At 53.1% G+C, this 41,296-nt stretch carries 36 protein-coding genes and 3 tRNA genes (1 of these 39 running past the window's edge); 22 read left to right on the top strand and 17 right to left on the bottom strand.

Annotation, left to right across the window (positions count from 1 at the left end):
- Positions 1-169: 169 nt before the first annotated feature.
- On the bottom strand, positions 170-1,018 hold the full coding sequence (locus GO984_RS21045; RefSeq protein ID WP_157024523.1) for a flagellin N-terminal helical domain-containing protein: 849 nt from the start codon (positions 1,016-1,018) through the stop codon (positions 170-172).
- 520 nt (positions 1,019-1,538) lie between these two features.
- Between GO984_RS21045 and GO984_RS21040 the strand changes: the two genes are divergently transcribed.
- The 4 genes from GO984_RS21040 (at position 1,539) to GO984_RS21025 (ending at position 3,058) form a co-directional block, all read left to right on the top strand.
- A tRNA-Asp gene (locus GO984_RS21040) sits at positions 1,539-1,615 on the top strand.
- A gap of 80 nt (positions 1,616-1,695) precedes the next feature.
- Positions 1,696-1,772 (top strand) — tRNA-Asp (locus GO984_RS21035).
- A gap of 61 nt (positions 1,773-1,833) precedes the next feature.
- Positions 1,834-1,910 (top strand) — tRNA-Asp (locus GO984_RS21030).
- Between the two features lie 170 nt (positions 1,911-2,080).
- Positions 2,081-3,058 carry a DUF922 domain-containing protein gene (locus GO984_RS21025; protein ID WP_157024522.1) on the top strand — a complete coding sequence of 326 codons (978 nt, stop codon included), beginning with the start codon at positions 2,081-2,083 and terminating at the stop codon, positions 3,056-3,058.
- A gap of 7 nt (positions 3,059-3,065) precedes the next feature.
- On the opposite strand, the gene GO984_RS21020 is transcribed toward GO984_RS21025, so the two are convergent.
- Together GO984_RS21020 and GO984_RS21015 are read right to left on the bottom strand one after the other, a co-directional pair.
- Complete coding sequence (locus GO984_RS21020; protein ID WP_157024521.1) at positions 3,066-3,449, bottom strand: nuclear transport factor 2 family protein; 384 nt, start codon at positions 3,447-3,449, stop codon at positions 3,066-3,068.
- Positions 3,450-3,521: 72 nt separating this feature from the next.
- A complete protein-coding gene (locus GO984_RS21015; RefSeq protein ID WP_157024520.1) occupies positions 3,522-4,910 on the bottom strand; it encodes a M20/M25/M40 family metallo-hydrolase in 1,389 nt (462 codons plus the stop codon).
- A 159-nt stretch (positions 4,911-5,069) separates the two neighbouring features.
- Between GO984_RS21015 and GO984_RS21010 the strand changes: the two genes are divergently transcribed.
- From GO984_RS21010 to ispG, 4 genes are all read left to right on the top strand, one after another.
- The gene (locus tag GO984_RS21010) at positions 5,070-5,258 is read left to right on the top strand and encodes a hypothetical protein (RefSeq protein ID WP_157024519.1); all 189 of its coding nucleotides are present in this window, start codon (positions 5,070-5,072) and stop codon (positions 5,256-5,258) included.
- A gap of 80 nt (positions 5,259-5,338) precedes the next feature.
- The gene (gene hemA / locus GO984_RS21005; protein ID WP_157024518.1) at positions 5,339-6,574 is read left to right on the top strand and encodes a 5-aminolevulinate synthase; all 1,236 of its coding nucleotides are present in this window, start codon (positions 5,339-5,341) and stop codon (positions 6,572-6,574) included.
- A gap of 129 nt (positions 6,575-6,703) precedes the next feature.
- Complete coding sequence (locus GO984_RS21000) at positions 6,704-7,906, top strand: helix-turn-helix domain-containing protein (RefSeq protein ID WP_157024517.1); 1,203 nt, start codon at positions 6,704-6,706, stop codon at positions 7,904-7,906.
- Between the two features lie 113 nt (positions 7,907-8,019).
- The gene (gene ispG, locus GO984_RS20995; RefSeq protein ID WP_157024516.1) at positions 8,020-9,141 is read left to right on the top strand and encodes a flavodoxin-dependent (E)-4-hydroxy-3-methylbut-2-enyl-diphosphate synthase; all 1,122 of its coding nucleotides are present in this window, start codon (positions 8,020-8,022) and stop codon (positions 9,139-9,141) included.
- A gap of 52 nt (positions 9,142-9,193) precedes the next feature.
- On the opposite strand, the gene GO984_RS20990 is transcribed toward ispG, so the two are convergent.
- Together GO984_RS20990 and GO984_RS20985 are read right to left on the bottom strand one after the other, a co-directional pair.
- Positions 9,194-9,958 carry a DsbA family protein gene (locus GO984_RS20990; protein ID WP_157024515.1) on the bottom strand — a complete coding sequence of 255 codons (765 nt, stop codon included), beginning with the start codon at positions 9,956-9,958 and terminating at the stop codon, positions 9,194-9,196.
- Positions 9,955-11,331, bottom strand: coding sequence for a M48 family metalloprotease (locus GO984_RS20985; protein ID WP_157024514.1), 1,377 nt, complete (start codon positions 11,329-11,331; stop codon positions 9,955-9,957). The genes GO984_RS20990 and GO984_RS20985 overlap by 4 nt, the downstream gene beginning before the upstream one ends.
- Here GO984_RS20985 and GO984_RS20980 point away from each other — a divergent pair.
- The 3 genes from GO984_RS20980 to GO984_RS20970 all read left to right on the top strand — a co-directional run bounded on the left by GO984_RS20980 (position 11,330) and on the right by GO984_RS20970 (position 16,492).
- Entirely contained in the window at positions 11,330-12,475 is a 1,146-nt protein-coding gene (locus GO984_RS20980) for a pyridoxal phosphate-dependent aminotransferase (protein WP_157024513.1), read from the top strand. The two genes, GO984_RS20985 and GO984_RS20980, sit on opposite strands and share 2 nt — an antisense overlap.
- Positions 12,476-12,581: 106 nt before the next feature.
- Positions 12,582-13,814, top strand: a complete 1,233-nt coding sequence (locus tag GO984_RS20975) for an N-acetylmuramoyl-L-alanine amidase (RefSeq protein ID WP_157024512.1) — start codon at positions 12,582-12,584, stop codon at positions 13,812-13,814.
- A gap of 176 nt (positions 13,815-13,990) precedes the next feature.
- A complete protein-coding gene (locus tag GO984_RS20970) occupies positions 13,991-16,492 on the top strand; it encodes a PBP1A family penicillin-binding protein (protein WP_167740455.1) in 2,502 nt (833 codons plus the stop codon).
- Between the two features lie 37 nt (positions 16,493-16,529).
- On the opposite strand, the gene GO984_RS20965 is transcribed toward GO984_RS20970, so the two are convergent.
- Positions 16,530-17,387: an aminoglycoside phosphotransferase family protein gene (locus GO984_RS20965; protein WP_157024511.1), complete on the bottom strand. Its 858-nt coding sequence runs from the start codon at positions 17,385-17,387 to the stop codon at positions 16,530-16,532.
- 62 nt (positions 17,388-17,449) lie between these two features.
- Here GO984_RS20965 and prfB point away from each other — a divergent pair, with 62 nt between their 5' ends.
- From prfB to GO984_RS20950, 3 genes are all read left to right on the top strand, one after another.
- The gene (prfB, locus tag GO984_RS20960) at positions 17,450-18,574 is read left to right on the top strand and encodes a peptide chain release factor 2 (protein WP_157024510.1); all 1,125 of its coding nucleotides are present in this window, start codon (positions 17,450-17,452) and stop codon (positions 18,572-18,574) included.
- A 218-nt stretch (positions 18,575-18,792) separates the two neighbouring features.
- The gene (locus GO984_RS20955; protein WP_157024509.1) at positions 18,793-20,187 is read left to right on the top strand and encodes an amidase; all 1,395 of its coding nucleotides are present in this window, start codon (positions 18,793-18,795) and stop codon (positions 20,185-20,187) included.
- A 35-nt stretch (positions 20,188-20,222) separates the two neighbouring features.
- Positions 20,223-21,002 carry a DUF2189 domain-containing protein gene (locus GO984_RS20950; RefSeq protein ID WP_157024508.1) on the top strand — a complete coding sequence of 260 codons (780 nt, stop codon included), beginning with the start codon at positions 20,223-20,225 and terminating at the stop codon, positions 21,000-21,002.
- Between the two features lie 220 nt (positions 21,003-21,222).
- On the opposite strand, the gene GO984_RS20945 is transcribed toward GO984_RS20950, so the two are convergent.
- Both GO984_RS20945 and GO984_RS20940 read right to left on the bottom strand, forming a co-directional pair.
- The gene (locus GO984_RS20945; RefSeq protein WP_157024507.1) at positions 21,223-22,377 is read right to left on the bottom strand and encodes an aromatic ring-hydroxylating oxygenase subunit alpha; all 1,155 of its coding nucleotides are present in this window, start codon (positions 22,375-22,377) and stop codon (positions 21,223-21,225) included.
- A gap of 113 nt (positions 22,378-22,490) precedes the next feature.
- On the bottom strand, positions 22,491-23,288 hold the full coding sequence (locus GO984_RS20940) for a helix-turn-helix domain-containing protein (protein WP_157024506.1): 798 nt from the start codon (positions 23,286-23,288) through the stop codon (positions 22,491-22,493).
- 235 nt (positions 23,289-23,523) lie between these two features.
- Between GO984_RS20940 and GO984_RS20935 the strand changes: the two genes are divergently transcribed.
- Positions 23,524-23,895 (top strand): hypothetical protein, encoded by a 372-nt coding sequence (locus GO984_RS20935; RefSeq protein WP_157024505.1) that lies wholly within the window; start codon positions 23,524-23,526, stop codon positions 23,893-23,895.
- Position 23,896: 1 nt separating this feature from the next.
- On the opposite strand, the gene ilvN is transcribed toward GO984_RS20935, so the two are convergent.
- The 4 genes from ilvN to GO984_RS20915 form a co-directional block, all read right to left on the bottom strand.
- Entirely contained in the window at positions 23,897-24,457 is a 561-nt protein-coding gene (gene ilvN / locus GO984_RS20930) for an acetolactate synthase small subunit (protein WP_157024504.1), read from the bottom strand.
- A gap of 76 nt (positions 24,458-24,533) precedes the next feature.
- The gene (locus tag GO984_RS20925; protein ID WP_157024526.1) at positions 24,534-26,285 is read right to left on the bottom strand and encodes an acetolactate synthase 3 large subunit; all 1,752 of its coding nucleotides are present in this window, start codon (positions 26,283-26,285) and stop codon (positions 24,534-24,536) included.
- Positions 26,286-26,637: 352 nt separating this feature from the next.
- Positions 26,638-27,282, bottom strand: a complete 645-nt coding sequence (locus tag GO984_RS20920) for a response regulator transcription factor (RefSeq protein WP_138163374.1) — start codon at positions 27,280-27,282, stop codon at positions 26,638-26,640.
- Between the two features lie 50 nt (positions 27,283-27,332).
- Positions 27,333-28,760: a cache domain-containing protein gene (locus GO984_RS20915; RefSeq protein WP_157024503.1), complete on the bottom strand. Its 1,428-nt coding sequence runs from the start codon at positions 28,758-28,760 to the stop codon at positions 27,333-27,335.
- Positions 28,761-29,010: 250 nt separating this feature from the next.
- Here GO984_RS20915 and GO984_RS20910 point away from each other — a divergent pair, with 250 nt between their 5' ends.
- From GO984_RS20910 to GO984_RS20900, 3 genes are all read left to right on the top strand, one after another.
- Entirely contained in the window at positions 29,011-30,093 is a 1,083-nt protein-coding gene (locus GO984_RS20910; RefSeq protein ID WP_157024502.1) for a TRAP transporter substrate-binding protein, read from the top strand.
- 115 nt (positions 30,094-30,208) lie between these two features.
- Positions 30,209-31,165 (top strand): TRAP transporter small permease subunit, encoded by a 957-nt coding sequence (locus GO984_RS20905; protein ID WP_157024501.1) that lies wholly within the window; start codon positions 30,209-30,211, stop codon positions 31,163-31,165.
- Positions 31,166-31,182: 17 nt separating this feature from the next.
- Entirely contained in the window at positions 31,183-33,537 is a 2,355-nt protein-coding gene (locus tag GO984_RS20900) for a TRAP transporter large permease (RefSeq protein ID WP_157024500.1), read from the top strand.
- Between the two features lie 194 nt (positions 33,538-33,731).
- On the opposite strand, the gene GO984_RS20895 is transcribed toward GO984_RS20900, so the two are convergent.
- The 5 genes from GO984_RS20895 to GO984_RS20875 form a co-directional block, all read right to left on the bottom strand.
- Positions 33,732-34,115 carry a VOC family protein gene (locus tag GO984_RS20895; protein ID WP_157024499.1) on the bottom strand — a complete coding sequence of 128 codons (384 nt, stop codon included), beginning with the start codon at positions 34,113-34,115 and terminating at the stop codon, positions 33,732-33,734.
- Positions 34,115-34,936 carry an arginyltransferase gene (locus GO984_RS20890; protein ID WP_157024498.1) on the bottom strand — a complete coding sequence of 274 codons (822 nt, stop codon included), beginning with the start codon at positions 34,934-34,936 and terminating at the stop codon, positions 34,115-34,117. Before GO984_RS20890 ends, GO984_RS20895 begins: the two co-directional genes overlap by 1 nt.
- 84 nt (positions 34,937-35,020) lie before the next feature.
- Positions 35,021-35,452, bottom strand: a complete 432-nt coding sequence (locus GO984_RS20885; RefSeq protein WP_157024497.1) for an RDD family protein — start codon at positions 35,450-35,452, stop codon at positions 35,021-35,023.
- A gap of 62 nt (positions 35,453-35,514) precedes the next feature.
- A complete protein-coding gene (locus GO984_RS20880) occupies positions 35,515-35,955 on the bottom strand; it encodes a DUF2852 domain-containing protein (protein ID WP_157024496.1) in 441 nt (146 codons plus the stop codon).
- A 702-nt stretch (positions 35,956-36,657) separates the two neighbouring features.
- Positions 36,658-37,020, bottom strand: coding sequence for a helix-turn-helix domain-containing protein (locus GO984_RS20875; RefSeq protein ID WP_157024495.1), 363 nt, complete (start codon positions 37,018-37,020; stop codon positions 36,658-36,660).
- A 682-nt stretch (positions 37,021-37,702) separates the two neighbouring features.
- Here GO984_RS20875 and GO984_RS20870 point away from each other — a divergent pair.
- The 4 genes from GO984_RS20870 to GO984_RS23505 all read left to right on the top strand — a co-directional run.
- A complete protein-coding gene (locus GO984_RS20870; RefSeq protein ID WP_157024494.1) occupies positions 37,703-39,043 on the top strand; it encodes a hypothetical protein in 1,341 nt (446 codons plus the stop codon).
- A 336-nt stretch (positions 39,044-39,379) separates the two neighbouring features.
- Entirely contained in the window at positions 39,380-40,060 is a 681-nt protein-coding gene (locus GO984_RS20865; protein ID WP_157024493.1) for a vWA domain-containing protein, read from the top strand.
- 4 nt (positions 40,061-40,064) lie between these two features.
- On the top strand, positions 40,065-40,811 hold the full coding sequence (locus GO984_RS20860) for a PP2C family serine/threonine-protein phosphatase (protein WP_157024492.1): 747 nt from the start codon (positions 40,065-40,067) through the stop codon (positions 40,809-40,811).
- 2 nt (positions 40,812-40,813) lie between these two features.
- Positions 40,814-41,296, top strand: the beginning of a protein-coding gene (locus GO984_RS23505) for a topoisomerase DNA-binding C4 zinc finger domain-containing protein (protein ID WP_157024491.1). Its footprint extends 1,656 nt past the window's final position; the window shows 483 of its 2,139 coding nt (coding positions 1-483); it begins with the start codon at positions 40,814-40,816; its stop codon lies beyond the right edge, outside the window.

Genomic DNA, 41,296 nt, shown 5'->3' with positions numbered 1-41,296 from the left:
CGCGCGATGGCGTCGTATTCCAGGTTTTTCACGGTCCGTGTCGGGGCTTTTGCCGCCGAATATGCTTGTTTCGCATGTCTGAGTGCGTTCACGTTAATTCCTTACGTCACTAATCTTCAGATTCTCTGAGATGAAGTCCGGGGCATAAAGATGCCCCGGCTCATACCAATTAGCGGAACAGCTGCATGATCGATTCAGGCGCACCATTTGCGATTGAGAGGGATTGCACAGCCAGCTGCTGCTGGGTCTGCAGGGCTTTCAATCGAGCCGAGGCTTCTTCCATGTTGGTGTCTGTCATCGAGCTGACACCCATTTTCATGGAGTCGGTCAGTTTGCTAACAAAATCACCCTGATCCTGAAGACGTGCGGTGTCCGAACCCAGTGCCGCGGCACCATCAATGGCCACTGTTAGGAAGCCTTCGATTTCGGTCAGGGCTGTCGCCGCGTCAGTCACGTTGGTGAAGGAAGTCAGGTTCGAAGCAAGATCGATGTTTGCCTCAAAATCAACGGTATCAACTGTGATTTCTGTAGGTGTTGGTGTACCTGTTGCGCCAACACGATCCAGAGATGCCAGAACTCCAAGGGACGAGGCACCATTGCCGTCTACGTCAGTGGCCAACAGGTTTGCACCGTTGAACTGAGCTGCGGCAATGATAGCAGCAACTTGTGCAGCCTTCGCATCAATGTCGTTCTGGATCTTAGTGTGGTCGACGTTTTCAGACTGAGCGGAAACAATCAGCTCTTTGATTTCAGTCAGCTTTTCAACGATCTGTTCAGCACCAGCAGATGCTACAGCTACGGTAGCTTCGCCAACATGCAAGCTTTCCGAGATGGCGGTGAAGCCAGCGATATCTGAATCCATTGTTTTGGAGATCGCCCAAACAGCGGCGTTGTCGCTGGCGGATCCAACCCGCTTACCAGTGGAGATTTCGTTCTGAGCAGCGGTCAGGTTATCGTTCACGGACTGTAGAGTCTGAAGAGCAACCATTGCGCCATTGTTGGTCAGAATGCTGGTCATATTTTTTCTTCCTTTTCCTACTAGGATTTTACCCAGTGTAATCGGCCCCCAGGGGCATGTTCTGATGTCGTTTCTGACGTTGCGTTCGGCCGGAAGCGTTCGCGCCACCCCGGTCCGAGGTGCAGGCAGACATTGACCCGAGAGGTGCTAAGGGAGTGCTAATGGAAAAAATTGCATACCTAGAATTTTCTCTAAATTTGTCACGGTTCTTAAGCAGTGATCAGAAGATTCGTCCGAGTCCTGGTTCCGTTGTTAAGTCGAACTTCGCCTTGTAAAGAGGATGAGCCACATTCTGGGCGACAGGTACGAGATCACCAATCTATAGAATGCTGGCGACATTGCTATTTATCCAACTAGTGTTTTCAGATTTGTCAGGTAAACGCCTGTTTTCAGAGACTTGGTCGACAATTTGATTTTTTTTTCCAGAAAGCGGCGAAAAAGGTCAAACACCGCTTGACGATGCCCGAGACCTAGGAATATTACAGCCCAACATTCAGCAGCAATGTTGGATGGGCAGCAAGCGGTTGTAGCTCAGCTGGTTAGAGTGCCGGCCTGTCACGCCGGAGGTCGCGGGTTCGAGCCCCGTCAACCGCGCCACTGCTGCCTTACCCACCTTGGGGAAATCAAGGTCCGCCCCGGAGGGGACTGGATTGCAAAGTCTGGTGAGAAGAAAATGCGCGGTTGTAGCTCAGCTGGTTAGAGTGCCGGCCTGTCACGCCGGAGGTCGCGGGTTCGAGCCCCGTCAACCGCGCCACTTCTTTTCAAATCCCATGAATGTGGGCCGCCCCGGAGGGGAACGACCGCAAGGTCACTGCGCGGTTGTAGCTCAGCTGGTTAGAGTGCCGGCCTGTCACGCCGGAGGTCGCGGGTTCGAGCCCCGTCAACCGCGCCACTTTCCCTTCGAATGCTTCATTTCTAAAATTTGTAACAGCGTGTTATGCTTCGCTGGCTGCACTGTGCCGTTTCTGTTTGGCACTTTTGGGTGATTTCCCTCTGCAGCAAGGCCCACTTAGCCTGGAGCCTGTGTTTTTTACCGAGTGTATTCGGCCTTTGGAGGCGATTATGGCAATAGCTGTCAAAACAAAAATTCCTAAACCATCCCCCAAAACCTTTCCTGTGGCAGGCGTTGACATGTCCGAGTTGGAAACCGCGTTGGATAAAAAGTCTAGTTGGGGCAGCTATGTTGCCGCGCCTGTGATTACCGCCAAGTTCGATAAATCGAAAAAAGTGGTTGAGATCACCGTGGCTTTGAAGCCTGTGATAACGCAACCAAAGTGGGCTGAGTACGGCAAAAGCACTAAGAATCGGCAAGCAGAATGGGACCGGATGCTAAAAGCATTGGAAAAGTATCTTTCCAGTTTGCATGCCCTAACACTGGAAGCTGTCGCGAAGTTTTCCGTAGAGGTGAAAAAGAAGGAGCTGGATAAGGCTGGGTTTAACGCTGAAGCCAAAGCAGCGAAGGCCGCATTCTCCAAAGCCGTTGAGGATTATGCCAGTAAGACATCAAATGGCAGTTCGGTTGGCGTTTCCCTTGAATACATCGATCCAGATCCGGCCACATTCAAGAAAACCATTCCCGCGCCTAAGACATCTACTTACTCGATTGGAGGCAAAACAATTGAGGAGGTGTTCAAAGCTCTGCAAAAACGTGCGTTTTGGGGGCGATACCGATCGAATGCCAGCTACAAGGCAAGTTTTCAACTGGATGGCCATGTTGATGTATTCACGCTGACAAGCAAACCGTCGATCATTATGCCTAAGTGGAAAGACTACGGTAAAGCCAATTCGGGTCAGAAGGATAGCTGGGATGCGATGTGGGGGAAGCTCAACACACATGAGAACAATCACCACGATATTTTCAAGAAATGTGTGGCAGAACTGGAAACTGCGGTGACAAGTCGCGACATTGTCAAAGCGGATATTGATAAATTTTGGACGGATGAAACCAAAGACTGGCAAGATAAGCAGGATGCCTATGACACTAAATCTGACCATGGTATAAAAGAAGGCGTTGTGTTGGATGCCTCGGATGATCCCTGAAGTGAACTTAGTCCGCTGGGGTGTCCTGACTAAAGCTGTTTAACCAACCCCTACCGCAGCGCTGCCAAAGGGATGAAATGTACATCTCTTCTTGGTTTGTGCCGTCGACACGCAGATAGCTGGCGCGATAGCTCAGCAACACCGCATCTGTTGAGATGACCCGAAGTTGTGGTTGGGTAAGTGAGAATGACGTCATAACCGGTCCATTTTCCAGCTGTCCGCAGTGTTCTGCCTTGTTTGAAAACCCGGATGGATACACGCCCAGAAAGTCGTCCGTCAGCATTTTGCTGTCGGCCTCGCTGTCTCCCACAAGCAACGCCTGCCAAACTTGGGTTTCCAACGCAACTATTTCGTCCAGCAGCGCGAGAGGGGTTGGTTTCTGTGTCGTCATGCGGCGAATTCCCGAGGGAGGCAAAAAAGAGGGAGCGAGCCCGAAGAGTTTTCGCTCTTCGGGCTTGTTTGTTTATTTGGTCAAAGCGTCCAGTATACGGGCCCAAGAGCGGATACCTTTATGGAAGCTCTTGAGGTCGTATTTTTCGTTGGGTGAATGGATGGCGTCATCGTCATTGGCATAGCCAACAAGCATTGCGTCCATGCCCAGAACGGATTTAAAAAATCCGGCGATTGGGATTGACCCTCCCATACCGCAGAATACGGCCTCACGCTGCCATTCATCTGACAAGGCGCCACGAGCGGATTCAAACTCGGGGCGGGTGATGTTCATCACCGAAGCGCCCGATCCTTCCAGATCGTTATCCCAAACTACCTTTGTGTCTGGCTTCAAACGGGCTTCGACGTGTTTGCGAATTTTGTGCCGAAGGGCATCAGGATCCATATCACCGACCAGACGGCAGGTGATCTTGCAGTGAGCTTCCGATGGGATAACGGTTTTGGAGCCTGCGCCGTTGTATCCCCCCCAAATTCCGTTCACTTCCAGTGTTGGACGTGCCCATTGCTGTTCAAGGATCGAATAATCCTTTTCACCATGCGCCTGAGTGTAGCCTGCATTGTCCAGATATTCTTTCTCTTCAAAGCCGCAGCCTTCCCATTGGCGCAGTTGATCAACTGGAACCTCATGTACGCCTTCGTAGAAGCCATCGACAGCAATCTTACCAGTTTCTTCGTCATAGAAAGAGGCGACAATGCGCGAAATTTCCCGCAGCGGGTTCAGTCCGGGGCCGCCGTAATGTCCGGAATGCAGGTCAATGCGGGGGCCAACCAGAGTGAACTCATCTTTAAGCATCCCGCGCAGCTGCGACGAGATTGACGGCACGCCTCGTGACACCATTGAGGTGTCACAGATCAACGCCAGATCCGCTTTCAGTTCAGCAGCGTTTTCCTGCATGAAAGGAATCAATGATGGCGACCCTGATTCTTCTTCACCCTCAAAGAAGAAGGTAATTCGGCAGGGCAGGGTGCCATGTACCTCTTTCCAGGCACGACAAGCTTCGACAAAGGTCATCAATTGCCCCTTGTCGTCTGAAGCGCCGCGTCCACGAATCACGGTGCCGTTGGCGGTCTCTTCCAGTTTGGGTTCAAATGGCGGGTTGTCCCAAAGATCGAGCGGATCTACCGGCTGTACATCGTAGTGGCCATAAAACAGAACATGCGGCACATCGCTTAGGTCTTCGCCGACATGTCCCACCACCATCGGGTGACCTGGGGTGGGGCGCTTCTCGGCACGAATGCCAATTGTTAGCAGATCCGCCACCAGCCAATCTGCGGCCTTGTCACATTCGGGCTTGTAGGCGGGGTCAGTTGAAATGGACTGGATGCGCAGCAGTTCCATCAGCCGTTCAGTTGCAGGGCTTAGATCTGCGTCGATCTGGGCCAGAACGTTCTCGAGTGTCATCGTTTTCTCCAATATGGCGGGCATTTGAGTGGAACCTAGCAGCGCCTCGAGGAAGGGGCCAGAGCCACCGGCGGTGAATTCCAGCTCCACATTTTTGTGGAGGGAATTAACTTTCAGAGTCCAAAATCCATAAGGAAGTATGACGGGGAGGGGGGTAAAATGGGACAGGAGTGGTATAGTGGCTGTGACTATTCGACGGGTCGATTTTGCGTCAATAATCCGCAGGAGTTTCCAAAAGACGACGGCTTCACGCAAAGGGATGCCGCAGCTGATCTTGCTGCCAGCGAAACAAAGGTCTATTTGATCCACATCAAGGCTGCGACGGTTTGCCCGCGCGTATTTGGTTGATAATCACGGGTGTAATTGTTACTCATTCACGAACGTGAATGTGGCATGGGCGCCGACACTCCGGAAATCCGGACCAAGCTATGGAGAAGACGGTGGACTATACCGCGAAACTCGACACAGCGATTGACCAACTGCACGCAGAAGGTCGCTATCGGACCTTTATCGATATCGAACGCCGCAAGGGGCACTTCCCACATGCGGTCTGGACCCAGCCTGATGGAAGTCAAAAGGACATCACTGTTTGGTGTGGCAATGACTACTTGGGAATGGGGCAGCATCCAGTTGTTCTGGAGGCGATGCATGAAGCAATTGATGCAACCGGCGCTGGTTCAGGTGGCACACGCAATATCTCGGGCACAACGGTTTACCACAAGCGTCTAGAGTCCGAGCTGGCTGATTTGCATGGCAAGGAAGCAGCGCTGCTGTTCACTTCTGCCTACATTGCGAACGATGCGACTTTGAGTACACTGCCCAAACTGTTTCCCGGTTTGATTATCTATTCTGATGCACTGAACCATGCTTCGATGATCGAAGGGGTGCGCCGTAACGGTGGCTCCAAGCGGATTTTTCGCCACAATGATGTGAATCACCTTCGTGAATTGCTGATGGCCGACGATCCTTCCGCGCCAAAGTTAATCGCATTTGAATCGGTCTATTCAATGGATGGCGATTTTGGTCCCGTTGAGGAGATTATCGAACTGGCCGAAGAATTCGGGGCGCTGACCTATATCGACGAAGTCCATGCGGTAGGCATGTATGGTCCGCGTGGAGGTGGGGTCGCTGAGCGGGATAATCTGGCTCATCGTATCGACATCATCAATGGAACACTGGCTAAGGCTTTTGGGGTAATGGGAGGCTACATCGCTGCCAGCGCCAAGATGGTTGATGCGATCCGGTCCTATGCGCCAGGTTTTATCTTCACAACCTCGCTTGCGCCGGCTGTTGCCGCAGGCGCAGCAGCTTCAGTGGCTCACCTTAAGCAGGCCCAAGAGCTGCGAGACATGCAACAGCAGCAGGCTAAGATTCTCAAGTTACGCCTCAAGGGGCTTGGGTTGCCCATAATCGATCAAGGCAGTCACATCGTACCGGTGATTGTTGGTGATCCTGTACATACCCAAAAGCTGAGCGATATGTTGCTGTCTGAATACGGTATCTACGTGCAGCCAATTAACTTTCCCACTGTGCCGCGCGGTACGGAAAGGCTCCGGTTCACTCCGTCTCCAGTACATGGTCCCAAAGAAATTGATGCCCTTGTTAACGCAATGGACGCGCTATGGTCGCATTGTGCGCTGAATCGTGCCGATTTAGCGGGGTAAGTTACTGCCAGCTGTAAAAATACTTAGAGTGTGTTATCTAAACGTCAACGAAAGAGCGCAAACGAATCGATGGGATGATTCGTTAGGCACTCTGGGCGGAATGTGGCAGGCAGGTATAGGATAGCAGGGATGATTGGGCGCATCACTCAGCGCAGGTCCAAAGCGCAGGAGGTCATCGAGCCGAAAAGCTTTGATGATTACGAAGTTCGGCTCGGGGACGCCATGCGCGGCGAACGAGCGACAATGGGCAAGTCACTTCTTGATGTGCAACGCGAATTGCGGATTAAGGCGTCCTATATTTCGGCCATCGAAAATTCTGACCCTTCGGTGTTTGATACCCCCGGATTTATCGCTGGTTATGTTCGATCTTATGCCCGTTACCTGAGCATGGATCCCGAGCAGGTATTTGAAGACTTTTGCCGCGAAAGCGGGTTTGAGGTAGCGCACGGCATGTCCGCCAAAGCCTCGAGCAAGCGTACAGGACCAGCACCGATTGCCTCTGGTATGGGGGGGCTGGGATCAGATGCGTTTACTGCACCTAACACGCCCTTTGCGCCCCGAAATGGCGGGCTCCTTTCACAAATTGAAGCCCGGGCAATTGGGTCGTCTCTGGTGTTGCTGGCTCTGATCGGCGGTATCGGGTTTGGTGGCTGGACGGTTTTGAAGCAAGTGCAGCAGGTGCAGATGGCTCCGATGGAGCAGACCCCTGTTGTATTGGCTGAGCTGGACCCCCTGCAGGTAGCAGGTATGGGAACCGCTACAGAAAATGATGGCTCTGCATCAGATGCGCTTGATCGGTTGTACAGGCCTCAGGCTCTGGCCGTGCCGGTCATGACGGCGCGGGATGCGCCAATTTCAACACTTGATCCCGCAACATTTGGTAGTTTCGCTGCGCCAGAGCTGCCCAGACAGGAAATATTTGCGGATAGCAGATCGGCCGTCACCGGACAGCAACCCCAAACGCAGTTGGTCCCCCAAGTTGTCGAGCACTCCGCTCCGACTATGGAGATGGTCGCGGTTCGGAATTCGTGGGTGCGGGTCAGTTCTGCTGATGGCAGTGTAATTTTTGAAGGCATCATGACCCCAGGTCAACGTTACGAGATTCCTACTACGGAAGAAGCCCCCGTACTGCGCACCGGTGAAAGCAGCGCGATCTATTTTGCGTTGGGCGGTGCTCATTTTGGCCCAGTTGGGAATCGTGGTGAAGTCACCAGAAATCTGCCTCTGTCGATCGATAGCGTGACCGAACGGTTTGATGTCGCCAACATTGATCAAGATCGTGATCTTGCAAAAATGGTGGCTGAGCTCGAGGCCGGGTTGTTTTCAGAATAATTGCCGCTGGTGCAGTAGCTAATAGACGGCAAAGTCGGTGTCTTGTGCCATTGCAGCACAGGCGTTCAATGCCTATCTAGGGGCAACTGATCGTTTGTCTGGATCTACAACATATGTCGATTAATCACATCCGCCCCTGGCGCAATATTGAACGTCGTAAAAGCCGTCAAATTATGGTGGGAAATGTGCCTGTTGGCGGTGATGCGCCAATCGCAGTGCAAACCATGACCAACACGCTGACGACTGATGTGTCAGCTACGGTGGCGCAGGTGCAGGCCGCCGCCGAAGCCGGAGCAGATCTTGTACGGATCTCAGTGCCGGACGAGGCCTCGTCCAAGGCGTTGAAAGAGATTGTCGCTGAAAGCCCCGTGCCGATCATCGCTGATATCCATTTTCACTACAAACGCGGCATCGAAGCCGCTGAGGCCGGAGCAGCCTGTCTGCGGATCAATCCCGGTAACATCGGCAGCGAGGAGCGGGTTGCGGAGGTGATCAGAGCCGCCAAGGATCACAATTGCTCAATCCGCATTGGTGTTAATGCCGGCTCGCTCGAAAAACACCTGCTGGAAAAATACGGCGAACCCTGTCCCGATGCGATGGTCGAAAGTGGGCTCGATCACATCCGCATCTTGCAGGATCACGATTTTCACAATTACAAGATATCGGTCAAAGCATCTGATGTGTTCATGTCGGCTGCGGCTTACATGAAATTGGCTGAAGCAACGGATGCTCCGATTCACCTCGGCATCACCGAGGCGGGTGGCTTTGTGTCTGGCACCATTAAGTCAGCGATTGGTTTGGGCCAATTGTTGTGGATGGGCATCGGCGACACCCTCCGTGTTTCGCTTAGTGCTGATCCGGTGGAAGAAATCAAGGTCGGCTTCGAGATCCTCAAATCCCTTGGCCTGCGGCATCGCGGAATCAATATCATCTCCTGCCCGTCCTGCGCGCGACAGGGGTTTGATGTGATCAAAACGGTTGAAACACTGGAGCAGCGGTTGGCGCATATTCACACCCCGATGAGCCTGTCGATCATAGGATGTGTCGTTAATGGTCCGGGCGAGGCCTTGATGACCGATGTTGGATTTACGGGTGGGGGTGCTGGGGCAGGGATGGTCTATCTTGCAGGCAAGGCCAGCCACAAGATGGACAACGACCAAATGGTCGACCACATTGTTCAAGAAGTCGAAAAAAAGGCTGCCATGTTAGAAGCGGCGGCTGAAGCTTCAGATTGATTGGATACTGTTGGGTTGCAGGGCCCGCTAAATTGCGCACCCTGCAGTGATATCAACCGCGTTGGTCACGTTTGTCGGCCACAATGACTGACATTTGATCGGCAGGTAGATAGCCACGCAGCAATTCGTCCTGAACCACAAATGTGGGTGTGCCCGAGATTTTCAAACGTTGTGCCAAGGCACGGGTCTGTGCCAGTTCGTGGTTCAATTCTGGGTCATTCATCTTTGCCATAATGACATCAGCGTCCAGTCCCAATCCCAAGGCGAGGCGACGTAAGGACACTTCGCTGGGCTCACCACCAAAATCGATCAATGCATCATGAACGAGTTTGTAAGAATCGGCGCCAGCCACCATGCGGGTCGCAATGGCAAAGCGGGATGAAATCAAAGAGGCTTCTCCCAAGATCGGGAATTCTTTGATCACCAACCGGATGTTGCCATCTTCTCGGATCAGTTTCTCGACCTCAGGTGCGGCGCGACGACAATATCCACAGCGGTAATCCATGAATTCGACCACGGTGATGTCGCCATCCGGGTTGCCACCAACCCATGAAAAACCATCGTTATACAGTTCATCCAGATTGGCTGCGACCAGTGCTTCATCTTCAACCGCCTCAGCTTCAGCCTGGCGTTGTTCCAGCAGGTTCACAGCTTCAATAATCACTTCCGGGTTTTCCAGAAGGTAAGCGCGGACTTCGGCACCAAAAGCGGCGCGCTCAGCCTCACTCATACTGGCTAAATCTAGTGCTTGAACCGGAGCACTCAGCAGTGTCATCGCGGTTGCTACACCGGCTAGGGCGCGGGGAAAGCGGATCATTTGTTCTTCCTTTTTTGGTAATATTCAGCAGCGACAAGCACGTCTTGTGCGCGTCGCCAAGTAGCAGAGCCGCGAGGCAACTGAGCGCTGGCCCGCGTGGCATGTCGTCCGGCGTCATCCATTCTGCCCTGTAACGCGTACCGCTCTGCGGTGACCAGAGCCGCCATGCCACTTTGACCAGTTTTTGCGTAGGCCAACGACATGTCCCGCAGCAGGCGGGTGTCACGAAAGTCACGGGACCGTGCCTTTTCCATAGCCTGGATTGCTTGCTTAGGGTGGCCAGCCGCCAGTAGGGCCCGGCCATATCCGCCGAGGATCAAGGGTTCTGAAGGGGCAAGTTTGACGGCCTGACGATAGGCTGACAGCGCTTCATTCCAGCGTCGGTTTTCCATCAGGATTTGACCTTTGAGGTCAAAATAGAAGGCATCATTGGGGCGTAAAGCCAACGCACCATTCATCGCGTTTAGAGATTTGCTGAGATTGCGTTGACGATGGTAGGAGACAGCTTCTCGCATCAGACGAATATCTTTGGATGCTTCTTCGCCAGCCCGACGCCGTGTCCATTTCGGCGATCGAACAAAGGCTGATAATTTGCCACGAGTCCGGGCAAACCAATAGTTGGCCTCAGCTGTTGTGCTGCCTTGGTCACCATAGCTTGCAACATAGGCTTTTGCTGCACGCAAACGATCGCGGCTGAGCGGGTGAGAGCGCATATAAGGGTCTTGATTGACAGTACTTAGCAGCTCTTGGCCGGCAAAAATCTGGTGAAGGTCCACCAGTCCCTGTGGGTTGATGCCTGCACGGGTCAAGTAACCCGCACCAGAGCGGTCTGCCGACGATTCTTCGGCGCGTGTATGGGCAAGAAAGGAACGCAGGGCTGAACTTTGCGCCCCGATTGCGATGCCCGCGGCTGCTTCGCCCGCTCCGGCGGCCGCCGCCAGCACTGCTAAGGCAGTGCCCAGACCTGCTGCCGTGTTTGCCGAGCGCATGTTTTGCATGCGCCGTGCCAGATGACCGTTGGTGATATGGGCTGCTTCATGGGCAATTACGGCCTGCAGCATCTCTGGGCTGGTGACTTTTAGGATCAGCCCGTAATTCACAAAAATCGTCTGCGAATCGACGACAAAGGCATTGAAGCTGGAATCATTGACTACCAACACCCGCACCCGTTTGGCATTCAGTCCCGCTGCGCTGAGCACCGGCGCAGCCAATTTATTCAGCCCATGTTCGATGTCAGCATCGCGCAGCAAAGTAATTGCCATTGATGGCAGTGTGGAGGCGAAGAAGAACAACGCGCTCAGCAAAAAGGCTGGGATTGACGACAGCCGGGATAAACGATCAAAAGTCATGGCCGCACCATGGGAGATCAGCATGCGAAACTCAACCCGATCCCAAGTAGATCCTTTCATTGTGATGGATGTGATGGAGGCTGCGCGCAAAGCCGAAGAATCTGGCAGGCACATCATTCATATGGAAGTTGGGCAACCGTCAACCGGTGCACCGTTGGGCGCGCGCAAAGCTCTGGCTGCCGCATTGGACGAAGGCAGTTTGGGTTACACGGTTGCCTTGGGGCTGCCTGCTTTGCGTCAGCGTATCGCCCGACTTTATGGGGAATGGTATGATGTTGATCTGAACCCCAACCGTGTTGTCGTGACGCCGGGGTCTTCCGGCGCATTCCTGCTTGGTTTTACGGCGCTATTCGATAGTGGCGATCGGGTTGGCATAGGCGCACCTGGCTATCCGTCATACAGGCAAATCTTAAGAGCGCTTGGGATGACGCCTGTAGATATTCAGACCGCGCCGAAAAACCGTTTGCAACCGGTCGCCGCTGACCTGAACGGATTGGACCTGGCGGGCTTGATGGTCGCTTCGCCTGCCAACCCAAGTGGTACAATGCTCAATCGCGATGCAATGGCTGCATTGATTGAAGCGGCGCAGGCACAGGACGCCAGTTTTATTTCGGACGAGATCTATCATGGGCTGGAATATGAAGCCAAAGCGGTGACGGCATTGGAACTGACCGATGAGTGTTATGTGATCAACTCGTTCTCAAAGTTTTTTTCGATGACCGGCTGGCGGGTTGGCTGGATGGTCGTGCCAGAGGATCATGTACGAGTGATTGAACGGATTGCGCAAAACATGTTCATTTGTGCGCCTCACGCCAGCCAAGTCGCGGCCCTCGCCGCATTGGATTGTCAGGACGAGATGCGAGAAAACCTTGCCGTTTATGCCCGTAACCGCCAGCTCATGCTGGAAGGTTTGCCCAGGGCAGGGTTCACAAATATCGCGCCACCGGACGGCGCATTTTATGTCTACGCCGATGTATCGGATTTGACCAAAGACAGTCGGGCCTTTGCCGCAGAAATTCTGGAACAAGCAGGTGTAGCAGTCACGCCAGGGCTGGATTTTGATCCGGTACGAGGCGCAACCACGCTGCGGTTTTCCTATGCGCGGTCAACGGAAGATATTGAGGATGGTCTGGCACGGCTGGAAACATTTATGGCACAGCGAAACTGATCATGTCTGTGACCCCGATGTTGGCGCAAGGATTACTCGTTCTGCGCCTACCCAGGGCGTGGGTGTTTCGGGTATGGTCAGACAGAAGTATAAGAGGCGTAAAAGTATGAGCAGGGTTTTCACGTTCATCGCATGTGCATGGATGACAATGGGGCAGGCAACCTTTGCTCAGGAATTCAGTGGATTGGCGCGTATCGATGCCAAATCCAGCCGGATCGAAGACCAGGGCAATGGGGCCCTGATCACACTGAATTTGAGCCAGGGTGTACCTTACCGCCTGTTCACTTTGGACAATCCACCTCGGCTTGTGCTGGATTTTCAAGAGGTGGATTGGCGCGGGCTGAATTCAGACACTTTGTTGCAGGGGGCGCAGATCACCCGAGCACAATTTGGAACCTATGTTCCCGGGTGGTCGCGAATGGTCCTGAAACTGGCTAAACCCATGGCGGTGCTAGGCGCAGGGATGGATATTGATCCGGTGACCGCGCGCGCGCAATTGCAACTTGAACTGGGGGCTGTCGACGCCGAGGTGTTTTCTGAAGGTGCCGGAGCGCCAACTGACCCGCGCTGGGATTTGCCGAAAGCGGAGACCCTGCCCATCATTGAGGAACGCAGTCCGGATGCGCCGCTATTGGTTGTTCTTGATCCTGGCCATGGTGGTATTGATCCCGGAGCTGAAGTCAGTGGTGAAGCTGGTACAGTGGTGGAAAAAGACCTGATTCTAAGCTTTGCAATTGAGTTGGGCGAGGAACTTGTGCGCTCTGGTCGGTTCGAGGTCCAATTGACCCGCGACGGCGATTATTTCGTTTCGTTGGAACGTCGCATCGCACTGGCCCATCAAGCGGGAGCGGATGTTTTTGTTTCCCTTCATGCTGATGCGCTATCCGAAGGATTGGCACATGGTGCCACTGTTCATGTCTTGTCGCCTGAGGCTTCAGATGTGGCTTCAGCTAAACTCGCAGAACGGCATGATCGAAGTGATTTGTTGGCGGGCGTGGATTTGAGCGATGCGGATGACCGGGTGACTGGAATTTTGCTTGATTTGGCACGCCAGGAGACCCAACCCCGCAGTGATGCCTTGGCGCGGGCGCTGATTGAAGGCATGGGGAACCAAGGGGGGCCGATGAACCGGCGCCCGTTGCGCTCAGCTGGGTTTTCTGTGCTCAAAGCTGCAGATATCCCCTCAGTTTTGATTGAAATCGGCTTTCTATCGAGCCCGCGTGATCTTAAAAACCTTCAAGACTCTGAATGGAGAACGCAGATGGCTAAGGGTATCTTGAATGGCCTCGTGGCCTGGCGAGAACAGGACGCTGCGCTCCGAGCATTAGTACGGCAGTAGTATGACTACAAATCATGGTGTAGACTTGGGGCTCAGGCCCAAACCCCGGGATATTTGTGGCTAGATGAAGATCCCGATGGATTAACGGATCAGATGGCACGTTTTTGCCATCTGCGGTTTTGACCATTGCTGCTGGCGTCCCTATATAGACGCTATGTGCACAGGAAGGCAGAACAGTGCTTAGGTTTATTCTCTCATTCTTTGGCTCCATTTTTAGTACCATCACACTTGGTATTGCGATGGTTGCTTTAACTATTGGCGCCGTGTTCTGGATCTATGGGCAAGACCTGCCCAGCCATGAGTCGCTGGCGCAGTATCAACCGCCGACCATTAGCCGGATCTATTCGGGTGAGGGGCAGTTGATTGATGAATTTGCCAAAGAACGCCGCCTGTTTGCGCCTTCGGATGAAATTCCAGACCTGGTAAAACAGGCGTTCATATCTGCTGAGGACAAGAATTTCTATAGCCACAAGGGCTATGACATGCGCGGCATCGCGGCAGCGGCGATCGAAGCGGTACGCTCGCGCGGGTCAAATGTGCGCGGCGCGTCGACCATCACCCAACAGGTTATGAAAAACTTCCTGTTGTCGGGGGATCGAAAAGCTGAACGTAAAATCAAAGAGATCATTCTGGCGGCCCGATTGGAGGAGACGCTGAATAAAGAGCAGATCCTTGAGCTCTATATGAATGAAATCTTCCTGGGGCAAAACTCTTATGGTGTGGCGGCGGCATCGCAAACTTATTTTAATAAGACTCTCGGCGAACTGGCACCGCATGAGGCCGCCTTTCTGGCGTCTCTGCCCAAGGCACCCGGTAAGTTTCATCCTGTACGTGGTAAGGAACGTTTGACGGAACGGCGCGATTACGTGCTGCGTGAAATGTATCAAAACGGCTATATTTCTGAAGCTGTCTATAAAGTTGAAGTTGAGCAGCCGCTACGGTCGGTCCAAAATGGCGACTTTGAGAGCTTCCGTACAGCATTGCCGCCACGCGATTATTTTACTGATGAAATCCGCCGGCAGCTGTCGGTGGATTTTGGTGAAGGAGAGTTCTTCACGGGCGGCTTTACTGTGCGCGCCACGATTGATGAAGAAATGCAAACGGTTGCAGCATTGTCCTTGCGAACAGCCCTTGAGAAGTATGACCGTTCGCGCGGGGTGTGGCGCGGAACTGAACTGGCAATCCCAGCGGACCTGCTGAATGACGCCACCGCATGGCGTGAGGCGTTGGCTGAGCTGGAAGTTTCACGCGATGTGACACTGGGGGGCGACTGGCTACCCGCTGTTGTTCTGGGTGTTGGTGACAAGGAACTGCGAGTTGGCATTGAAGGTGTCGATGAAACTGGCGTTGTTCCGCGCTCCGATATCAAGTGGATGAAGGGGAGCTTCAATGACAATCTCACCGTTGGTGACGTTGTTCATGTGGTTGCTGTGACCAAGGATGATGCGTTTCAACACTGGTCGTTGCGTCAGGTTCCCGAAGTGCAGGGCGGCTTTGTTGCCATGGACGTGAACACAGGTCGTGTCTTGGCGATGCAGGGCGGGTTTTCGTATCAGCATTCGGTGTTTAACCGTGCAACGCAGGCACAACGCCAGCCTGGATCAAGTTTCAAACCTTTTGTTTATGCAGCGGCGCTGGATAGCGGGTATAGCCCGGCAACCATCGTTGTTGATGCGCCAATCGAAGTGAACACTCCGCAGGGATTGTGGCGCCCGCGAAACTCATCGAACAAATTCTATGGCCCGACGCCCCTGCGCACCGGGATCGAACGCTCGCGGAACCTGATGACCATTCGTCTGGCGCAAGAAGTTGGGATGCCGGTGGTTGCAGGCTATGCCGAGCGCTTTGGTGTTTATGACGAGATGGGCCCCTATCTGGCCAACTCGCTGGGGTCTGAAGAAACCACGCTGTATAAGATGGTTACAGCCTATGCGATGTTCGCCAATGGTGGTGAGCGGCTGGCGCCCACCCTGGTCGACCGTATTCAGGACCGCGAAGGGCAGACAATTTATCGTCATGATGACCGCGACTGCGTGGATTGCTCGTCAGCATTGCTGCCAGAAGGTGCGGCACCGCGTATTGTCACAGATAGAGACCAGGTGATGGATCCGATTACGGCCTATCAGTTGACATCAATGATGCGTGGTGTTGTTGAACGCGGCACAGCAGCAGGCAATGTTAATCTCGGCGTGCCTACTGCTGGTAAAACCGGCACCACAAACGAGGCACGCGATGTCTGGTTTGTTGGGTTTACATCGAACATTGTGGCAGGCTGCTACATCGGTCACGACCGGCCACGACCCCTGGGGCGCGGCACCTATGGCGGGAATACCTGTGGTCCGGTGTTCCAGCAGTTCATGACAGAAGCGACAACCAAATACGGTGGCGGTCCTTTTGATGTCCCTCCGGGGGGACATTTTATCAAAATCGACCGCTTCACAGGGGCTCGCTTGCCGGATAATGCCGGTGGGGACTATGTGGTGGCTGAATACTTCCGAGACGGCGCCGAACCTATCTTTGGTTTGAGCTATGACGGTGGTTTTGCGATGGGGTCCAATTTGCCGCTGTTTGAAGAGGTTAATACATCCGGTCGTCAGGTCACCACCTCTAGCGGAGGTACGGCTGTTCTTGGGCCCAAGGCAACCTTTGGTACGGTCAGTTCAGGCGGACTCTATTGAAGCGGGCCGCTAGTGTGCACATGTGCTGATCTGAAGTTCAGCGCTCTGTAGCAAGAGCCTGCTCCACGAGTAGCGAAAGCAAATCGGCCTCATCATCCTGTTTCAATAGCCCATTTGCTCTCCAGCAGATTGAGAGCGCGCATTTGGCCGCCGCCCATTGCGCCAATCGTTGCCACGGCACCCCAAGCGCCTGTGCGAACAATTGGGTGGTCTGTGTGATCCGTGTGAAATTCCTGACATGGGAGGGAAGACCTTTGGGATGACGCAGTGCATTTGCCAGCTCAAATGCCGGATCACCTATATAGCCCTTTGCATCAAATGCCTTTGGCCCGGTAGCAGTCAGAACGACATTGTCATGATGCAGGTCACCGTGCAGCGGCACGGTGCTGGGTTGGGTGGCAAGCAAATGACTTGCCATCGCTGTGGCACGCAACATGTCCTTACGCAGCGGCGTGGGGCAGGTGGTGCAATAGGTCAACTGAGGCAGGAGAGAAAAGATATCGTCCAGAGAGCGCAACGGAGCGCGCACAAAGATCGGGTGTTGGTGAAGGCTTTGCGCTGCGTCGCAGAGCAATTGATCCGCCTGTTTCGCGTCCCCGGAACGGGCGATGTCGCCAAGGCTGGGCCCGTCTAGCCACTGCATCAGCATTGCAGCGCCTTCATTCTCGAATATTTCAACAACAGCCCTACCAGACCATGCGTTGAGTAATTCAGCCCCAGCTGACTCGTTTCCCCGTGTGGCGTTTTTGTACAGCTTCAAAACCGCGCTTGTTCCGTCTGCACGGCGCACGCGCCATAGCCGCGCGATGGCAGTCTGAGATAGGTGTTCTGCCTGGGTGAGCTGCCACTGGGCGAGTATAGTATTGAGATCATCTGTCATTACATTTCTGCTCATCTTGTGGTGCCCTTCAGGTCTTGGTATCACGCAGGCCTTAGACAGCAAGTTGGGACCAAACCATGCGCGCCGAAATCCAGAACTATGTGACGCAGATTGAGAAGTCTCTGGAGCTGCTTGCCCAGCGGATGGACAAGGAAACTGCACCGCATCGGCTCGAAGAATTCGACGCGCGAGTCGAAGACCCGAACCTTTGGGACAATGCCGAAGCCGCGCAAAAATTGATGCGCGAACGGCAAATGTTGGTTGATTCGATGGAGACTTACAACAGTATCAATCGGGATATGGCTGACAACATTGAGCTTATTGAGATGGGCGAGATGGAGGATGATGCTGAAGTTGTAGCCGAAGCCGAAGAATCACTTAGCGCGCTGGCAGATAAAGCAGCCAAGAAAGAGTTAGAGGCGCTGTTAGACGGTGAAGCGGATAGCAACGACACCTTTCTTGAAATCAATTCTGGCGCAGGTGGAACTGAAAGCTGTGACTGGGCTTCGATGCTGGCGCGGATGTATATCCGCTGGGCCGAGAAAAAGGGCTATAAGGTTGAGCTGCAGTCAGAAAGTGCTGGCGAAGAAGCTGGTATTAAATCGGCTGCCTATAAGATCAGCGGTCACAATGCCTATGGCTGGCTGAAATCTGAGTCGGGTGTGCACCGTCTGGTCCGGATTTCGCCGTTTGACTCGGCTGCAAAACGCCACACCTCTTTTACTTCGGTCAAGGTCTACCCAGTTGTCGACGACAACATCGAAATTGAAGTGAACCCGGCTGATATTCGCATTGATACATACCGATCATCGGGCGCAGGCGGGCAGCACGTGAACACCACCGACTCGGCCGTGCGTATTACCCACCATCCCACCGGAATTGTTGTAACCAGTTCTGAAAAATCGCAGCACCAAAACCGTGATATTGCGATGAAAGCCCTGAAATCGCGTCTCTATCAAATGGAGCTGGATAAGCGGAGCGCACTGGTCAACGAAGCGCATGAAAACGCTGGCGATGCGGGCTGGGGGAACCAGATCCGGTCTTACGTTTTGCAGCCCTATCAGATGGTCAAGGATCTGCGGACGAGCCACGAAACCTCTGATACCAAGGGTGTGCTGGATGGCGACCTGGACGGATTCATGGGAGCAACACTTGCGCTGGACGTGTCTGGTAAAAGCCGCGCTGAAGCTCAGGGCAACTAAATAACCTACAATTTTTCAGTGGGCCATGTCTGAACTTGCCTCTGCAAGTTTGGCCTTCTGATAGTTTTGATAGTCCCTATGTCAGCTTATAACTTGAGCGATTTAGGGTCGTAGATTTGTGGCTTCAAAATTTAAAAGATCTATGTGAGCTGTGGGTTTTATTGTGAGTTTCCAAACGCTAGGCTAAAAATTAGTTTTGGCCACAACTTTGGAACCTCATGCCCTCTTCCTTTCAAACTGCCACAGAATTGCTTGCAGAACTCCGGTCTGGATCTCTTTCTGCTGTAGAGCTGATGCAAAACACCTTAGACCGGATTACTGAAGTGAATCCGCAACTGAATGCCATTGTTTCGTTGCGTGACCGCGACGCGCTGATGGCAGAGGCCAAGGTGGCTGATCAGGTAAAGACGCGGGGCGCGCTGCATGGCTTGCCTATGGCCGTCAAGGATCTCACTAATGTTGCTGGGATTCGAACCACACATGGGTCGCCAATGATGGCGGATTTCATACCCCAAACGGATGGCTTGATGGTGGCGCGGATGCGTCAGGCAGGGGCAATTTTCATTGGCAAAACCAATACACCTGAATTTGGGCTGGGGTCACACACGTTCAATCCAGTGCATGGGGCGACGTGTAATCCCTATAACCTGACCAAAAGCTGCGGTGGATCGTCCGGTGGTGCGGCGGTTGCTTTGGCGTCAGGGATGCTGGCCCTTGCGGATGGATCTGATATGATGGGCAGCCTGCGAAACCCGGCTGGGTGGACCAATACTTATGGGTTTCGTCCCAGCTGGGGCAGGGTGCCCGCTGAACCCTCCGGCGACCTGTACCTGCACCAGTTGTCGACCTGCGGCCCAATGGCGCGTTGTCCTGAAGATATCGCATTGCTGTTGGACGTGATGGCCGGGCCTGATCCACGTATACCACTGGCGCGCGCTGCAGAAACTATGATGCCGTTACCGGAAGCCCGCCCCAAGCGGATTGGCTGGCTTGGGGATTGGGGGGGCGCGATGCCCATGGAACCAGGGATACTTCAGCAATGTGAAACAGCGTTAAAGGTCTTCGAGGAACTTGGTCATGTGGTCGAACCCGTGGCTCCGCCATTCTCTGCTGAGCGGATCTGGGACTCCTGGGTAACCCTTCGGTCATTTGCTGTCGCCGCCGGATTAAAAGCGCACGAAAGCACAAAACACCAGCTTAAAGACACGGCTATCTGGGAGTTGGAACGTGGCCAGGCTATGAGTGGCACGCAAATTCAGCTGGCTTCGGAGGCGCGATCGGACTGGCACCGGGCAGCCGTTCAGTTGTTCGAAACCTATGACGCGCTGATACTCCCAACTGCTCAATGCTGGCCGTTTGATGTTGGTTTGGATTATCCACGTCAAATTTCGGGTGTAGAAATGGATACCTATCACCGTTGGATGCAGGTTGTGCTGCCAGTCAGCCTGTTGGGGCTTCCCAGTCTCGCGGCCCCAGCTGGGTTTGGAGAAAATGGACTGCCGATTGGGATCCAGATTTTTGGAGCGCTTGGCCAGGATCGTGAAATTCTGTCCCTTGGAAACGCCTATCATGGGGCGACTGGCTGGCCAGATAGAAAGCCACCCACCCTGTAACCAGGCTGAGAAGGCGTCTTTGGGAGGAGACATTAATGACTACTACGAAAACATTTGGCGTACCCCGGTTGCGGATGATGACCCCTGCAATCTTACGCCAGGCGCTGCGTCTTGGGTGGGCCGACTATCGGACCAGACCAGAACTTGGTCTAATGTTTTCAGCGCTTTATGTTTTGGCGGGTTGGGCCATGGTTTGGATTACGCAAGTAACAGGCACGACCTATTGGTTGGTGCTTACGGCTATCGGTTTCCCGCTGATCGGCCCGTTTGCTGCTGTTGGGCTGTACGAGGTTTCGCATCGCTTAGAACAGGGTCAGCCCAAAGATATCAAAGCCGTCTTTCGCGCTGTTCTGCAGCAAGGCAGTCGCCAGTTGCCATCGGTATGTGCCATTATCGTTGTGGTGTTTTTGTTCTGGTTTTTCTTAGGGCATATGATTTTTGCGCTGTTTTTGGGCCTGTCACCAATGACCAATGTGTCGTCTTCGCTGGACGTGTTCCTGACGACCAATGGGTTGGTGATGCTGGCCGTGGGCAGCGTAGTGGGAGCGCTGTTTGCTCTGCTTTTGTTTATGATCACGGTGCTGTCTCTGCCGCTGTTGCTTGATCGTGAAGTGGATTTTGTCACCGCCATGATCACAAGTTTCCAATATGTCAGTCAGAACTTTGTGCTGATGATCGGCTGGGCGATTTTTATCGCGCTAACCACATTTACCGCAATGCTGCCAGGTTTTGTCGGGCTGCTTCTGGTTATTCCACTTTTGGGGCACGCCAGTTGGCATGTTTATAGACTGATTGTCATTGTTGATGAGGAATAACCGGGGGCTGTTCATTCCTCCCGTCCGAGCTTGACCAGCCTATTGCGAAGATGTTCCGAGTTGCGGTGGCCGAGGTCCAGTGCATAAATGTAAGCTTGGGTCAGGTAGAACGCTGACGCATCTTGGTGTGAGGCCGCGTTGGCGGCCTCGGTGTAGAGATCGACGAGAGATGAAGTGTCATTCCTATCATGGGCGGCCAGGAGTCTTGTCTCTAGGGTGATCATTCGGAAAGCTTGGTCTGTGTCCGGTGGCTTTGTACCTGTTCTGCGACCCAGCTATGGAACAGATGTGTTGGTCCATCCATGGCAGGGGAGAAACGTCCTCCGTCAAACCCTGGGGCGTTGCGCCCGCGTTGCATGCCCTCAACCACAAACACATCTTCTGCAAACACCTCTTTCCACTGCGCTGTATTGCGGGCGCGGAGAGCCGCGTCGCTTTGGTCAGCTGCATAATAGATGTGGATATTCTCGATTGTTTTGGCGGGTCCATCCGGGAGCAGGACAATTACAAAGGCATGGTCGCGGTGTACTCCCATCAAGACATTTGGGTAAACTGCTATGTATTCGGCTGCCTTGTCCCAGACATCACTTAGGCCAACAAAATCGGGAAACCTCGTGCCATCGCTGGCCTGAATCTGACGATAGACCAACGTACCCTGGCCCGAGAACGATCCGGGGTGCTCGATGTGGTAGTGATCCTCTAATCGGGAGTAGCTGTTGAGCCCGGGGTGAACCCAAGGCAGGTGATAACTTTCACAGTAGTTTTCGACAGCCAGTTTCCAGTTGCAATCCAGTTTCAACTGAAACCGGCTATCCTCACCTCCATGAAAGAGGGGAACGTCAAATTCAGCCCAACGGGAAATCACGTCTTTCATAGCCGCATCAAAAGGTGGAGCATCACCGGAGATGTTGATCCAGACAACATCACGCCAGATATGGCTGCGCACTTCGATCAGGCCCAGCAAGGCGCGGTCAATCCCATCATGAGTGTTCTGTCCCGGCCCACCAACATGTGGGGTGCTGACCAATTTACCTTCGGTGGAATAACACCAGCTGTGATAAGGGCATCGGATTGCACCCTCAATCTTGCGGGGAGCCTCGACCAAAATCATTCCCCGATGGCGGCAGGTGTTTTGAAACACCCGAACGGTGCCCTGACGATCCCGGATCAGCAACAGAGGGATGTCCATAAACGTGACAGGCACTGCATCACCTGGTTCTGCCACATCAGCAGCAACCGCAAGACCGCTCCATTGGGTCAATAGCAAGGCCTGCTTTTCTTCGGTAAAGACGGCTGCATCGTTATAGTGGGCATTCGGCAGACCCCGAGCCAGTTGGATAGGCAGGTTCACGGGCGACAGATCAGTAACGGGCATTGAGGTTCCTCGCTCTTGCTATCATTCCCTGATAGTGAGCTGGAGATCTTTGTCCGTCTGTTTCGCGACCAGACTTTTCTCAAGGCGACATGCTGTACCGATTGGCGGTGTCGTCAGCTGAACGGGTCACCGACTTGCAACAAACGACGATGGAATGGCGTCAAATTGGATTCTTCAATAAACCCGGAGCTGCGAGCAGCAGTTAAGATCTCCGACCACTTGTGTCCCAGATGTTCGTAGATCATTCGAGTTGCTCTGGTACCATTCGGCCCTTCGCGAACTGTACGGGTAACATAGCCAACCCAGAAGTTGTTTTCGAGCGAAGCGACCCGGGCCAGATAGTTGAATGAGCAGGTCAGAGCCCCCCTGCGTGCGATGATCAAGGCAACTCCATCGTCCTGGCGGGTTGCATAGCCCCGAAATTCTCGGGTTTTGGAGTCAGTGGATAGCCCCTGGTGGTGCATGGCTTCTTTGGCTTCAAACCCTTTGACATATGTTACTCCGTCCTCACGAAATACATATGACAAGCCAATCAAGTATCGGTTTTCCCTAACGAAGCTTTGTCGCAAGAACCGGTAAATACCTGAAGGGAAATTGTCTTCCGTCAGCGTGCTGACACCCTGGCCCAAAAAATCATTCAAGATTGAGCCGTTTAGGATCTGCCCCTTGGTATTGATCGTATTGACTGGGTCTAACAGGATACGGGCGTCCACATCGAAAAATGAACATATCCGATCAAGTACATCCGGTCTCGGAAAGCTCTCGCCGGAAAGATATCGATTGAATTGAGTCCTGTTGATGCCCAATCGTCTCGAGAGTTCTGATATTGACGGATAGGCCTTTGCCAGGTGTCGAAGATTCGCACCAAACATATTGCGTAATTCTGCCGGGGTACGGGATTCCTTTGTCATGAGATGCGGACCTTGGGTTTGTTCAGTTCAATAGTCGGCTGCTATTTGAAGTCGCCATAAGGAATTTAGAATAAAATCGATATACGTGACGCGAATTGGCATCAGTTCTGACGCCATGAGGTATCAAAATGCTACTGTGTCCGACACAAATTGCAAGACCCAGACGCGGAATTAACCATGTTTGAACGCTTCCAATTGGCTCAGAATTAGAGAGTGGTCAGAAAAGAGGTATGACATGAATGGTGTGGTACTGTGGAGCGATGTTCGGCAACATAAAGCCGTCATCTGGTGTGAGGATCAGGGCGACCTTGCTTTCTACTCTCAAAAACAACCTTGGTCTTCGATGGATCTGCATGAAGGGGATTTGGTCTGCTTTGACCTGACCTTGCAGCATAAGACACGCTTAGCGGTAAACCCACAGGTTCTGGAAGAAGCCGCCTGTGCTGGATTGGCGCAGCGTCTGACTGTGGCTGGGCCTCTCAAATCAAATCGTGAACAGGCTGCGTCTGACCTGCCTGTAAGTGCGCAGGTGATTCCTTTTGAGGGAAGTCGGCGCAGAAACGGCGCGAATGTATGTCGCGCCGTCAGAGAGCGTAGCGGCGGTTAACTTAGTCGCCGCGCAGGAGGGCAGCAACGCCAGTCCGGGCGACCTCAACTAAGCCCAACGGGCGCATCAGATCGGCAAAAGCATCAATTTTGTCAGGTGCGCCTGTGATTTCGAAAATGAAGCTGTTCAAGGTGCTGTCTACAACGTTGGCCCGGAAGATGTCAGCCAATCGCAGCGCTTCGACCCGCTTATCGCCCTCACCAGCCACTTTGAAAATAGCCAATTCGCGTTCAACGGCAGGGCCTTCGACAGTCAGATCGTGCACGTCATGAACCGGAATGATCCGACCCAGCTGTGCTTTTATCTGTTCTATCACCTGTGGCGTACCTTTAGTGACGATGGTGATGCGTGACAGATGGCCTGTATGGTCGACCTCAGCCACGGTTAGGCTTTCAATGTTGTAGCCACGGCCTGAGAACAGCCCGATGACACGGGCTAGAACACCAGGTTCGTTTTCGACTAATACAGCCAGAGTATGCCGTTCCTGAACATCCGAGAATGTCGGGCGAAGGTTGTAGGCAGAATGGCGTGTGGAGCCTTTTTTGATATGTAGGGCAGACATTTAAAGTCCCTTTCGGTTCCGGTTGACCTGGTTAGCTAAAGCAACCAGGCCATGTTCTTGAATGAGAGCGAATTGGTCAGACCAGCACAGCGCCGCCGGCTTGAATTGCACCTTCGGTGTCGGCTTCGCCCAGCAGCATTTCATTGTGCGCCTTGCCTGATGGTATCATCGGGAAACAATTTTCATGTTTGGTGACCAGGCAGTCAAAGACAACCGGTCCGTCATGCTCAATCATTTCCATGATCGCATCATCCAGGTCAGCAGGGTCGGAGCAGATGATGCCCTTTGCACCAAAGGCCTCTGCCAGTTTTACAAAGTCTGGCAATGCTTCGGACCAGGACTGCGAATAGCGCGATCCATGCAGCAGTTCCTGCCATTGGCGAACCATGCCCAAACGTTCATTGTTCAGGATGAACTGCTTCACGGGCAGTTTGTATTGTGCAGCCGTTCCCAGTTCCTGCATGTTCATCAGCCAGCTGGCTTCGCCGGCGACATTAACCACCAAGGCATCTGGATGCGCCATCTGAACTCCGATTGAGGCTGGGAAACCGTAGCCCATGGTACCAAGGCCCCCGGATGTCATCCAGCGGTTCGGATCCTCAAAATTCAAGAACTGTGCTGCCCACATCTGGTGTTGGCCAACTTCAGTCGTGATGTAGCGATCGTACTTTTTGGTCAATGCTTCGAGACGCGACAGAGCATACTGAGGTTTGATGACCTTTTTGTCGTCAGCAAATTTCAAGCAATCGACCTTGCGCCATTCATTGATTTGCCGCGTCCAGGATACCAGCGCTTCAGCATTGGTTTTGCGGCCACGCGACTTCCAGATCTTCAACATGTCTTCAAGGACGTGACCAACGTCACCTACGATAGGGATGTCTACGCGGATGACCTTGTTGATCGAAGAGGGATCAATGTCGATATGCGCTTTGGTTGAATTGGGCGAGAAGGACGAAAGCACTCCGGTGATCCGGTCATCAAAACGGGCGCCGATGTTGATCATCAGATCACAACCATGCATCGCCATGTTGGCTTCGTACAAACCATGCATGCCCAACATCCCGAGCCAATGTTTGCCCGATGCCGGATAGGCGCCAAGCCCCATCAGCGTTGATGTAATTGGGATGCCGGTGGCATCGACCAATTCGCGCAGCAATTGGCTGGCCGCCGGACCTGAGTTGATGACCCCGCCACCGGTGTAAAATACTGGGCGCTCGGCTTTCTCCAGAGCTGCAACCAGTTCGGTAATCGATTCCAAGTCACCTTTGACAGGTGGTTGGTAATGCGACGCAGATGGTTTGGGTATGGTATAGGTGCCTGTTGCGAATTGAACATCTTTTGGAATGTCAACGAGAACGGGACCGGGACGGCCAGAGGTCGCAACGTGGAATGCCTCATGCAGCACTCCGGACAGTTCATCAGTGTCCTTCACCAGCCAGTTGTGTTTGGTGCAGGGCCGGGTGATGCCAACTGTATCTGCTTCCTGAAAGGCATCAGAGCCAATCATGAACGTTGGCACCTGACCGGTGAGAACAATGATCGGAATTGAATCAAGCAGCGCATCGGTCAGTCCGGTCACTGCGTTGGTTGCACCAGGTCCCGATGTCACCAAAACAACACCGGGCTTGCCGGTCGAACGGGCATAGCCTTCGGCCGCATGTACGGCGCCTTGCTCGTGGCGGACCAGAATATGCTGAATATCATTTTGCTGAAAAATAGCGTCATAGATTGGTAGGACGGCACCACCAGGATATCCAAATACTGTGTCTACACCCTGATCTTTGAGGGTCTGAATAACCATATCTGCGCCGGTCATCTCACGTGTCATCTGCTTTGCTCCATTGGCGACATTCGTCTTGTGCATAAAAAAAGCCCCCGATTTTTTGTCGGAGGCGCATGGGTTCGAATATGGTTTACCGTTACCGGCCCATGCGCTTGGTTCCTAAAATGACGACTAGGGTGGTCATGCCACTTGCTCCATTATGCGTTCTAGCGGACATTATGTGGGGCGAGCGAGGTCGTCAACAGGCAATCGGGTCGTTATTGGGGTGAATTTTGACATTTTATTGCGTACAGGGTGTTGTTCGCGAAATAAATGCCAAAACATTCCGGACTTCATAGCCAAAGGCAGTGTATTTGCGCATTTCAGAGAGTTAAAAGCCGTGAGCTAAGCGTTGATCTTACATCCCGGCGCCGGTGCCCTGTAGGACACCATGTTCAAGCGCATAGCGCGTTAGTCCAGCAGTTGAGCTAATCCCGAGTTTGCGTTTGATGTTCTTGCGATGGGTTTCGACTGTGCGGACAGATATATCGAGCACATGAGCAACTTCTTTGTTGGACTTACCCTGCGCAAGCTCCAATAGGATAGTTTGTTCACGCGTGGTTAACGCCTCGCGGGTGCTCCCACCTTTGGGTTCCAGAGAACCTTTGGCGCCGGTGCACAGGTATTTGCTTCCCATCATAACGGAATCGATTGCCAGCTTGATTTCATCCGTAGGGACGTCTTTTAGAATATACCCCATGGCACCATGGCTAAGTGCGCTGGAAATATACTCTGGGCTGTCATGCATCGTCAGGATAACAATGCGGGTGGCGGGTGCCCGTTCCAAAAGAATCTCTGTGGCACTGAGGCCGCCAAGGTCCGGCATGTTCAGATCCATTAGAATCACGTCGGGCGCCAGATCTGCAGCTCGTTCTACCGCTTCACGACCATTGTTGAGTGTTCCAACGACCTCGATATCATCATAGCTTTCAAGAATAGATTGGATGCCCTCGGCGACCATAGGATGGTCATCTACAATCAGCACACGGATTAATCTGGTCATTAGCTTCCCCAAAAGCAAACGGCGCGGTTCTGGCACCTATGGCCTAGGTGCTAGTACACCTGCTTAGCCTCGGCCTTATCGCCAGGTGGCAGCAGGTGACTCAAGGGCAGGCGGGCTTCAATCACCGTTCCGCCTTGGGTGCCACGTGATGACAGAATGCGTAGGGTGCCGTCAAGTTGTTCGATCCGCTCCTGCATGTTGCGCAACCCAATTCCAGACCCCGCCCGGTCCTGGCGTGTCGGTAAACCACATCCATTGTCGGTAACGCGGAGCGTGGCGCCCTTGGCGTGGCCGCGCAAATCGACCGAAACATGGTTGGCACCAGAATGTCGTTCAATATTGGTCAGGGCCTCCTGCGCAATGCGATACAGCGCAATTTTGCTGTCTTGATCCAGCCGGTTCCGAAACACGACTGTGTTGAATTCGGTGTCGATGCCGGTGCGAGCTGCAAAGTCATCAGTCAGTGCTTTGAGGGCAGGGCCAAGACCAAGGTCGTCGAGAACACCGGGGCGGAGATCGCGACTTATCCTGCGAACTTCTGAGATGGCGGTGCCCAGATTGTTCAATCCCTTATCCAACGGGGCCTGTGCTTTGTCATGATCGCCGCGGGCCATGCGACGACGGGCATTGTCCAGCGCGAAGCGGACACCAACAAGTATCTGGCTAATGCCGTCATGTAATTCGCGTGCCACCCGGCCACGTTCTTCTTCCTGCGCGTCAAAAACCCGTTGGGTCAACTCTTTCAACTTGGCATCTGCCAAACGCCGTTCACGAATATTCAACAACATACCTGAAGCAAAGACCACCAGTAGAGATGTTAACGCAATGGCACCGATATATACAAATGTACGCTGGACGCGCGCCTCAACTTCAGCTCGGGCTGTTGCGACAGAGGCCAAAACGTCATCAATAAACACGCCTGTTCCAACCGCCCAACCCCAGTCTTGCAACCCTACAACATAGGCCACCATCTGAGCGGTCTCGCCGGTTGAAGGTTTTTGCCACATGAAACTATGCCAACCGGCACCTTTGCGGGCCAAGCGAATGAATTCGTCGACAACCGGTATCCCGTTACTGTCTTTTAGTCCTGACCAGTTCTGATTGATGAATTCAGTCTGGCGCGGGCTTACCAGATTGGTGCCGTCATAATCATAGACAAAGAAAAACCCATCAGTTCCATAGATCATCGACGACAGGATTTGCGCGACTTGAGTCTTCGCGGCTTCATCATTTGGTTGGGCTCGACCGTAGATAAAGGAAAAGCCGTTGCGCGCCTGAGTAACATAATTGCGGAGTTCAGCTTTCTTGGCCTCCAGCAGTTGATGCTCAAGCGCCTGTATTTCGCGTTCAGCCAGGGCTCTCGACTGAAACGCCACCAAAACCGCAATGGCAGTCAGCGCTAAGATCAATGGCAATGTGGCCAACAGCGACAGCTTTTGTGCGTAATTCGGACGGAAAATTGGGCGTAATAGGCGCATGGGACGAATCGATACGCAATTAGGACCGAAATTCAAAGCCCTCTGACGGTCTTGCGTGTGAAATCTATTCAGTGCGCAGGAGGGAAGACAGAAAATTGCGCGAAAACCGGTGAAAACCATCGAAAAACATCCGGGTCTACGCAGTACTAGGTATTCACATCCACTTCGCCGGGGCTAGTCTATCGCCACTTGTATCGATCCGTCCGGCCTTTGGGCCAGGACAATCCGAATTTCTGGGAGGAATAACACTATGGATCGTCGTTCATTTCTAAGAACATCCGCGCTTGGCGGAACTGCGGCTGCCGCCACTACTTTGGCTGCGCCAGCCTATGCAACAGGCAAGCGCACCCTGACTATGGTTACATCTTGGGGCCGTGGTCTGGCTGGCGTATTTGACGCTGCTCAGCACGTGGCAGACAACATCTCTACCATGTCCGATGGCGATCTGACCGTCGACATCAAAGCAGCCGGCGAGCTGGTTGGTGCATTCGAAGTCTTCGACGCCGTTTCCTCGGGTCAGGCTGACATGTATCACGCCGCTGACTACTATTTCACCGGCCAGCACCCTGGTTACCAGTACTTCACAGCAGCTCCATTCGGTATGACACCGCAGGAATTGGTGAACTGGTACTACCACGGCGAAGGCATGGGCCTGCACGATGAACTGGGTCAGATCTTTGGTCTGAAATCCTTCATCGCAGGTAACACCGGCCCACAGGCTGGCGGCTGGTTCCATAAGGAAATCAACGGTCCAGAAGACTTTAACGGTCTGAAGTTCCGTATGCCTGGTCTGGGCGGCAAAGCTCTGGGTAAACTGGGCGCGTCTGTTCAGAACATTCCAGGTTCCGAAGTGTACCAGGCTCTGTCCTCGGGTGCGATCGACGGAACAGAGTGGATTGGTCCATGGGCTGATGAAAAAGCTGGTTTCCAGGAAATCACCAAAACCTATTACACGTCAGGCTTCCACGAGCCAGGTGCGGCCCTGTCACTGGCAACCAACCGTGACGTGTTCGACAGCCTTTCACCTGCGCACCAGAAGATCATCGAAGTTGCGTCCGGCGACACACACCAGTGGAACCTGGCACAGTTCATGAACAACAACGGTGCGGCGTTGCAGCGTCTGCAGTCCGGTGGTGTGAAGACGCTGGAATTCCCTGACTCAGTTTGGGATGCGTTTGGTAAAGCTTCCAAGGACACTCTGGACGAATTCATGGACGACGAATTGTTCGCCAAGATCCGCAACAGCGTCGAAACTTCTATGAAGTCATCCTCGAGCTGGCTGACCAAGTCGGAAGGCGCATATCGTGCGCAGCGCGACCGCGTATTGGGCTAATTCGCCTGATTGAAACCACTAGGATCCTCCGCCGTCGCGGGGGATCCTTTTACTAATTGCAGTAGACAGATCGGCCTGCCGGCCTGATCATCGCTGGCAATCATCCGGGGGCAATATGCAAGAAGAGAGTAGCATCTCCTTGGCAGGGATATTTGGGGGGCTCTTCGACGGGCTCTGGTGGCTTGTGCAGAACATCGGCATGGCCTTTTACAACTTGGGCTATGCGATCAGCCATCCACAACTTTGGCTGGACTGGGTGTTCTGGACCGGGACAACCGAAGAAAAACAATCCATCATGCGCTTTGTTTATTATGGCGGTTCGGTCGAGCTCTTCTTTGTGGCTTTTGCGGCCTTTTTGGTGCTGACCGCGATTGGGCTGTATTACCGCAACTTCATGTGGGGCATGGTGCGCGGGTTAGAAGGTTTCGCAAATACGCTGGGGCGCTTTTTTGCCTGGGCTGGATTGCTGATGGTTCTTCAACAGATCATCATTGTGTTCATGCAACGTGTGTTTACACGGCCTGACATGAGCTTTGGCTTTGGTATTCCACTGCAAATGGACATCAGCTGGTTTGCTGAAGAACTGAAGCTGTACAACGCCATGGTTGTTTGCCTTTGCGCGACCTACACCTTTGTTCAGGGCGGACATGTGCGTGTTGATCTGATCTACGCTGGTGTTAGTTTCCGGACCAAAAAGGTGATCGACATGATTGGTTCGATGATCTTCATGATGCCTACGGCCGTGCTGATCTGGATGTATGGCTGGTTCTTTATGTGGCGGCACCTGATCGTACCAAAGCCATCAGCCAGTGATGCGTTGGATCGGTTGATCATGAAATCCCGGGCACTGAGATGGAACGTTGAAACCATCGGGTTTAGCCCAAACGGGTTTAACGGGTACTTCCTGTTCAAAATCTTGTTGGTGGCTTTTGCCGGCATGATGTTCCTGCACGCGATTGCCTTTTTCTACCGCTCTTTCCTTGAGTTCGTAGAAGGTCAGGGCAGCGAAAACAAATACCTCGACAAGGACAGCCTTGGTGAGGGTGAAGAAGCCTATGAAGGCGCTCATTAACTTAAAGGACATCGGATATGGGATTCGGTCTTGATGGCGTCGAAGTCGGCTTGCTCATCGTGTTTTTCTGCCTTTTCGGAGGCATCTTGTCTGGTTTCCCGGTGGCCTTTGCCATTGCGGGGGCTGGTATTATTTCATTCGGTATTATTGCCTCGCTCGATTCAGCTGGATTGCTGATCCATCAGGCGATTGATACCTCATCTCAAGCCTATACCGACCTGATCAATTCGGGTGTTCGGGCTGACGTGGTCTCGGTGTTTCGATACCCAGACCTGCCGCGCATAGGCGAGTCTGTCTTTCCCAACGGTTGGGAATTTGCGATGGACCGCAATATTTCGTTCATCGTTAACCGTATGAATGAACGGGTACTGGCGGGGGCTTCGATCGAGACTTTGCTGGCGGTGTTGATGTTTGTTCTGATGGGGATCACCCTGGAGCGTTCTAAGATTGCCAACGACCTGTTGACCACAATGGCACGGGTATTTGGCCCTCTGCCTGGTGGTTTGGCTGTGTCGATTGTGGTTGTGGGGGCTTTCCTTGCCGCTTCAACCGGCATCGTAGGGGCCACGGTGGTTACCATGGGCCTGCTTGCGCTTCCAACTATGCTGAAGAACAATTATTCGCCAGAACTTGCGACAGGTGTGATTGCTGCCTCGGGCACACTGGGACAGATTATCCCACCGTCGATTGTGATTGTTTTGCTGGGTACACTGGCTGGAGACCTTTATTCCACAGCGCAAGAAACGCGCGCGATGGAAGCCGGGTGTTCGGATGCGCTGACCTATCTGGGTGAACCGGCTGTTGTTTCAGTTGGTACCCTGTTTCAGGCAGCGCTGTTGCCGGGCATCATGTTGGCACTGCTCTATGCGCTTTACGCCTTTGGCTATGCGATGCTGAACCCGGATAAGGCACCAGCGGTGGCTATGTCTGACAGCAGCAATGAGCCAATTACGCGGGCTGAAGGATTGACATGGTTCCTCGCAGCGCCAATCGGTCTTATTGGTGGCGCGGTCCTACTTGGTTCAGTTGGGCTGATTGGCAGCCAGGATATCACGGTTTCGTCGTTTTCGGATATTGGCAAAACAGCATCGTTGCGTACCAGTGTTGGTGCGGAGTGCCAGGCATCTATGATCGAGTTGCACGGGCAGGAAACTTGGGACCTTGCAGCGTCCGAACAGGCGGCAATCGATGACGCCGGTGGCGTTACTGAAAGCACCCGTTTGAGCGACGAAGATTTGGCGGCAGCCAAGGCAGCTAAGATTGCTGCGGCAGCGCCCATTGGCACTGGTCTGACCGTTCTGATGGTGCTGATGGCACTGATCCTGGCTATTGGCCGCGGTGTGTCTCCGTCGAGCGATGCCAAGCCTTTGATCTTGGGCGCTGTTGGCGTTCTGCTTCTTGCATTGGTGGATGCTGTTTGGATTGCCCCAACAACAACACCGGGCGCTACGGTTCTGATGATTGCGCTGCCAGGCGTGTTGGCGCTGTACGGATGCCGAGAAGCAGCAGCCCGTTGTGCTGGCAATGATCTGATCCGGGTGGTTTTCCCACCGCTGGTTCTGATCGTTGCGGTGCTGGGCTCGATCCTCGGTGGTATTACCAACCCAACGCCCGCTGCGGCATTGGGCGCAGGTGGTGCCATTATGCTGGCGGCCTATCGCAAGCTGCAGGACGAAGGTCGTTCAGGCAAGATCATCATCTGGTCAACATTCGCCGTGATGATCAGTATCCTGATCGGGGTCAACTTTGACCTGCGGATCAATCAGGCCAATGTCAGCTTTGAGACCTGGGTGGCCTTTGCATTCGCATATGCTGCTTATCTCTATGCGTTGTTTGGGTTGTTGTTTGGCTGTTGGGTCCTGTTCAAAGGCGGGGTGTTGTCACCGATCGTACGGGAAACCGCCAAGGTGACCTCGATGGTGTTTACCATCCTGATCGGCTCGCAGCTGTTGAATCTGGTGGTGATCTCGTTTGGGGGTGAGCACTATATCCAACAGTTCCTGAAGAGTTTCGACAATGAGCTGACGGTCTTTCTGATCGTGATGCTGGTCCTGTTCTTCCTTGGGTTTGTACTGGATTTCCTCGAGATCATTTACATCGTGATCCCAATTGTAGGACCGATTATTTATGGCGGATCGTTTGATCCAAAATGGGTAACCATCATGATTGCGGTGAACCTGCAGACCTCGTTCCTGACACCGCCATTTGGCTTTGCGCTGTTCTATCTGCGCGGCGTGGCGCCTAAGGAAGTCACCACAGGGCACATCTACCGCGGCGTGATCCCGTTTGTATTGATCCAGGTGGCCGGGCTTGCACTGTTGTGGTTCGTCCCATCAATCGTGACCATTGTTCCGGCATTGATCGGCAACTGAATGGTCTGAGAGCAGATGTTTCTGTATAGATTTGTAAGGGGCCCTGCGGGGCCCCTTTCTGTTTAAGGGCTATGGGGGCGCTGCCCCCGTCGCGGCGAGCCGCGACTCCCCCGGGATATTTTGAGCTAGATGAAGTGAACGGGGGCGGCAAGCAAGCTGTCCTGCCCTGTACAGATAGGTCAGGAAATAGGTGGTTATGCCAGCTGGAGAAGATCCCAGCGGTTGCCAAATGGGTCCTGCCAGACCGCCACAGTGCCGTAGGGCTCGTGGCGGGGAGATTCTTCGAAGTGGACGCCTTTGGCCAGCATTGCAGCGTGGTCCTGAGCAAAACTATTGGTGTGGAGGAACATGCCAACCCGACCGCCAAACTGATTGCCTATCGCGGCTATTTGTTGTTCGTTATCTGCGCGGGCTAGAATTATGCTGCCCTGACGGGCCCCAGATGGCAGAATCCGGACCCAGCGTTTGCGGCCCTGATCTATATCTTCAGCCAGCTGAAATCCAAGTGTTCCACAATAGAACTCTATCGCAACGTCATAATCCGGTACCAGCAAAGAAAAAGCGTAGAGGTTTTGCATCAGCTGCTATGCGCGCGCCGGTCGGGAAGATTAATGTTGGACACTTGTTCGGCAATAGGGTCAGTCGAAAGAGGATGCAGGTTGGCTTCAAAAGATGCGGCATCCTGCATTGGCTGCCAACTGCCGCCGCTATAGACCTCAAGCCCGGTAAAGCTGGCTTTGTAGCTCATCTTGGGGCTGCCCGGGACCCAATACCCCAAGTAAACATAGGGCAGGCCAGCTTCGCGAGCAATTTCTATGTGATCCAGGATCATGTAGGTGCCTAGCGAATTTCTGGGCAGATCGGGGCTGTAGAAGGAGTACACCATACTTAGCCCGTCTTCGAGCACATCAGTGAGGGAGACGGCTGTCAGTTCCTCCTGTGTGGCGTCACTATATTCCACAACACGGCTACGGATCGGGGTTTCTTCTACCATCGCGGCAAATTCGAATACATCCATGTCGGCCATACCGCCATCAGCATGGCGACTGTCGAGATAGCGCCGAAACAAGGCATATTGATCTTCGGTTGCCCAGGGTGACGTGGCGCGCCGTTTAAGGTGAGTATTGCGTTTCAGAGTGCGCTTTTGGCTGCGCGTTAATGTGAAATCTGAGATATTGATGCGCGCAGACAAGCAGGCCGAGCATTCAGCACAGGATGGCCGGTACAAAACATTTTGGGAGCGTCGGAACCCTTGTTGTGACAGGCTGTTGTTCAGCTGCTCAGCATCATCTCCCTGCAACGCAGTGAACAATTTCCGCTCCATCCTGTCCGCCAAATAGGGGCAGGGCTGCGGAGCAGTTACGTAAAACTGCGGTGCTATAGGAAGCGTGTGGCGCATAAGGGTCCGGGATGGTTTCGCTATCTGTGTCGGAATGATAACAACCCTCTGCCCAGCCGCCAAGTGGGCATGTGAGATAAGGTTTCAGACTCGTTTATTCAAAGCCACGGTGCCCAGAAACGCATCAGTAAGACCTTGCCCACGTGAGGATGTCAGCATCATCACAACCGAGATCACCTGCAGCAGTGGCATCATTAGTGAGATCGAGTAGCCGGAGGTGTGCAAAACAGCCAGACGCAGATCAAAACGGTGGCCAGACAGATCGCGTAACTCAATCCCAGAAAAGCGCATGCCCCAGGTCGCTGAATCATTGGCGAGCGTTACCACCCGATATGCAAAACCGAGAACCAGGAACAAGATTGGCCAGAAGAAGAAACCAACAAATACTGTTGCAAGGGACACGCCGAAACACAGCACTGTAATGATAATACTGTCAATAACCCAGGCCAATAGGCGTTTACTAGCCACCGCTTGATAGAATTGCGGATGATAGTCGGGATCGGGTAAGGCGGTCATGGTTGAAAATCCTATGCTGGAAATTCCCCCGCCCAAATAGGGCAGGGGAGAGGTGTCGGAAATCAGGTGTCTTTCGAAGAATTGACAGGGTCAGTTTCGGCCCCAGCAACTTTTGCGCGATCATCCATGAAGTCATCAAATTCGGCTTTGTCTTTGGCGTCGCGAAGACGTTGTAGAAACGATTCAAAGTCGCTTTGCTCTTGCTCCAAACGCCTCAGAGTGTCCTCCTTATAAGCGTCGAAGGCGCTGTTGCCAGTTGAAGACATTGCGTGACGCGACCATGATTTGCGGCGCGACATGTTACGGCAGGATGATGCAAACATCTTTTTGCTCCAAGTCATGTAAAACAGAAGGGCCAGGCCAATTGGCCAAAAGAACACAAAGCCTAAAACCATCGCAGCAATCCAGGCACCTTTGCCCTTACTGTCGAGCCAAGACTCGCTTCTTGAAAACCATCCCTGCTCGCTGATCGGCGGGGGGGCTGTGTCGGTATAAGTGGTCATGGACTGTCTCCCTTGGTGTGAGTAATGTAAATTTTGTTTACATGATCTATATTGGGACCAAGGAAGATCATTGCAAGGCTTCATGTAAATCTTTTTTACATTGCCGCCGTTTTGGATGTTTGTCATGTTATATCAAAGGATTGTGGCGGGTGTAGCCGGACAGACTTTCTTGCACGGATGGACAGAGAAAGTTGCAGCAACTCGTTTTTGGGTTCTAGGGAATCCTAGTGGCAGTTTTGACGGAGGTCACCCTCAGAGCGTTGGAAGTGCTTCCATATTTCGAACCGCATTTGCCCAACCTTTCCAAACTCTGGATGTAGCCGGACAGACTTTCTTGCACGGATGGACAGAGAAAGTTGCAGCAACTCGTTTTTGGATTTTAGGGCATCCTAGCGGCAGTTTTGACGAAGGTCACCTTCAGAGCGTTGGAAGCGCTTCCATATTTCAAACTGCAATTGTCCAACCTTTCCATTCGCTGGACACCGAGCGGTGATCTGAGGCGTCGTTGGGGCTCAGATTTGAACGTCACGGCATCGGCATTTTGGGACAGAGATAATTGCAGTAACCAGTCGGGAAGCGGGAAAACCGCTCAAATCGTCAGTTTGACCGCGTCTTTAAACGGCCTTTAAACGGGGTTGAACGCCGTTGTCGCGAGGCGCCAACGACGAGCTGAAGCATCGAATGGGAGGCTAGGGGGCAATCTCAGCGGGCAGTGTCCTTGTTCGCGTCAGCTCTCAGCCAATTGCGCACTGCCACATCCGTAATACAGAGTTTGCGGGCGATCTGAACCGTTAACAAACCCTGGGATTTATACGCCAGGGTCCGCCACTTTTTGGCCAAAGGGACGCGAAGTTGCAGCCGGTGAGATATTTCTGTCAACGCCTTGGCCTTGTCATACCCCACCACAGCAACGACGCTGGAGCGGGTTCCGGGGTTGGCTGCAATATAGATTTCGGTGCCACCGAAGGCCTCTAAAAACCGAAGAGTGTCGTCCAGGCCCAGAACCTCGAAGTAAGGTTCAACTTGGGCTGTTGGTTTTGGATGGGGCAGGTCGGGAGTGATCATCACGTGGCCTTATCAACAAGAGTTCAAGGTCACGGTACGCGCGAGAGAAAGTGTGCAGCAGCCCAGCCGTTGCCGCCTTGTCATCGGACAAGACCTAGGCCTGCAGCTAGATAAAGTTGGTCAATGGAACAGCGACCATACTGCCATATTTTCAGCGGGGCTAAACCGCAGACACCCATAGCTATTTGCGGGAGCGGCACCGTAAACCGGGGTAGAGCGCTTACCTTCCGGGATGTTCAGGCTTCGCTCCAAAAGCCGGCTCTAGTTTGGCATGCCGGGTCAGGGTGGTTGCTTGCGCGGCTCAAATGGTGTGCCGTCGGTCTGTTCCCATCTCGCCTGCGGACCTTGCCATCATTTAATCCAACTGGAGTAACGGTCCAAAGCTGCCATCTATGCCAAGCTCGTCTAATGGCCGGTTCCAGCCCTTCTACGACATTCGTGCGCAGTGCAGAATCCAAAACTAAGGGCGGATAGGCTGGTTCCAAAGAAGCAGCAGCATACGACCAAGTCGTGTCTTTGAATGATTGGGAAGGAGTATCATTTTACGGGCGGCATCACGATCGGAAAGGAATGCTTTATCGCGATCAAACAGCGTCAACGGGGGAATTCTACTTCATGCCAGGGTTGACTCAGTTACCCCATAAGTTGCTGAATAGTGGTGTACATTTTCACGGTGGTATTCATGACTAAAAACGATCTTCCCGAAAACGTTATTCAAGGCGAACGCTCAAGGCTTTTTCCAGTGCTTGCCACGACCTCCAAGGAAGGGCGCACAACCGCGATTGTTTTGGCTTGCTTAACTTCAGTTCGAGATTTTGGAGCAGCGCTATTGTCCAACACTGGGCAAAAATTGGGTTCTAGGTCCAAACTGTACACTTATACGGAAGTAGTTTTTCAAAATCAGCCATCTGGGAATAATGATCGCCCTGATGGATTGATAGTTGTTAAAATCGGCTCGCGGGAGTGGAAAGCTCTTGTTGAAGCAAAGGTTGGCTTATTTGATTTGGATGCGGATCAAATTGAACGCTATCGGGCAATCGCGAAGGACAACGGCATTGATTGCGTAATCACAATCTCTAATCAATTCGCGACATCCTCAGACGCCCACCCACTCGATGAAGTACGCAAAAGCCGTTCGAAAGTACCGGTTTTCCATTGGTCATGGATGCACATTCTAACCACTGCGGAACTTTTGCTCGGCTCAGATGCCATCGATGACGCAGACCAGCGTTTCTTATTGAATGAGTTGCACAGGTTTTTAGACCATGAAAGCGCAGGGGTTCGGGGTTTTGACCGAATGCCAAAAGAATGGGGTGATTTGAACAAGCTGGTGAGAAGTGGCGGAATTATCCCCACCCGGTCACCCGAGGCAAAGGCGGTGGTATATGCCTGGCATCAAGAGACGCGTGACTTGTCGCTGATCCTCAGCCGAAGGACCGGAACGATTGTGACTGAAAAAATCCCACGTAAGCATCAGTCTGATCCGAGCTTGCGCCAAAAGGACGAGCTCACCGAACTTAAGGAACGGAATCGCCTGATCTCCGTATTGAATGTCCCCGACGCGGCATCTCCTGTCGAAGTTACTGCAGATATGAACAGGCGAAGCGTCGAAGTTGGAATGACGCTTCGTGCCCCCGAGGATAAAAAGACGACCAAGGCGCGGCTCAATTGGCTGCTACGTCAGATCAAGACCGAAAACGTTGAGAACATTCACATCAGGATTCTATGGCCGGGCAAGAGCGAACCAACCCAACACTCTGTTTCAGAATTACGCGACAATACAGATGGCTGCGATGAGGGTAAGCAGCATGTAGTCGCTCACGCCTTCCATATTTTTATAAGCAGGGATCTCGGAGCCCGGTTTGCCCAACAATCAAACTTCATAACAGAATTAGAAACCGTCGTGCCTGATTTCTACGGACGTGTGGGGGCCGACTTAAAGGCTTGGCAGCGCTCGGCCCCCCGCATTCACGAGGCCCCGACTGAGCAAGAGGAAGAAGTCGAAGGTTCACTCGACGCTTGATAGCAGGCAAGTATTGAAGTCGGGTTACTGTCAAGTAGCAGCCCATACATCCCATTGCGGCAAACGCGTCTAATGGCCGGTTCCAGTCCTTCTGCGACATTCGTTCTGGGTGCAGCATGACACGGCATACGGAGCACAAAGGGCGGGTTCCGGACCTTCGCTGCAGGTGAAAATCTTGAACATCAGAGTACCAAAGCGGTCTCTCGCAAGCTGTCGAAGTTCAACACCTACGGCATTAATCTACCAGCAGACCTCTGGACCTTTCAGCGTGTATCTTGTGTAGTAAGTTTAACCAATGCGTGCGGGCGTGGCAAAAATTTTACCAAGGTGACAGATATGGACGAATTTGAACAAGAACCATTTGTAGACGCTGAATTGCAGGAAAACTCCCAGCCGAGGTGCCCAGTGCTTTTGTTATTGGATACTTCCTATTCAATGAGCGGCGCGCCAATTTCTGAATTGAACGAAGGATTGGCAACGCTTCGCGAAGAATTGCTGTCTGATTCATTAGCTGCAAAACGTGTCGAATTAGCGATGGTAACTTTCGGCCCAGTCGAAACACGAAACGAATTCGCGACCGTTGATCATTTCTATCCCGAGACGCTTGAAGTCGGTGGGGCCACACCGATGGGCGAGGCTATCGTGACCGGGTTGGAAATGCTTCGCGCGAGAAAAGACCACATTCGCTCGAATGGCCTCAAGATTTTCCGCCCTTGGGTCTTTCTGATTACCGACGGCGCGCCAACGGACAGTTGGGACGAAGCCAAACGCCGCGTTCATGAAGGCGAAGAGCACAAAGAGTTCATGTTTTACGCAGTGGGTGTTGAGCAGGCGGATATGGGCGTGCTTGGACAGATCGCAACGCGTCAGCCGCTCAAGCTGAAAGGATTGGCCTTCAAGGAACTTTTCCAGTGGCTGTCAAGTTCGCTTAGCGCCGTTTCACAGTCGAACCCCGGTGATCCGGGAGTGGCACTTGCGAATCCTACTGCCCCGGATGGCTGGGCCGTAGCGGATTAAAGCTATGGCATGGCGGTGGGCGGCTGCGTCCGAAATTGGCACGTCCCACATTCGGAATGGCGATAGGTTGCAAGATGCCTATGCCGTTTCGGTTATGCGGGGGGATTGTGTTTTTGCCATTGTTTCAGATGGCGCGGGAAGTGCTAAATTCGGCGCTTACGGCGCATGGCTTGTTTGCCGAACGCTAACAGTTCGTTTTCGAGGCTGGTTTCGCGACAATTCCGATTTGCCAAGCGATGAACTACTTTCAGACTGGATTGACGAAGTTCGCGACCGAATTGCCGCGATAGCAGACCACAGGGAAACCACATCCCGTCAATTTGCATCTACATTGGCGGCAGTCGTTTCGACGCCAGACGAAACACTGACCTTGCATATAGGAGATAGCGCAGTTGTTGGACGCAGCAACGAAGAATGGGACGTTCTTTGCTGGCCCGAAAATGGCGAATACGCATCAACAACGTACTTTGTGACCGATGATCCAGAACCCCGCCTCAATGTCTCACGCTACGCGCGCGAATATGACGCCTTTGCCTTGTTCTCAGACGGGATAGGCGATGTGGCATTGTTAAACACTGAACAAGTGGCACCGCCGAAATTCTTTGGTCCAATGATGCACCCCGTGGACAACGCGCAGGGTGCAGGGCGATTGCCTGAATTGTCGGCAAAACTTGGCACCTATCTTGCTGGCACCGCTATCTGCGAACGCACCGACGATGACAAAACGCTCGTCCTTATTTCTGGGGGCTGAAAGTGCAGGATATCGTCATCGGGAAGAACCGCTTTTCTCTCGCTGAACGTATTGGCAGCGGTGGCGAAGGCGAAGTCTACGCTATCAATGGACGGTCAGGACAGGCCGTGAAAATCTACTTTGCCAGCAAGCGGCGCGAACGGGAAACCAAGGTGCGCGCGATGGTCGGCGAAGGTCTTGCTGTAAAAACTGATCTTATAGCCTATCCAGGTGAGATTGCCTCCGACCAGCGCGGCAACTTTATTGGCTTTGTTATGAGACGCGTCACGGGTTGTCGGCCTGTGCACGAGCTATATGATCCAAAATCGCGAAAAATACACTTCCCAAAAGCCGACTATCGCTTTTTGATCCACTCAGCACTGAACGTTGCGCGCGCCGTTGGGAAAGTCCACCAGACAGGATGTGTCATCGGTGATTTAAACCACTCAGGCGTTCTTGTCGCGCCAGATGCAACCGTTGCTTTGATTGATGCTGATAGCTTTCAA

The organism is Parasedimentitalea huanghaiensis, from assembly GCF_009753675.1.
Classification (GTDB): Bacteria; Pseudomonadota; Alphaproteobacteria; order Rhodobacterales; family Rhodobacteraceae; genus Parasedimentitalea; species Parasedimentitalea huanghaiensis.
Note: the sequence above shows the minus strand (reverse complement) of the source record. Positions and strands in the feature narration are given on the sequence as shown.

Coding starts and splice junctions, on each gene's coding strand:
- GO984_RS21045 (WP_157024523.1), bottom strand. CDS start 1,018: ATGACCAGCATTCTGACCAACAATGGCGCAATGGTTGCTCTTCAGACT.
- GO984_RS21025 (WP_157024522.1), top strand. CDS start 2,081: ATGGCAATAGCTGTCAAAACAAAAATTCCTAAACCATCCCCCAAAACC.
- GO984_RS21020 (WP_157024521.1), bottom strand. CDS start 3,449: ATGACGACACAGAAACCAACCCCTCTCGCGCTGCTGGACGAAATAGTT.
- GO984_RS21015 (WP_157024520.1), bottom strand. CDS start 4,910: ATGACACTCGAGAACGTTCTGGCCCAGATCGACGCAGATCTAAGCCCT.
- GO984_RS21010 (WP_157024519.1), top strand. CDS start 5,070: ATGGGACAGGAGTGGTATAGTGGCTGTGACTATTCGACGGGTCGATTT.
- hemA (WP_157024518.1), top strand. CDS start 5,339: ATGGAGAAGACGGTGGACTATACCGCGAAACTCGACACAGCGATTGAC.
- GO984_RS21000 (WP_157024517.1), top strand. CDS start 6,704: ATGATTGGGCGCATCACTCAGCGCAGGTCCAAAGCGCAGGAGGTCATC.
- ispG (WP_157024516.1), top strand. CDS start 8,020: ATGTCGATTAATCACATCCGCCCCTGGCGCAATATTGAACGTCGTAAA.
- GO984_RS20990 (WP_157024515.1), bottom strand. CDS start 9,958: ATGATCCGCTTTCCCCGCGCCCTAGCCGGTGTAGCAACCGCGATGACA.
- GO984_RS20980 (WP_157024513.1), top strand. CDS start 11,330: ATGCGAAACTCAACCCGATCCCAAGTAGATCCTTTCATTGTGATGGAT.
- GO984_RS20985 (WP_157024514.1), bottom strand. CDS start 11,331: ATGCTGATCTCCCATGGTGCGGCCATGACTTTTGATCGTTTATCCCGG.
- GO984_RS20975 (WP_157024512.1), top strand. CDS start 12,582: ATGAGCAGGGTTTTCACGTTCATCGCATGTGCATGGATGACAATGGGG.
- GO984_RS20965 (WP_157024511.1), bottom strand. CDS start 17,387: ATGAGCAGAAATGTAATGACAGATGATCTCAATACTATACTCGCCCAG.
- prfB (WP_157024510.1), top strand. CDS start 17,450: ATGCGCGCCGAAATCCAGAACTATGTGACGCAGATTGAGAAGTCTCTG.
- GO984_RS20955 (WP_157024509.1), top strand. CDS start 18,793: ATGCCCTCTTCCTTTCAAACTGCCACAGAATTGCTTGCAGAACTCCGG.
- GO984_RS20950 (WP_157024508.1), top strand. CDS start 20,223: ATGACTACTACGAAAACATTTGGCGTACCCCGGTTGCGGATGATGACC.
- GO984_RS20945 (WP_157024507.1), bottom strand. CDS start 22,377: ATGCCCGTTACTGATCTGTCGCCCGTGAACCTGCCTATCCAACTGGCT.
- GO984_RS20940 (WP_157024506.1), bottom strand. CDS start 23,288: ATGACAAAGGAATCCCGTACCCCGGCAGAATTACGCAATATGTTTGGT.
- GO984_RS20935 (WP_157024505.1), top strand. CDS start 23,524: ATGAATGGTGTGGTACTGTGGAGCGATGTTCGGCAACATAAAGCCGTC.
- ilvN (WP_157024504.1), bottom strand. CDS start 24,457: ATGTCTGCCCTACATATCAAAAAAGGCTCCACACGCCATTCTGCCTAC.
- GO984_RS20925 (WP_157024526.1), bottom strand. CDS start 26,285: ATGACACGTGAGATGACCGGCGCAGATATGGTTATTCAGACCCTCAAA.
- GO984_RS20920 (WP_138163374.1), bottom strand. CDS start 27,282: ATGACCAGATTAATCCGTGTGCTGATTGTAGATGACCATCCTATGGTC.
- GO984_RS20915 (WP_157024503.1), bottom strand. CDS start 28,760: ATGCGCCTATTACGCCCAATTTTCCGTCCGAATTACGCACAAAAGCTG.
- GO984_RS20910 (WP_157024502.1), top strand. CDS start 29,011: ATGGATCGTCGTTCATTTCTAAGAACATCCGCGCTTGGCGGAACTGCG.
- GO984_RS20905 (WP_157024501.1), top strand. CDS start 30,209: ATGCAAGAAGAGAGTAGCATCTCCTTGGCAGGGATATTTGGGGGGCTC.
- GO984_RS20900 (WP_157024500.1), top strand. CDS start 31,183: ATGGGATTCGGTCTTGATGGCGTCGAAGTCGGCTTGCTCATCGTGTTT.
- GO984_RS20895 (WP_157024499.1), bottom strand. CDS start 34,115: ATGCAAAACCTCTACGCTTTTTCTTTGCTGGTACCGGATTATGACGTT.
- GO984_RS20890 (WP_157024498.1), bottom strand. CDS start 34,936: ATGCGCCACACGCTTCCTATAGCACCGCAGTTTTACGTAACTGCTCCG.
- GO984_RS20885 (WP_157024497.1), bottom strand. CDS start 35,452: ATGACCGCCTTACCCGATCCCGACTATCATCCGCAATTCTATCAAGCG.
- GO984_RS20880 (WP_157024496.1), bottom strand. CDS start 35,955: ATGACCACTTATACCGACACAGCCCCCCCGCCGATCAGCGAGCAGGGA.
- GO984_RS20875 (WP_157024495.1), bottom strand. CDS start 37,020: ATGATCACTCCCGACCTGCCCCATCCAAAACCAACAGCCCAAGTTGAA.
- GO984_RS20870 (WP_157024494.1), top strand. CDS start 37,703: ATGACTAAAAACGATCTTCCCGAAAACGTTATTCAAGGCGAACGCTCA.
- GO984_RS20865 (WP_157024493.1), top strand. CDS start 39,380: ATGGACGAATTTGAACAAGAACCATTTGTAGACGCTGAATTGCAGGAA.
- GO984_RS20860 (WP_157024492.1), top strand. CDS start 40,065: ATGGCATGGCGGTGGGCGGCTGCGTCCGAAATTGGCACGTCCCACATT.